A 57,671-nucleotide genomic window follows, 5' to 3' on the forward strand; every position below is an offset into this window, starting at 1 on the left:
AGTTCACCCATCATCTCAGCGGCGCTCCAACTCTTGCAGTTTCAGCCCAACCCACCACAGCAACGCAATTGTGCCAAATGGAACCAGACAAAGAAGGCACCAGAACTTGTTGATCCCGAAAAACGGCAAAATCTTCACCATCGGAATGATGGTCAGTGCAGAAAGGATCAGCCACCAGATGCCACCCATTATTCAGTCTCCTGTTTTTCATCCCCCGGAAGAATGTAGTTCGCGCCTTCCCACGGGGACATGAAATCAAACTGACGGTATTCCTGCACCAACGACACCGGCTCATAGACAACGCGCTTTTGCGCTTCGTCATAGCGCACCTCGGTATAGCCGGTGGTCGGGAAATCCTTGCGCAGTGGGTGGCCGCGGAACCCATAGTCGGTCAGGATGCGGCGCAGGTCCGGGTGGCCCGAGAACAGGATGCCGAACATGTCGAACACCTCACGCTCGAACCAATTCGCCGAGGGGTGAACGTCAACGATCGAGGGCACCATGTCTTCTTCTCGGATTGAAACCCGCAGGCGGATGCGCTGGTTCTGGTACATCGACAGGAAGTGATACACCACGTCGAACCGCTTGGCCCGTTCGGGGTAATCCACGCCAGTGATGTCGACCAGCGACGAAAACTGGCAATTCCGGTCGGATTTCAGGAACTCAATGAATTCCACAAGGTTCGACGGCGCCACATCCACGTTCAGTTCGCCATGGGTCACATCCCAGGACAGAACGCAATCGGCCCGTTTCAGTTCAAGCTGCGCGCCGAGTTCTTTGAGTGCTTCGCTCATCAGCTCTCTCCTCAGCGTACGATGGTGCCGGTGCGGCGGATTTTGCGTTGCAACTGCATCAGGCCATACAGCAACGCCTCGGCGGTTGGCGGGCACCCGGGGACGTAGATATCCACTGGAACCACGCGGTCACAGCCGCGCACGACCGAATAGGAATAGTGGTAATACCCACCGCCATTTGCGCAGGACCCCATCGAGATCACATAGCGCGGCTCGGGCATCTGATCGTAAACCTTGCGCAGCGCCGGGGCCATCTTGTTAGTCAGCGTTCCCGCCACGATCATTACATCGGACTGACGTGGGGACGCCCGCGGGGCGATACCAAACCGTTCGGCATCATAACGCGGCATCGAGGTGTGCATCATTTCAACCGCGCAGCAGGCCAGACCGAAGGTCATCCAGTGCAGTGATCCAGTACGGGCCCAGTTGATGATGTCTTCGGTCGAGGTCAGCAGGAACCCTTTGTCCTGCAACTCGGCATTCAGGGCCTGGGTTGCGACTTCTTTGTCGACACCGGCAGTGTTTGCACCCGTCATCACTCCCATTCCAAGGCCCCCTTCTTCCATTCATAGGCAAAGCCGATGGTCAGAACACCCAGGAACACCATCATCGACCAGAACCCTACATCGCTGATGTCCTTGAAGCCGACGGCCCACGGAAACAGAAAGGCGATTTCCAGATCGAAGATGATGAACAGAATCGAGACCAGATAGAACCGGACGTCGAATTTCATCCGCGCATCGTCAAAGGCGTTGAAGCCACATTCATATGCGCTGACCTTTTCAGGGTCGGGGTTGCGGACTGCCAGAACCACAGCCGCCAGAATCAGGACGATTCCAAGGCCGACAGCAACGGCCAGAAACACCAGAATCGGGAGATACTCCCGTAGCAGGTCTTCCACGAATAGCTCCTTTCCTGCGCAACCCGGTCGGGGGGCGCCGTCAATTGGCGTGTTGACTGGACATTCTCTATCCGCGCGTGGTCAGAGGGTCAACCGAACACAGTCGCAGACAGGAGTAATAATCCACTTGTCATGCCCTGTGATCCGGGAAAGGTGATTCCTACTGCAACTACAATGAAATTAAGGCCTAAACCTAACTTTTCCATGCAGGTTTTCGCTTTTCAAAGAACGCACCGATTCCCTCCATCGCCTCGTCGGTTTCCCACCGATCCACCAAGGCTTCGATCGTCTGGTCAATCACAGCATCGTCAATATTGGGTCCCAGCTTGCTGACCAAATCCTTGGCCGAGGCAACCGCGCCTGGCGCACAGGAAAGATAGGGCAGAACTTCGGCTTCGACCGCATCAGCTAAATCGGTTGCCGGAACGGTTTTGGCCAGCAGCCCAAGCTCGACCGCCTCGACAGCATCGAACAACCGGGCCGACATGAACACGCGCCGCGCCCGCGCCTCACCCATCCGGGCAATCACATATGGGCCAATCGTGGCCGGGATCAGACCCAGCCGCGTCTCGGTCAGGGCCATTTTTACGCTGTCCACACCAATGGCCACGTCGCAAACAGCAGTCAGCCCAACACCACCGCCAAACGTATTGCCCTGAATCGCACCGATCAGCGGGCGGGGCATGGTGTTCAGCGCCTGCAGCATCTCGGCCAGCTTGCGCGCCTCGGCAAACCGCGTTTCGGGGTCGGCGGCCATCTGGTCCTGCATCCAGCCCAGGTCACCGCCCGCACAGAAACTCTTGCCCGCCCCGGTCAGAACCACTACGCGAACTGTGTCATCTGCACCCAGTTGCGCGGCCGCTTGTGTCAGTTCGGCAATCATCTGCGCCGACATCGCGTTGTGTTTTTCCGCCCGGTCGAGCGTCAAAGCCGCAACTCCACGCGCGTCTGTGGTCACCGAGATCGTTTCAAACATGCCCGCCCCTCACTCTGGCCGCATGGCCCGCGCCATTTGCGCGGCCTGCTCTAGGACTTCCAGATCAAGCCCGGTTTCATAGCCCAACCGCTCCAGATGGGCGGCTACGGCCTCGGTCGCGACATTCCCCGCAGCTCCGGGCGCATAAGGGCACCCGCCCAATCCACCAACCGCCGTATCAAAGGTTCGCACGCCCAACGCCAGGGCAGCATCAATATTGTCGAGCGCCCGGCCATTGGTGTCGTGGAAATGCCCAGCCAGACGGGTTACCGGCACGCGTTCTCGTACGGCCAAAAGCATATGCGCGATGGTATCTGGCGTCCCCTGCCCGATTGTATCGCCCAATGAGACCTCATAGCAGCCCAAACCAAACAGCTGATCAGCGACCTCGGCCACCTTCTCGGGCGGTGTTGGGCCATCATAGGGGCAGTCGGTCACGCAGGACACATATCCACGCACCGGCAGATCAATGTGGCGCGCGGCCTCGAGGATCGGCGTGAACCTCTCGATGGATTCGGCAATCGTGGCGTTGATATTGGCTTTCGAGAACCCCTCGGAGGCCGAAGCAAACACCGCAATCTCATCCGCCTTGGCCGCCAAGGCATCCTCGTACCCACGCATGTTGGGCGTCAGCGCGGCATAGCGCACCCCATCTGGCCTTTTTATTCCCGCCAAAACTTCCGCACTGCCGGCCATCTGCGACACCCATTTGGGCGATACAAAACTGGCTACTTCGATCCGGTTGAACCCGGCGCGGCTGAGGCAGTCTACCAGCGCCACTTTCTCGGCAACCGGGATCTCACGCTGTTCATTTTGCAGGCCGTCACGTGGACCTACTTCGAAAATCTCGACCCGCTCACCCATGGCCGCGCTCCTCCCGGTTTTGTTTCGTGTCCTGTTCGGATGGCCTGACTGTGCCACGCGATGCGGCGCGCGAACAGGTCACTCTTCTTTTAATCTGATCAGGGCCGCTCCGGCTTCGACCTGCGCGCCGTCCTCAGTCAGCACCTCGGCAATGACACCGTCGCGGGCGGCCAGAAGGGAATGTTCCATTTTCATCGCCTCCAAAATGGCAAGCCTGTCTCCCTCACTTACCTTTTGACCAACGGCGGCAAACACCGCCTTGACCAATCCGGGCATGGGGGCTTCGATCACGTTAGTATCGCCTGCAGCGCTGGCATCGCGGTCCAGCGGATCAACAATGTCAAACGCCTGCCCGTAGGTGTCAAAGACCGTGATCCGCGCGCCCGAAACCGACACCTGCGGCATTGGGCTGCCGTCAATGGACCAGATACCGTTGCTGCGCTCGGCAATGACAGTATCTTCCCCGACCTGCCAAACCTGACGATTTGAACCTTCAACCTGAACATCAAGATCAAGGGTGTCATCTACCTTTAGCTGAACTGCACGGTGCAACGGAGCCCACAGGGAAAACCCAGTATCTTCCTTCGTATCGACCAAGTCCAACGCCGTCATCGCAGCCGCCACGCATGTCGCTGCCGAAATCGGAGCTATCAGTGTCAGCGCATCAATATCCCGCCCGATCAGCCCGGTATCTACATCACCTGTGGCGAAACCTTCATGCCGGGTCAGCGCACCCAGAAAGGCGAGGTTGGTCACGGTGCCTGCGACCTCGGTCTGCTGCAGGGCACGATGAAGCTGTTCCAATGCAACCGCGCGCGTGGGGCCATGGACGATGACTTTAGCGATCATCGGGTCATACCATGGGCTGATCGTATCACCCGCACGCACTCCGCTATCGGCACGGCAGGCCGTAGGGAATTGCAGATGCGTCAGGGTGCCCGTTGCAGGCAGGAAGCCCTTGAGCACGTCCTCGGCATAAAGACGGGCCTCAAATGCGTGGCCAGTGATGGATAGATCGTCCTGACGTTTCGGCAACGCCTCGCCAGCGGCGACCCGCAATTGCCATTCGACCAGATCGACCCCGGTGATCGCTTCGGTCACGGGATGCTCGACCTGCAGGCGCGTGTTCATCTCCATGAACCAGAACCTGTCCGGACGCAGCCCGTCCGAAGCATCAACGATGAATTCAACCGTCCCTGCGCCCTTGTACCCGATCGCCTCGGCGGCCCGCACGCCCGCCTGCCCCATCGCCTCGCGCATCTCAGCCGGCATACCCGGAGCCGGAGCCTCCTCGATCACCTTCTGGTGTCGGCGTTGAAGCGAGCAGTCTCGTTCAAACAGATGCACCGCATGGGTGCCGTCGCCAAAGACCTGCACTTCTATATGGCGGGGTTTGGCGACGAATTTCTCGACCAGAACGGCGTCATTGCCAAAAGCGGTTTTGGCCTCGCCCCGAGCACTGTCCAATGCGGCGCTGAAATCCTCGGGACGTTCGACCAGCCGCATGCCTTTCCCGCCGCCGCCTGCGACGGCCTTGATCAAAACCGGATAGCCAATGGTCTCCGCCGCGCCTGCCAGATGTTCGGGGTCCTGATTGTCACCATGATATCCAGGCACAACCGGCACGCCGGCCTGCTCCATAAGAACCTTGGCCGCATCCTTGAGACCCATCTTGCGGATCGCATCCGCCGAAGGGCCGATAAACGTCAAACCAGCCGCATCGACCGCATCCACGAATTCGGGGTTTTCCGAGAGAAAGCCATACCCCGGATGGATCGCCTGAGCTCCGGTATCCAGCGCAGCCTGAATAATCACGTCGCCCTTCAGGTAGCTTTCAGCGGGAGCCGCGCCGCCGATACGGACAGCCTCATCGGCCATCTGCACATGTTTTGCCGAGGCATCCGCGTCGGAATAGACCGCAACACAGAAGACGCCCATTTTCTGAGCCGTTTCCATGACGCGACATGCGATCTCGCCCCGGTTGGCAATCAGGATTTTATTGAACATGTCTTACCCCTCAACAGCCAGATCTTCGACAAGACGGAAACGTTCGCACAATAACTCCATCTCGGGATCGAAACCGCCATTGCGCTCGAAGTAACGACGGTGATCCTCGCGCCATCCTTCAAGCGTTTCATTCTCACCCTCGGCCAATGCAAAGTCCTCAGTCACATCGCAAAAACGACAGATCGTGACATCGACCGTTTCGATCACCAAAGCCGGGGTGTCATCCCATTCCAGAGCGATATCGCGTCGCCCGACAACTGGTGTCTCAGGGCTTCCGTCCGGATAGTCGCGCAGCGCCCCACAAGTTGCTTTTTTTTGGCCTGAGCGCACCAATGCCAGCAATTCTGCACTCAAGGCAGCGCTATCGCCGAACTTAAAAGTCTGTGCGTCCGGGTAGCGGGTCATTACTTCTTTCAGGTCCATGCGCATCACATCCTGAACACGCCGAAACGTGTCTCTTCAATCGGGGCATTCAGCGCGGCGCTCAGCGACAGCGCCAGCACATCGCGGCTTTTGCGTGGGTCAATGATGCCATCATCCCACAACCGGGCAGAGGCATAGAGCGGATGCGACTGTTCCTCGAACATCTCCAGTGTGGGGCGTTTGAACTCGGCCTCCTCCTCGGCAGACCAGGTGCCGCCCTGCCGTTCGATCCCGTCGCGTTTGACGGTGGCCAGAACACCCGCCGCCTGTTCGCCTCCCATCACGGAAATCCGCGAGTTCGGCCAGGTCCATAGGAAGCGCGGCTGATAGGCCCGTCCCGCCATGCCGTAATTCCCGGCCCCAAAAGAACCGCCGACCAGCATCGTGACCTTCGGCACGTTCGTCGTGGCAACTGCTGTCACCATCTTGGCCCCATGCCGTGCGATACCCTCGTTTTCGTATTTCCGACCAACCATGAAGCCGGTGATATTCTGCAAAAACACCAGAGGGATTTTCCGTTGCGAACACAGCTCGACAAAATGCGCGCCCTTCTGTGCAGCTTCGGAAAACAGCACGCCGTTGTTGGCAATGATCCCGACAGGGCAGCCTTTGACATGGGCAAACCCCGTCACCAGCGTCTCGCCAAAGCGCGGTTTGAACTCATCGAAACGCGAGCCATCGACCAACCGCGCGATCACCTCGCGGATGTCATACGGCGTGCGCAGATCGGCGGGCACAACGCCCAGAATTTCCTCGGGGTCATAGGCCGGATCCTCGGTGCTGGCCCAATCCACCGTCTGCGGTTTGCGCAGATTCAGCGACCCGACCGCGCGCCGCGCCAGAGCTAGCGCGTGGGCGTCATCCTCGGCCAGATAGTCGGCTACACCAGACAAGCGAGTATGAACGTCGCCGCCACCCAAATCTTCGGCGCTGACGATCTCTCCGGTCGCGGCCTTGACCAGAGGCGGCCCGGCCAGAAAGATCGTGCCTTGGTCGCGCACAATGATCGTCACATCCGACATCGCAGGCACATAGGCCCCACCCGCCGTACACGAGCCCATTACCACGGCGATCTGTGCAATCCCTTTGGCGCTCATCCGTGCCTGATTGTAGAAGATGCGGCCAAAGTGGTCGCGGTCGGGGAAGACCTCATCCTGATTGGGCAGGTTCGCACCGCCGCTATCGACCAGATAGATGCAGGGGAGGTTGTTTTCCTCAGCAATCTCCTGCGCCCGCAGATGTTTCTTGACCGACATCGGGTAATAAGTGCCGCCTTTCACAGTGGCATCGTTGCACACCACCATAACCTCACGCCCCTGCACGCGGCCAATACCCGCGACGACCCCGGCAGCAGGCGCGGCATCGCCATACATCCCATGCGCCGCCGTCGCGCCGATCTCAAGGAACGGAGACCCCGGGTCCAGCAAGTTCGCCACCCGACGACGTGGCAGCATCTTTCCCCGGGATTCATGCCGCGCGCGGGATTTCTCACCACCGCCCATGCGGGCTGCTTCGGCGGCGGCAGCGATTTGTGCCAGCGCATCGAGATGAGCGGTGCGGTTTGTCTTGAAGCCCTCAGAGGCGGGCATGGCTTTGGATGTGAGTTTCATTCTTTGCTTTCCTGGTCCATCAGAAAACCCGCCGAAATAAGAAGCATCATCTTTCCTCCAACAACGTCTTTAACCAAACCACTCTTTGGCTCGTTCGCTCCAAGCGACACCGGGCCCCAAGGAGTTTCGCACCTGTTCCCCCTCTCCACTGAAGATACTCCACCAAGCAGTCCGCCTCCCGCATTTCTTCCCAACGTTCTTGTGCTTCGGTTAAACTCGGCACTCTAAAAGTTAGAGAGGAAGCTTTCTCAGCGTCTCCTTCATCAAGCATGCTGTAATGAACCAGCAGGTCTGCGGCACTCTCGTCCACCAGCGTGTCCCAGACCGCTGTTTCAGCTTCGACGCAAAAGTAAATTCCCAGAGTACTTTGCCCCCAAGAAATATCTTCATTCATGCAATCGCCCGAAAAAGCACCAATACAGTCGGAAAGGTCTGTTGGTGCTCCAGCACTTTCGACACACCCACGGACTTGAGCATCCATGTAGGCTTGGTCCACGGTAGTTTGTCCGTGCTCATCTTGAACTTGATAGTTCTGTGCCCAAAGGTCTTGGGGCAGCACAAAGGTGATAACTGAAACAGTGCCTAGAGTAAGCAAATCAAAGCTGTGCAACTTATTCAGCATTGTTTGTCCTCCGCCGCCGCTCGCACTTTCAATTCCTTCCGGATCACCTTCCCCGTCACCGTCATCGGCAACTCCTCCAGAAATGCGACCTCACGCGGATAGGAATACTGAGCCAGACGCGCCTTGACCCAGTCCTGCAACTCCGACCCCGAAGCCTCGGCCCCCGGTTTCAGCACCACATAGGCCTTCACGATCTCGGTCCGTAGTGGGTCGGGCTTGCCGACCACGCCCACGGTCGCCACCGCCGGGTGGGTTAGCAGGCAATCCTCGATCTCGGCCGGGCCGATGCGGTATCCGGCTGAGGTAATCACGTCATCATCGCGACCGACAAAGCGTAGATACTCGCCCTCCCACACGCCGCGATCTCCGGTGATCAGCCAGTCGCCGCGAAACTTCTCAGCCGTCGCCTCGGGCCGGTTCCAGTATTCCAGCAACATCGAGGCCGAGCCGCGCCGGATGGCCACGTCACCCTCCTCGCTGATCGGATTGCCGTCTTCGTCGATCACCGCGACTTCATGCCCCGGCACCGGTTTACCGATGCAGCCGGGTTGCACCGGGAAATCCTCGGAACAAGAAGACACGACCATGTTGCATTCGGTCTGGCCGTAGAATTCGTTGATCGTCAGGCCAAACGCCTGTTGCCCCCATGCCAGCATCTCGGCCCCCAGCGGCTCACCGCCCGAAGCGACCGAGCGCAGACCGGGGATTGCCTGATCCGCCGCCTTCAGCATGCGAAGTGCGGTCGGAGGGAAGAACACGTTCCGCACACCACCGCGGGCGATCACGTCGGCACAGGCTTCCGGCGTAAACTTTTCCAACCGCGCCGCGACCACAGGAATACCCAGCGCAAGCCCGGGCATCAATACGTCGAACAGACCTCCGATCCAGGCCCAATCCGCAGGTGTCCATAGGCAATCACCTTCGCGCAGGTGATTGTGGCTGATCGAGACACCCGGCAGGTGGCCGGTCAGAACCAGGTGCCCATGCAGTGCGCCCTTGGGGCTGCCCGTGGTGCCCGAGGTATAGATCAGCACCGCCGGGTCCTCGGGGCCTGTATCTGAGCAGGGGAACGGATCATCCGATGGTGCAATATGTTCGACCAGAACCGGGTGGGCCAGATCGCCCAGCACCGCGGCTCCTTCGGCATCGGTCAGCACCAGACGCGCACCCGCATCCCCCACGCGCGAGGCCAACGCATCCCGTTTGAACAGCTTGAACAGCGGCACCGAAATCGCCCCAAGCTTCCAGATTGCCAGATGCGCCGCCGCACACCAGGGCGACTGGCTCAGCAACACACCCACGCGGTCGCCGGGCTGCACCTGCTGATGCAATTCACGTGCAATCCCGTCCGTCATGCGCGTGAGTTGACCAAAGGTAACGGTTTCGCGGCACCCGTCTGTCAGATCAACGATGGCCACATTGTCACGAGGATGCGCCAGGCATTGTCGCGCCATATTGAGCTGATCCGGAATATCCCAGACGCCTGCCTTCCGCATACCGGGTATGCACCTATCGGGATGCATGCGCAAAACCCCTTGTTTTTCTTACCCTTGGCGGGCGCGGACGCCCCCCTGCTTTCACAGGAACTTGATACAGATCAGAGTTCGCAACGGTCCGGTCCTGCACAAGCGACTCATCAACAAATTCAAAGGCCATAAAATGACCAAAACACTCGCCGCTTTGACGCTCTCGACTGCGCTTGTCGCACTTGCCGCCCCTGCAATGGCCCAAAACCAAGGTGACTGGACCGTGGGTGTCGGTGTTGGTTATCTGGACCCGAAATCCGACAACGGAACCCTGGCTGGTCTCGATACCGACATTGACGCAGACACCAGCGCGATCTTCACAGTAGAGTATTTTGTCCAGGACAATCTTGGCATCGAACTGCTGGCCGCGACCCCGTTCAGCCACAGCATCGCGCTGGGGGGCACCGATCTGGCCAGCACCAAACACCTGCCGCCCACCCTGTCGCTGAACTATCACTTCGCGACCAACAGCGCCTGGAAGCCCTATGTTGGCGCCGGACTGAACTACACCATCTTCTTTGACGAAAAATCCGCGCTTGGGGATCTGGACATCGACAACTCCTTCGGTGTGTCGCTGCAAGCCGGTTTGGACTACATGGTCACCGAAAAAGGAGCCGTGCGTCTGAACGTGCGCTGGTTCGACATCGACTCCGACGTCAAACTGAACGGCACCGATATCGGCACTGCAGAAATCGATCCCTGGCTGGTCGGCGTATCCTACGTCCATCGCTTCTGATCCTTGTCTTTAACGCCCCGCCACCCTTTGGCGGGGCGTTTTTCTCAGCGCATTTCGCTCATCAACTCGCGCCCGATCAGCATTCGGCGAATTTCGCTGGTGCCCGCGCCGATCTCCATCAGCTTGGCGTCTCGGAATATCCGGCTAACCGCTGAATCCGACAGGAACCCGGCCCCGCCCATCGCCTGCACAGCCTGATGCGCCTGCGTCATCGCCTGTTCCGAGGCGTAAAGGCAGCACGCCGCTGCATCCTGACGGGTCACGTCACCCCGGTCACAAGCCTTGGCAACTTCATAGACATAAGCCCGCGCGGAATTCATCGCGGTATACATGTCGGCAATCTTGCCCTGCATTAGTTGGAAGCTACCGATCGGTTTGCCGAACTGCTTACGCTCGGCCAGATAGGGCATGATCTCGTCCAGACAGGCAGCCATGATGCCTGTGCCGATCCCAGCCAGCACGACGCGTTCATAATCCAGACCTGACATCAGAACCGCAACGCCCTTGCCCTCTTCGCCCAGAACGTTCTCGAACGGTACTTCAACATCTTCAAAGATCAGTTCGGCTGTGTTCGACCCCCGCATCCCCAGCTTGTCGAAATGCGGAGAGGTCGAGAATCCCTTCATCTCTTTCTCGATCAAAAAAGCCGTGATCCCTTTTGAACCCGCCTCGGGGTCAGTCTTGGCATACACGACTAGCGTGTTCGCGTCCGGCCCATTGGTGATCCAATATTTGTTGCCATTAAGACGGTAGTGATCGTTACGCTTTTCCGCGCGCAGCTTCATCGACACAACGTCTGATCCGGCCGAGGCCTCGGACATTGCAAGCGCGCCAACATGGTCACCCGAGATCAGACGCGGCAGGTATTTCGCCTTCTGCTCGTCATTGCCGTTCAGCTTGATCTGATTGACGCACAGGTTCGAATGCGCCCCGTAAGACAGCGAGACCGAAGCCGAGGCCCGCGCCACCTCCTCCACCGCTACGGTGTGGGCCAGATAGGACATCCCCGCCCCGCCATACTCTTCGGACACGGTGATGCCCAACAGCCCGAGGTCACCCATCTCTTTCCACAGCTCATTGGGAAAGGCGTTCGATTGATCGACCTCGGCCGCCATCGGTTTGACCCGATCCTGCGCCCAGCGATGCACCATCTCGCGCAGAGCGTTCACATCCTCACCCAGATCAAATTGCATTGTGGCCGTGAACATGTTGCGACCTCCTCATCGAATTAATGAACACTTGTTCAATAATTAGGTAACAGCGAATCCTCCACGGGTCAATGAGAAGGCTAGCACCAAAGAAAATGCCACCCCGAACAGGGTGGCATTTTTCAAGATTAAAGCGTGCGCCAAAGGCGCACTCAATTGGATCACGATTGAAACACAGCCCCAACTTCGGCCCGGATGATGCGCGCGATCAGGCGGCAGTCGTCCAGCGAAAAAGTCAACGGCACGCGCATATCCATCACCCCGGCAAGGATACGATCACTTGCGGGCAAAGGCGTGCTTTCGGCATAGCGCCAACTGTCATAGCGCGAGGTGAATCCCGTCGGCTCCGCCCCACCAAACCACTTAATCTCGACCCCCCGTGCGCCGCAACGACGGATTACCTCGGCAATGCGTTCGGGCGTCCAGTCGAGCAGCAAGAACTGGATCGACGAACCGACATAGGTCTCTTGCTCGGGACGCTCGACGATGGTCAGGCCGGGGGTGTCCCGCAGGCCGGTCGCGATCTCGTCATAGCGTTCGTTCCAGCGCTGCACCTGCCGGTCAAGATCACGCAGTTGCGGGCGCAGGATCGCGGCGCGCAGATTGTCCATGCGGCCGGACACATTGGGCGTGGTGTATTTGATCTTTTCAAACACCTCGGGCCCAGGTGCGGCAAGGTGGCGTTCATATAGCATGTACGAGCCCGACAGCATCGTGGCCTTGGCCGCAAGCACTTCGTCATCGGTGATCAGCAGACCGCCTTCACCGGAATTGACGTGTTTGTACGTCTGGCATGAATAGCACCCAATCGCCCCCTGACGCCCCGACAATTGCCCGCGCCATGCGGCACCCATTGTGTGGGCGCAGTCCTCGATCACCGCAACGCCCGCCGTATCACACATCTGCATTAGCCGGTCCATATCGCACAGATGTCCGCGCATGTGGCTGAGCATCAGCACCCGCGCCTGATCCAGCTTGGCCTCAAGATCATCCAGATCAATCGTCAGATTCTCAGTCACGCCCACAAAAACCGGCCTTGCCCCGACCGAGGCAATCGACCCCGGCACCGGCGCAAGCGTGAAGGCGTTGGTCAAAACCGGATCACCCGGCTGCACCCCCACGGCCCGCAATGCGGTGGCCAGTGCATAACCCCCAGAAGACACAGCCAGACAGTATTTCGCCCCCATTTGCGCCGCGAACTCCTGCTCCAGCAGCGCGGTTTCGCCCAACTCTCCGGGTACGACGTTATAGCGATGCAGACGCCCATGGCGTAGAACGGCCATGGCGGCGTCAATCGCCTCTTCTGGAATAGGTTCCTGCTGGGTGAAGCTGCCAGTGAATGTTTCGGTCATGGACTAGTTCTGATCCTGCAAAGGGTTGGGGTCAAGAATTTGTGCCGCCGCACCAATCAGCCCGGTGACCAGCTCAGGCAGATCATCAAAGTGATGCAGCAGTGCTTCGGGTTCCAATGCGGCCATATCTTCCCCGGACGGGCCAAACGTCACCAGCACCGATGGCACGCCCGCTGCCCGCGCCGTATTTCGGTCGGTGTCGGAATCGCCGATCAGCACACACAAATCGGGGTGTCCCCCGGCCCGGCGCGCGGCTTCGCGCAGTGGTTCGGGGTCCGGTTTGCGCACGGGCAACGTGTCTGCGCCCACCAAAGACGCAAACTGATCCCGCACGCCCATCTGGGTCAGCAGCTGATGGGCCAGAGCCTCGGGTTTATTGGTGCAGATACCTACGCCATAACCTTGGGATTTCAGCATTTCGACAGCCTCAAGCGCACCGGGATAGAACCGAGTGTGAGTGTCGATGTCCTTCGCGTAAGCCTCAAGCAGGGTGGGATAATAGGCCAGAACAGTATCCTCATCATAAGCACCGACCCGCTTCAGCCCATGGGTCAGCATCATCCGTCCACCCCGCAAGGCAACGGCTGCGTCATCATCGTGAACCAGGACATCCCCATGCCCCATCTGGCGAAAACAGTGGTTGGCCGCCGCCAGCAAATCACCCGACGTATCGGCCAAAGTTCCGTCCAGATCGAAGATTACTGTGCGCATTGTGCCTCCTGCCTCGGCGGTTTATTGCCGTCTCGTGTTGCAAACGGCAATCTTGTTTGATCCGTGAACCGCTTGCGCCTTTGCCCTCAGCGGATAAAACGGAGCGCAACAAAACACAAAGAGAAATCGATTTCATGAGCACTGCCCTTGTCATCCTTGCCGCTGGAAAAGGCACCAGGATGCATTCGGATATTCCCAAAGTTCTTCATCCCATCGCGCAGGTCCCGATGCTGGTGCACGCTATGCGCGCCGGGGCCATATTGTCGCCCGAGCGGACCGTGATCGTCACCGGGCACGGGGCTGAAGCCGTAGCCAAGGTTGCAACTGCCGAGGATGAAGCGGCGCAAATCGCTGTTCAGGACGAGCAGTTGGGTACTGCCCATGCCGTCGCGCAGGCACGCGAGGCTTTGGACGGATTCACCGGCGACGTCGTGGTTTTGTATGGCGACACGCCGTTTCTGCAGCCCGATACGCTGGAACGCATGATCGCGGCGCGGGCAGAAAACGATCTTGTCATTCTGGGGTTTGAGGCCGGCGATCCTGCGCGTTATGGTCGCCTGGTGATGAACGGTGACAGTCTTGAGCGGATCGTCGAATTCAAAGACGCATCGGATGAAGAGCGCGCGATAACCTTTTGCAACTCTGGTCTTTTGGCCTGTGATGCGCAGGCGTTGTTTTCCCTGATCGACACGGTAAGAAATGACAACGCGGCAGGTGAGTATTATTTGACGGACGTCGTGGAAATCGCGCGCGCGCGCGGTCTGAAAGTCACCGCAGTCGCCTGTGACGAAGCACAGACATTAGGTGTGAACTCCCGCACCGATTTGGCTGCGGCAGATGCTGTGTTTCAGGCCAGTGCCCGTGCCGAGCTGTTGGATCTTGGCGTCACCCTGATGGCACCCGATACTGTTTATCTGGCCGCTGACACCGTCATCGGGCGCGACACTGTGATTGAACCCAACGTGGTTTTTGGCCCCGGCGTCACAGTCGAAAGTGGTGCTACAATCCGGTCGTTTTCGCATTTGGAGGGCTGCCACGTCAGCCGCGGTTCTATTGTTGGCCCCTATGCCCGCCTGCGCCCAGGTGCCGAGTTGGCCGAAAACGCCCGCATCGGCAATTTTGTCGAGATAAAGAACGCCGAGATCGCCGAAGGGGCCAAGGTTAACCACCTCAGCTATATCGGTGACGCGTCGGTAGGTGCGGCGTCGAATATCGGCGCTGGAACAATCACCTGCAACTATGACGGTGTGATGAAGCATCGCACCACAATTGGTGAGAATGTTTTTGTCGGCTCGAACACAATGCTGGTGGCCCCGGTGAAGGTCGGAGACGGCGCAATGACAGCCACCGGCACAGTCGTGACGCGAGACGTCGAGCCCGACGCGCTGGCCATGGCCCGCGCCAAGCAGGACAACAAGCCGGGTTATGCACGTAAATTGTTTGATATGTTGAAGGCGAAGAAGGCTCGCCGCGACAAAGGAACCTGATCTATGTGTGGAATTGTAGGTGTACTGGGGCAACACGAAGCCGCCCCTATTTTGGTTGAGGCGCTGAAACGGCTGGAATATCGCGGCTATGACAGCGCCGGTATTGCGACGGTCAATGACGGTGAACTTGGGCGCCGCCGGGCTGTGGGCAAGTTGGTCAACCTCAGCGATTTGCTGGTGCATAATCCTCTGCGCGGAAAATCGGGCATCGGGCATACCCGTTGGGCCACACATGGCGCACCATCAGTCACCAACGCGCACCCGCACAAGGCAGGCCCCGTGGCCGTGGTGCATAACGGCATTGTCGAAAACTATCGCGATTTGCGGGCTGAGTTAGCCGAACATGGCGTCGATTTCGTCACCGAGACCGATACCGAAACCGTGGCTCTGATGGCCGAGTATTATCTCAATATCGGCCTATCGCCCGTTGATGCGGCGTTCAAAACCATCGACCGGCTTCAAGGGGCGTTTGCACTTGCATTTCTGTTTGACGGGCAAGACGACCTGATCGTCGCGGCGCGTAAGGGCTCACCTTTGGCCATTGGGCATGGGGAAGGCGAAATGTATGTCGGTTCGGACGCCATTGCGCTGGCCCCGCTGACGGATCGTATCACCTATCTTGAAGAAGGCGACCGGGCGGTCCTGACCCGCACTTCGCTTGAAATCCGCAACGAAGCCGGAGAACTGGCCAACCGCGAGACCCGCCAGATCAAACTGGATCAAACACGGGCCGACAAGGCGGGTCACAAGCATTTCATGGCAAAGGAAATCGCCGAGCAACCCGTGGTGGTTGCCGAGGCAATCCAATCCTACCTGCCCACTGGCGGCAACGAGATAACCCTGCCGTGTGAGCTGGATTTCAGCAAGCTGGACCGCCTGACCATGGTCGCCTGCGGAACTGCCTTTTATGCCTGCCTGACAGCAAAGTACTGGTTCGAACAGTTGGCCAGAATGCCCGTCGAGGTCGATATCGCCAGCGAGTTTCGCTATCGCGAACCTCCGATCCCCGATCGTACGGCGGCTCTGTTTGTCAGCCAGTCGGGTGAGACCGCCGACACGCTGGCCGCGCTGCGCTATTGCGAGGGCAAGGCCGATAAGATCGTTTCGGTGATCAATGTCCCCGAAAGCTCGATCGCGCGCGAAAGCGACATCGCCCTGCCGATCCATGCTGGGGTTGAGATCGGTGTGGCCTCGACCAAAGCTTTCACTTGTCAGCTAAGTGTATTGCTGATGCTGGCGCTCAAGGCGGCTGCGGATCGGGGCACCCTAAGCGATGAGGAACTGGCTGATCATGCCGCCGCATTGCGTGGATTGCCGACCGCACTAAATGCCGCGCTGGATCAGAACCAGTCCATCAAGGCCTCGGCCCAGCGCTTGTCCGAGGCGCGCGATGTGCTGTTCCTGGGCCGCGGCCTGATGTATCCACTGGCTATGGAAGGCGCGCTGAAACTAAAAGAAATCAGCTATATACACGCCGAAGGTTATGCTTCTGGCGAGCTAAAGCACGGTCCCATCGCCTTGATCGACAAGCACATGCCGGTGGTGGTCATGGCCCCGCGCGATGCGGTGTTCGACAAGACCGTGTCGAACATGCAAGAGGTCATGGCGCGCAAAGGCAAGGTAATACTGGTCTCGGATGATGACGGCGTTACCGAGGCCGAGGATGGGGTGTGGAGCACTATTCGCATGCCCCATATTCATCCCAGCCTTGCCCCGATCCTGTATTCGGTTCCGGCGCAGCTGCTGGCCTATCATACGGCTGTCGCCAAAGGTACCGATGTGGACCAGCCCCGCAATCTGGCGAAATCCGTCACCGTCGAATAAGCCAAGATCGGGCTGCACCCACGGCCCGTTTCACCAGCAGGGCGACAAACATTGAATTTCTATCTGGAACAGATCAAAGCTCATGCCGACCTCGAGCGCGCGAGCCAAATGGCGGCCTATCACAAGGTCGACCGCCCCTATCTGGGCGTCGCGAACCCCGTTCTGAACGACCTGACGAAAGATTGGCGTCAAGACCTGGATGTATCTGAGCGCGTGGAGTTGGCGGATGCCTTGTGGCAGACCAATATACACGAGGGCCGTCTGGCCGCAGCCAAACTGCTGACCCAGGCCCGCATTCGGCCTGATGGGGCGGTCTGGGATTTACTGCACAGCTGGTTGCCCGATTTCGACGCCTGGGCTGCGGCCGATCACGCCTGCATGGCGATGCAAAAACGTCTGTCAGCCGACCCAACCCGGTTGGATCAGGTGGAAATCTGGACGACTTCCGATCATATGTGGACACGGCGCGCAGCGCTGGTGGCCACCCTTCCCTGGACCAAGCAGAATCACCCCAAACCCGACGATCTGGCACGGCGCGATCGCATCCTTGGCTGGGCGGCGAGCTATGTGCCGGACCGGGACTGGTTCATTCAGAAAGCCATTGCTTGGTGGCTGCGTGACCTGTCCAAACACGACGCTGAACGCGTCATCGCTTTTCTGAAAATCCATGGTGACGCGATGAAGCCGTTCGCCCGCCGCGAAGCCGGAAAATACCTGAAAGATCAGTTGGAATAGACCTCAAGTTCAACCAATTCGTCGAATGGCAACAACAAGGCCCGCATCGCATCCAGAGACAATCGACTGCCGCCGCTTTCGGGCCCTGGCGCTGGAACCAGCGTAATATAAGCCTGCGAGCCGGTTCTGGGAACGACCACGCGACCGGTGAATTCGACGTCGACCAGCGGAGTTTCCAGCCAACGACCCGGCGTGGTCGGATCGCCCAATCCGGCTATGGTCGTCTTTGCGCCCACCCAGCCGGCAGCAGTGGCCGCAACGGGTTCTGATTCAACTGCTTCCTCTGCCACAACCTCTTCGACCACGGCGTCTTCAGGTTCAGAAGGCGTCTTTTCGCCCCCAAAGACCCGATCTGTCGTGGATCGCACGGTGTCGCATCCGGCCACCAGAATACACAAAGCAAATAGCATATATCTCATGCCATCAACCTATCGCCCTGTGCGCATCTGTACCAGCGCAAAGGAAACTTCGCCCTTGTCGCAGGCAAGTCGCGGCTTTACCTATGTCGCATGACTGCTCCGCTTATCGACCCATTCGCACGTGCGATCACCTATCTCCGCGTCTCTGTTACGGACCGCTGCGATTTCCGCTGTGTTTACTGCATGTCCGAGGACATGAAGTTTCTGCCAAAGAAAGACCTGCTGACGCTGGAAGAGCTGGACCGCATGTGCTCGACCTTCGTGAAGTTGGGGGTTGAAAAGCTGCGCATTACCGGTGGTGAGCCGCTTGTGCGCAGAAATATCATGACGTTTTTCAACAGCATGACCCGCCACCTGGACAGCGGCGCGTTGAAAGAGCTGACGTTGACCACCAATGGCTCGCAGCTGCACCGTTTTGCCGATGACCTGTACGCAGCAGGTGTGCGCCGGGTAAATATCTCGCTGGATACGCTGGACGAAGATAAATTCGCCGCGATCACCCGCTGGGGCCGTCTTAAACAAGTGTTGAACGGCATCGACGCGGCGCAGAAAGCCGGGCTGAGGATAAAGATCAACGCGGTGGCCCTGAAGGGCTTCAACGAAGAAGAATTGCCGACGATCACGAAATGGTGTGCGGAACGCGATATGGACCTGACCTGGATCGAGGTCATGCCCATGGGCGATATCGGCAATGAGGATCGTCTGGATCAATATTGGTCGCTCAAGGATGTTCGTAAGGAATACGAGAACCACTATTCCGTGACCGATCTGGCAGAACGCAGCGGCGGGCCAGCGCGTTATGTTCGCCTAGAGGAAACCGGCCAAAAGATCGGCTTCATCACCCCTCTGTCGCATAATTTCTGCGAAAGCTGCAACCGCGTGCGCCTGACCTGCACTGGTGAGCTGTTTATGTGTCTGGGCCAAGAGGACATGGCTGACCTGCGTGGTCCACTACGCGATCACCCCGATACAGAGCAACCGCTCGAAGACGCAATCCGCGCGGCGATCAACCTCAAGCCCAAGGGACATGATTTCGACTATTCCCGCCAGGCGGTCGACGGCAAGATGAGCCGTCACATGAGCCACACAGGCGGCTGACGTGCCGGACCAGATGGGCCGACCGACGCTGCTGTATCATCTGTATTGCGGCCTGACCTCTGTTGCGGAGCCGTTTGTCTGGCGCACCGTACGGAACAAGCTGCAAGCCGCGGATGTTTCCGTAACCCGACAACAGGAACGCCAAGGCCGTGCCAGCCTGCCCCGCCCCGACGGCCAGATGATCTGGTTCCACGCCGCCAGCGTTGGTGAAACCCTTTCGGTCATCAGCCTGATCAAACGGTTGGGGGAACGTCTGCCGGATGCCGAGTTTCTGATCACCTCTGGCACGCCAACCTCGGCTGCGCTGATCGAAAAACGCATGCCACCACGAACGCGGCACCAGTACCCTCCACTAGACACCGCAAGCCCCGTGCGGCGCTTTCTGGACCACTGGCACCCAAATGCCGGTATTTTCGTCGAAAGCGAAATCTGGCCCCGTCTGATTGTCGAAGGTGCCAAGCGTGGCATGCCCTTGGCTCTGCTCAACGCACGCCTGTCGGACAAATCCGTCGAAGGCTGGAAGAAACGCCCGGACACAGCCCGGTTCATTCTGGATCGTTTTCGCCTGTTCCTGACCCAGAACGACAAGACCGCGCAAAACCTGATCGTGATGGGCGCGCCCGCTGATCGTGTACAGCCGGGCACGAACCTGAAGGCCATGTCTGACCCCTTGCCGATTGATCAGGCCACGTTGTCCGAAATCCGCGCACAGATCGGCGCCCGCCCCGTCTGGATCGCCAGTTCGACACATGCCGGTGAAGAGGAAACCGTTCTTGCCGCCCACGCAGAGCTTCTCAAACGCTGGCCCGACCTGCTGCTGTTGCTGATCCCGCGCCACCCTGAACGCCGCGCCGAGGTCGCCAGTCTGGCAAACCAAGCGGGGCAAACTGTGGCCATTCGATCGAATGACGACAAGATCACCGACAAAACGCAGGTCTACATGGCAGATACGCTGGGTGAAACCGGCACATGGTACGCGCTGTGCCCTATTGTGTTCCTTGGCGGATCACTGAAAGAGATCGGCGGCCACAATCCGTTCGAACCGGCCCAGGCGGGTGCCGCTGTAATCACCGGCCCCGGCAATTTCAACTTTGCCGAAACCTTCGCCCTGCTGATCGAATCCGGCGGGGCGCTACAAGTTCAATCTGCTTCCGAACTGACCGAGGCCGTGGAAACCTGGCTATCGGACCAAACCACGCTGGACACAGCCCGTAAGGCTGCGAAATCCTGCGTAAACACCCAACAATCGGCACTGGATGCAATCGTTGAGACGCTATGCACCGAACTCAGCTTAACTGGGTCGGGTTCAACGTCATCTAACTAAGTTTGTCCCGGGTAGCGCGAGGGGCTGGCCCCTCGCGCTACCCAACGCCAAGATCAGGCCGCCGGCATCCGCTGTTCGACAATCTCAGCCCACCAGCTGCACCCTGCCGGAATGGCCTCGTCGTTAAAGTTGTACTCAGGGTGATGCACCGCCGCCGTGTCGCCATTGCCAACCAGAATATACGCCCCCGGCCGTTCTTCGAGCATAAAGGCGAAATCCTCGCCGCCCATGATCAACGGCGCTTCGTCGCAATTGCCCGCCACTGAACGCGCGACATCCGCTGCAAAGTTGGTCTGCTCGTCGCTGTTCACCATCACCGGATAGCCCAAGTAATAGGTGACATTGGCCGTTCCGCCAAACGTCGCCGCGATTCCGTTGCAAATCTCTTTGATGCGCTTTTCCGCCATTTCCCGCATTTTTGAACTCATCGTACGGACGGTACCTTTGATCTGTACCGTTTGGGGGATGACGTTAAAGGCGGTGGTCGAGGTTTCAAACGACGTAACTGAAACCACGACCTGATCCACCGGATCTGCATTGCGCGACGCCACCGTCTGCAATACCAGAACCGCCTGCGCCGCCATCACGGTTGTATCGACTGTCTCATGCGGTTTGGCCGCATGACCGCCCTTGCCCTCAAAGGTGATATCAAATTGATCTGTGGCCGCAAAGAACGCACCGGGACGAATGGCAAAACTGCCGACCGGGCGACCCGGCCAGTTGTGCATGCCATAGACCTCTTGGATGCCCCAACGGTCCATCATGCCGTCCTCGCACATCTCGCGGCCTCCGCCGCCACCCTCTTCGGCGGGTTGAAAGATCACCACGACGGTGCCGTCGAAATTCCGCGTTTCCGAGAGGTATTTCGCCGCGCCCAGCAACATCGCCGTATGCCCGTCATGACCACAGGCATGCATCGCCCCATCGGTCTTGGAGGCATACTCCAGACCCGTCGCCTCATGTATCGGCAGTGCATCCATATCGGCCCGCAGACCGATCACCTTGCCCCCCGTGTCGACCTTACCTTTAATCACCCCAACGACCCCGGTGCGACCAATTCCGGTGACAATCTCATCACAGCCGAATTCCTTCAGCTTCTCAGCAACCAGTGCGCTGGTGCGGTGCGTTTCGAATAGAATCTCGGGGTTTTCATGAATATCGCGCCGCCACCCAGTGATTTCACTCTGCAATTCGGCAAAACGGTTTTTGATCGGCATAGTCTTCTCCCATCTTTTTCTCTTTGCCCCGGCTTTATCCCGGCGCGGAATTCTCAAGTCAGTCCAAAGACGCAGGCCGCAGCGCGCCGGACAGCAGGACAATCAGGATGGCCAAGGGCAACAAAACCATGAATGCCAATCGTAATGTAAGCATCTCGGCCAAAATCCCAATAAGCGGTGGGCCGATCAGTAACCCTCCGTACCCCAGCGTCGCCACACTGGCGATGGCCCGCCCCGGCGGCACATGCGGATCATTGGCTGCCCGGCTGAAGGCCAACGGCATGATCACAGCATAACCAACACCCATCAGGGCAAAACCCGCCAAGGCCAATCCCGCCTCTGATGCCGAAACCACACCGAACACGCCAAGTGCCGCGCAAATGCCTCCAAAACGGGCCGTTGCGACAGGACCAAACCGCGCGATTGCAAATCCGCCAGCCAGCCGAAACGCCACCATCGTCACCGAAAACACGGCATATCCCAACGCAGCGACGCTTTCGGCGGCACCGGTCACATCGCGCAGGAATATTGCACTCCAATCCGCTACGGCACCTTCCCCCAAAGCACCGCACAGCGCAGTGAACCCAACCAATATCAACGCACCGGACGGCAGGGCAAAGACACTGCCGTCATGTGAGACAGCTCTGCGCGACGTCCACTTAACCCAGGACAGGGTCAGCGCCAGCGCCACGACAACTCCGCCAGCCAGTAAAAAGTGCTGCATTACTGTCAGTCCCAGCTGCACCGCCCCGTATCCGCTAAGCGCCCCCAACCCGGCGCCCAAACTCCACATCGCGTGGAACGAGGACATGACTGGTTTGTCATAGGCTTGCTCGACCTCGGCGGCCCAGGCGTTCATGGCCACATCCATTGAACCGTGAAAGGCACCGAATACGAACAGGAACCCCGCCAGCGCCCAGCACCCATCGGCCACGGCCAACAGAATCAGAGACAACGTGTACAGCACCGCAATAACCCGCGTGATGGCTACGGCCCCGAACCGATCAGACAACCGCCCGGTCACCGGAAAGGAACACACAGCCCCCGCTGCCATGAACAGCAGACCATAGCCCAATGCCTCATGCGTCAATTCCAGCCTGTCCCGCACGGCTGGAATGCGAGATGCCCAAATGCCAAACAGCGCACCGTTCAGGATGAACATGGCAGCTACCGCCCGCCATGCAGACATAATTCCGATCACAGAAAACTCCCACGCGCAGTTTGCTGTTCCTAAAGCGCCCTAGGTAATTCGCAATTGTGGGCTATTGCAAACGCTTTCGAATCTGACGGATGGCAACCCAGACGCACAGAATGACAGGGATCGTCACAACCGAAGTCAACCGTCCCTGACTGATCCCATCCTCGGTCAGCGGGTAAAGAAAGTCACTGACCAGCGTCACCGCGTAGAAACTGATAGCTACCACAGACAGCCCTTCGACGGTGTGCTGTAGCCGCAGCGCAATCTGGGCACGCCGATCCATGCTTTCCAGCAGCGCCTGGTTTTGCGCACTGCGTTCCACATCGACCCGGGTACGTAACAATTCTCCGGCACGGATCGCCCGATCGGACAAAGCCTGCAGGCGGCGCTCGGTGGATTTGACGGTTCGAATGGCCGGATCATACCGGCGCATCATGAAATCGGCGAAACTCTGACGGCTCTCAAACCGCTCTTCTCGCAGCACTTCGATCCGCTGGTTCACGATAGCCTCATAGGCTCCCGTCGCCCCAAACCGAAAGGAACACTGGGCGGACAGCGTTTCCAGCTCGGTCGAGGTGGACAATAGATCGGGCAGCAGTTCATCTGGGTGGGCCGTGTTGTCGGTCATTTGCCCCATCAACTCGGTCAGCCTACCGTCCAATTCACCGATACGTGGGGTCAGCTGTTTGACGCGGGCAAACCCAAGCATTGACATTGCTTTATAGGTCTCGATCTCACACAAACGCTGAATGATCCGCCCCGTCCTGCGTCGCCCTGTGCCCTTGCTGACAAACAGCGCAAAGCGCATGTGCCCGGCCGGATCGATACGGAAATCACTGGCACAAATGGCGGTATCGTCCAGCACCCGGGCCACGGCAAGGCTTTCAGGCTCGAACCAGTTCCCCAGAGAAGACCGGACCGCTTCGTCGTCCTGGCGTTCAACCACGCGGAGCATGGCCGACGTCACCCTCTGCCCTGGGCTGGCCATCAACCAATCAGGGGGAAAGACTTCGAAATCTGCCGGGTTGAAGGGGCGATCGCTGACATTTTGTGTAATCGCAGTATAAGTGACGAATTCGGTATGCTGTTCCCATTTCAACCAATGACGGCCAATCTGACCAGCGTAATGCGTCGCCTCCGGCTGCGGATGTTGTGCGCCGTGGCGATCCAGCAGATTGATCAGATGGGCCAGATCCTCATTCCGGTCCCGCGCCACGGCTGCATCTGGCTTCTTGATCGCCAAGAACACCACCGTGCACGGCGTCGCGGCCACCGGAAAGGGGCGCGCGTGCAGTTCATTGGCCAGCGCATAGCGCAGCGGGTGATCATCAATGGGCGTCATGCAGAGCTCCGTTTTGTCCGGGGCACTATACGCCACCTCAAAAATACATCAATTCTCTTTTTATTTCATATACTTAAGTGGATACGGCTGTATACATTCCCTCTATCTCATTGATTTGGCTGCCACAGCTCGATCGGATTGCCCTCGGGATCGTGAATGCGGGCAAACTGTCCCACCTCACTGTCCCACTCAGCACGTGTTTCTACGGTGATCCCGGCGGCCTCAAGCTGCGCTATCAGCGCCGCCAAATGGTCTACTCGGAAATTGATCATCCATTGCTGATCTGCGCGGCCGAAGTATTCCGCAATTTCGGCAAATGGGGCAAAGACAGTAAACCCTTCGCGCTGCTACCAGGGCAAAGGATCGTAATGATTGACGCCCAAGTGTTTCTCATACCACGCGCTCAACGCGTCTGGGTCGCGGGCACGAAAGAACACACCACCTATGCCGTTTACTTTCTGCATGGCTACTCTCCTGACACCCACCACGTCAGACCAGCCTATCACAATCCGCCTGCTTCATCTGGCTACAAATATCCCCAAGGTCCGGAGGCAGAGCCTCCTTCACTACAAATAAGAAAAGGGCGCCCGAAGGCGCCCTTTGCAATTTGGTTACACCCCAAGCTCAGTCGATCATGGGCAGCAGTTTGTCGAGGCTGGCCTTTGCGTCGCCATAGAACATGCGGGTGTTTTCCTTGAAGAACAGGGGGTTTTCGATGCCCGAATACCCGGTGCCCTGGCCGCGTTTAGACACGAACACCTGTTTCGCCTTCCAGCATTCCAGAACCGGCATGCCGGCGATGGGGCTGTTGGGGTCTTCCTGTGCCGCAGGGTTCACGATGTCGTTCGAGCCGATGACGATGGCCACATCCGTTTCGGGGAAATCGTCGTTGATCTCATCCATCTCCAGCACGATGTCATACGGCACCTTCGCCTCGGCCAGCAGCACGTTCATGTGGCCCGGCAGACGGCCCGCAACCGGGTGGATCGCAAAGCGCACGTTCTTGCCCTGGGCGCGTAGCTTGCGGACCAGTTCGGAAACGGACTGCTGCGCCTGCGCCACGGCCATGCCATAGCCGGGGATGATGATGACACTGTCAGCATCGTTCAGCGCTGCGGACACACCATCGGCCTCGATGGCAATCTGCTCACCCTCCACGGCCATCTGTTCGCCCTGCGGGCCACCAAAGCCGCCCAGAATTACGCTGACAAAGTGACGGTTCATCGCCTTACACATGATGTAGGACAGGATCGCACCGGACGAGCCCACCAGCGCACCAACCACGATCAGCAGGTCGTTGCCCAACGAGAAGCCGATCGCCGCCGCAGCCCAACCCGAATAGGAGTTAAGCATCGACACAACCACGGGCATGTCGGCACCGCCGATTCCCATAATCAGGTGATAGCCAATGAACAGCGCGGCCAGCGTCATCAGGAACAGCGGGAAGAAGCCGCCGGTCGAGGTGTACCAGACCAAGCAGATCAGCGAGAGACCTGCAGCCGCCGCATTTAGCGCATGACCGCCCGGAAGCTTGGTCGCCGCCGATGTGACCTTGCCGGCCAGCTTGCCATAGGCCACGACCGACCCGGTAAAGGTGATCGCACCGATGAAGATGCCCAGGAACAGTTCGACATGCAGGATTGCCAACTCAGCCGAGGTTTTCTTGGCAATCAGCTTGGCGAATGCCCCCAGATCAGAAAGGTCCGCTTCTTTTGCGCTGTCGGCAATGGCCATGACCTGCGCCACGTTGCCAATCTCAAAATGCGCGTTGAAGCCGACGAACACAGCCGCCAGACCAACCAGCGAGTGCATCGCAGCCACAAGCTGCGGCATCTCGGTCATCTGCACGCGTTGTGCGACGTACTGACCGATCAGGCCACCGCCCGCAATCAGCAGCAGCGACAGCAGCCACAGCCCCGAACCGGGACCAACCAGCGTGGCAAAAACCGCCAGCGCCATACCGACGATGCCATACCAGACCGCGCGCTTGGCACTTTCCTGGTTCGACAATCCGCCGAGCGAAAGGATGAACAGAACAGCCGCAACAACGTAGGCGGCAGTAGTGAAGCCAAATTCCATGTGCCCGGCCTCCTTAAGATTTCTGGAACATGGCGAGCATGCGCCGGGTTACGAGGAAGCCGCCGAAGATGTTAATCCCGGCCATGAAGACAGACAGCGCCGCCAGCAGAATAACCAGGAACGACCCCGATCCGATCTGCATCAAGGCCCCAACAATGATGATCGACGAGATCGCGTTGGTGATCGCCATCAGCGGTGTGTGCAGACTGTGTGCAACGCCCCAGATCACCTGGAAGCCCACAAAGATCGCCAGCACAAAGACGATGAAGTGCTGCATGAAGCTGGCCGGAGCGATCAGCCCCACCAGCAGCATCAGCGCGCCACCGACACCCAGCAGGGTGAACTGCTGTTTGGTCTGCGCCTTGAAGGCCGCAATCTCTTGCGCCTTTTTCTCTTCCGGGGTCAGTTCCTTGACCTCGGGTTTTTTCTGCGCCGCAATCGCCTGCACCTTAGGCGGTGGCGGCGGGAAGGTGATCTCGCCCTCATGGGTCACGGTCGCGCCACGGATCACGTCATCTTCCATGTCGTGATTGATCTGACCGTCTTTCTCAGGGGTCAGGTCCGTCATCATGTGGCGGATGTTGGTCGCGTACAGAGACGACGATTGCGCCGCCATCCGGCTGGGGAAGTCGGTATAGCCGATGATGGTCACGCCATTGTCGGTCACGACCTTCTCATCCGCGACGGTCAGCTTGCAGTTGCCGCCCTTTTCCGCCGCAAGGTCAACAATGACCGAGCCCGGCTTCATCGCCTCGACCATATCCTTGGTCCAAAGCTCGGGCGCTTCGCGGTTGGGGATCAGCGCCGTGGTGATGACGATGTCCATTTCCGGCGCTAGTTCACGGAACTTGGCCAGCTGCGCCTCGCGGAACTCGTCCGACTGGACGCTGGCATAACCACCGGTGGCCGCGCCGTCCTGCTGGTCTTCTTCAAAATCCAGATAGACAAACTCGGCGCCCATGGATTCGACCTGTTCGGCCACTTCGGGGCGCACGTCGAACGCGTAAGTGATCGCACCCAGCGAGGTCGAGGTCCCGATCGCCGCCAGACCGGCAACACCGGCCCCTACGATCAGCACCTTCGCAGGCGGCACCTTACCGGCCGCCGTCACCTGACCGGTAAAGAACCGGCCAAAGTTGTTGCCCGCTTCGATTACCGCTCGGTAACCGGCGATATTAGCCATTGACGACAGCGCATCCATTTTTTGTGCGCGGGAAATACGCGGCACCATCTCCATGGCGATGACGTTGGCGCCCTTGGCCTTAGCCGCTTCCATCCCTTCTTCGTTCCCTGCCGGGTTGAAGAAGGAAATCAGCGTCTTGCCCTTGGTCAGTCGCTTTAGCTCGGTTGCGTCGGGCTGTCGGACCTTGGCAACAATGTCAGCCGCTTTCCACAGCGATGCGGCGGTCTTGACCAACTCAACGCCTGCAGCCTCATAAGCCGCATCCGAAAAGCCCGCAGCAGCCCCAGCGCCTTTCTCAATCAGGCACTCATAGCCCAGTTTCTGCAACTGCACCGCAGAGTCCGGCGTCATCGCAACGCGGTTCTCGCCCTCATATATTTCCTTCGGTGTGCCTATCTTCACTGGCAGTCCCCCTAGTTCTCACTCAAGCTGAGCGGGTGGTCGGTATTCTTCGTTAAGCAAACATGTATCTTGCGCAACATTATTTCGCAAGTGCAGCATTCACGATATGATATTATCGGTCTATCCATCCTAAACCCACCGGCGGGTTTTACGTTCGTAACGGGCAAAATCAGCGTGAAAAGTACGGCGCAGGCGGTCTTCTTCGGGCAGAATGAACCGGCGCTCAAGCACCCAGACGAAGATTGGGATCAGGATCAGGGACAGCACCGCATCGAACCTTAAAACCAAACCAGCCAGAATCAGAACGTCGCCAACATAGATCGGGTTGCGGCTGCGTTTATATATGCCTGACTGAACCAGCGCCGAAGGTGTTTCGTGCGGGATAACGGTTGTTTTGTGACGACGAAATTCCACTATCGCCAATACCGCGATCAGGATGCCACCCCCGATCAGCAACCCGCTTAACAAGTCAGTCAATCCGCCGTCCAGCGACAAGCCCAGGGGGAAATGACGCGCCTGCAGCCAGGCCAGAAAAGCGAACCCAACAAGCCAGACGGGCGGTATGTCGATCCGGTGCATGCGCATCCCCGCAACTGACAACATGCACAGGCATGTCGTTTCTGGCCGATGTCCTACCGCTTTCGAACCGAATTGGCAAAAGCTCAGGTTGTCGCATCAATGGACAGGCCGATACGGATCGGCTAGGCCGAAAGAAAGCAACACAACACAACACAAAGTAGTGAGCCGCCCATGACCGACTTTGCCGCGACCAAAGCCATGTTCGATCTGCCCGAGGATGTCATTTATCTGGACGGCAATTCGCTGGGTCCGTTGCCGCTGGCTGCCAGTGATCGTGTCAGTGACATGATGGTCAAGGAATGGGGCCAGATGCTGATCACCGGCTGGAACAAGGCCGGATGGATGGGTTTGCCGACCGGCCTGGGCGACCGCATTGGCCGTCTGATCGGCGCGGAAACCGGGACGGTTGTGACCGGCGATACCCTGTCGATCAAAGTGTATCAGGCCGTGGCATCTGCGCTGGAACTGTGCCGGGACCGCAAGGTGGTCCTGTCGGATAACGGCAACTTCCCGTCTGATTTGTATATGGTGGACGGGCTGCTGCGCTCGCTGGGGCCGGATTATGAACTACGCGTTGTCGCACCCGAGGACGTGGCCGCAAACATAACCGACGACGTTGCCGTGCTGATGCTTACTGAGGTGGACTATCGCAGCGGGCGCATACACGACATGAAGGCGCTGACCGAACTGGCACATGCAAACGGGACGGTCACTGTCTGGGATCTGGCCCATTCCGCCGGAGCTATCCCAGTGGACCTGTCCGGCTGCAACGCCGATTTCGCGGTGGGCTGCACATATAAATACCTTAACGGGGGCCCCGGTGCGCCAGCCTTTATCTATGTCGCGCCACGCTTGACAGATCGCGCCCGTCCGGCCTTGTCAGGTTGGCTGGGGCACGAGGCACCCTTCGCCTTCGACCTGGACTATCGCCCCGGCAGCGGGATCGAGAGGATGCGGGTCGGCACCCCTCCGATCCTTCAGATGACCGCCCTGTCCGCCGCGATGGACATCTGGGACATGGCGGACATGGCTGATGTGCGCGCCAAATCCATCGACTTGACCGAGTTGTTCATAGCCCGTGTCGAAGGCACCTGCCCTGAGTTGGAACTGGCCAGCCCACGTGATCCGCAGCAGCGCGGCAGTCAGGTCTCGTTTCGGTTTACTGAAGGTTACGCCGCCATGCAGGCTCTGATCGCGCGCGGCGTGATCGGAGATTTCCGTGCGCCGGACATCATGCGCTTCGGGTTCACGCCTTTGTACATCGACGCGAGGGACGTCGAGCGCGCTGTCGAAATCTTGGCTTACATTATGCAAAACCGTTTGTGGGATGCACCGGAATTCAAAGTGCGGCAGCGGGTTACCTGACCTCAAGCCCCGCACCGATCAACGCCGCGATCTGCGCAACCTGCTGTTCATAGACCTCTGCACCTGCTCCGATTAGCTTGAGCCCCTTAAGCGTGGCCGTAATCGTCCGACCAGTCTCGGCCGCACCGGCCAGCAGGCGCACCCGCCCGGCCCGTTCTTGCTGTGTCAGCCAATCCGCGTATAGCCCTGAGAGTTTAGCCTCACCCTCCGCGATGATCTCGGCGGATAAGGATTTGGTGTTGTCCAGCATCTCAAGCCCATGAGGCGAGGCCAGTATCGCGGCCATCCCTGCCGTCTGCGCCTGAATCGCACTGGCTAGAACCTCGGACACTGAACCTGACGTTGCCAGCGCCTCGGCAACAGCCGCGCATTTTTCGACATAGTAGACCTCGGTCAGTTTACTGACGATCGCCTCTTTGTTCTTGAAATGCAGATACAGCGCCGGCCGGGACATCCCCGCCCCCTGCGCAATGTCATCCATCGAGGTTTTTCGGTATCCATAAGCGGCAAAAGCCTGAAAAGCCGAGTTCAGGATGGTTTTTTGCCGTGAATCGTCAACTGCTTCCGTCATACCAGAACCTTTGACATTTTTTGTAAATTTTGTCAATTGACACGCTGACACTTTGCGCTAAATATGTCAGCAACCAGCCACAGCCAGATGAGGTGCGCCATGGCGACCACCCTGAAGATTAACGGTAAGCAACATCAGGTTGACCTGCCCGATGACGTCCCCTTGCTTTGGGTCTTACGCGATGAGGTCGGCCTGACCGGCACCAAATTCGGCTGCGGCGTGGCGGCCTGTGGTGCCTGCACGGTTCATATTGATGGCGAGGCTGTACGCTCGTGCCAGGTGAGCCTGTCGGATGTTTGGGGCGATGTCACCACGATTGAAGGTATCGGGACGCCGGGTACGATGGCGACAATCCAGCAAGCCTGGGTCGATCATCAGGTGGCGCAGTGCGGATATTGCCAGTCGGGCCAGATCATGCAGGCTGCTGCGTTGCTGGCTGAAAACCCTGCACCTTCGGACGCCGATATTGATGAGGCGATGCAGGGCAACCTGTGTCGTTGTGGCACCTACCCCCGTATCCGCGCTGCGATCCATGACGCGGCTGGCAAACTGAAGGAGGCGTAACTCATGGCTTCTGTTGGTAAAATCCTTCGCCGCACTTTCCTGATCGGCTCGGCCGCAATTGTCGGCGGCGTAGCATTCGGCGCCTATTATGTCAGCCGCCCCGCCGCGAACCCGCTAAAACCTGGCGAGGGTCAGGCGGCGTTGAACCCGTTTGTCCTGATCGACCAAAATGGCGTAACCCTCTTTGCACCGCGCGCTGAAATGGGTCAGGGCGTCAAGACCACATGGGCCGCGCTGATTGCCGAGGAATTGGACGTGGATCTGAACCAGATCACTGTGCTGCACGGTCCGGCGGCAGCGGCCTACTATAACTCTGCCATGCTGGGGGAAGGTCTGCCTAACAAGGGTTATGACATATCTGACTTCCAGCACAATCTGGGCGAAGCGCTGGGTGTGCTTGGCAAAGCTCTTCACCTCCAGGTCACCGGCGGGTCGACATCGATGAAGGATGGGTTCGAGCGGATGCGTCAGGCCGGTGCATCGGCCCGACACACGCTCAAACGCGCTGCGGCCCTTCGTTTAGGTGTTGACCCGTCGGAACTGGGAACTGCCGCAGGGCATGTCATCGCGCCAAATGGCGACAAGATTGCCTATACGGACTTGGCCGTAGACGCCGCCGGACTTGAGCCGGTCGAAGTGCCCCTTCGCGATCCGTCTGAATGGCGTTATCTGGGCCAAACCCAGCCGCGTCTGGACATGGTCGAAAAGGCAACTGGTACCGCCGAGTTTGGCGTCGACGTTCGCCTGCCGGGGATGAAATTCGCGGCCGTGCGCATGAACCCCAAGCTGGGCGGCGCGATGCACGGTTATGACGACAGCACCGCGCAATCCATGCCGGGGGTCGAGAAAATCGTTGATCTGGGCACAGGTGTCGCCGTGATTGCCAACAACACCTGGCTCGCCAATCAAGCAGTCGAGGCCATCGACGTGGATTGGGGTGACGCCCCCTACCCGCCCGAGACGGATGGCATTTTCACCAAGATCGCCGAGGCGTTTGATGACTCGGCGAATTCGACAATGCGCGACGATGGCGATGTCAGCGTCACACCCGAAGGCGCAACTGAGATTACCGCAGAGTATCAAGTGCCCTATTTGGCCCATGCCACGATGGAGCCGATGAACGCCACTGCGCTGTATACCGGCGATGCGTTGGAGCTGTGGTGCGGCAATCAGGCCCCAACCCTGATCCGGTTTCGCGCGGCCAACACCGCTAATCTGGACACCGAAGCGGTACAGATCCACACCACATATCTGGGTGGTGGGTTTGGTCGCCGGGGTGAACTGGATTTCGGCGAGATTGCCACCAAGGTTGCCATGGCCATGCCCGGCACCCCGGTTCAGACGACCTGGAGCCGCGAAGAAGATATGCGCCACGACTATTACCGCCCCGGCGCCATTGCCCGGATGCGCGGGGCAGTGCAGGACGGCAAGGCAGTTCTGATTGACGGCAAAGTTTCGGCGCAATCCTGCACGCAGCAGGCCGTGACGAGATACACTGGCATGCCTGGTGCCGGCCCGGACAAGGTTCTGGTCGAAGGTTTTTTCAACCAGCCCTACGCGGTGCCGAACTACCGCATGAGCGGCCACATCCCCAAACTTGACGTCCCCGTCGGGTTCTGGCGGTCGGTCGGCAACAGCCATAACGGGTTCTTCCACGAAACCTTCATGGATGAGATGGCCTATGCCGCGGGCCGCGACCCGCTGGAATTCCGGTTGGAACTGATGAAGGGTGAACACGCCCCCTCGGCCGGTTGCCTCGAAGCAGTGCGCGAGATGTCCGGATGGACCGGGCAGACACCGGACGGCGTGGGGCGCGGCGTGGCGTTCACCTACAGTTTCGGTACTCCGGTCGCACAAGTGATCGAGGTGGTAGACGAAGACGGCACCATCCGCATCAACAAGGCGTGGATTGCCTGTGATATGGGGCTGGCTCTGGACCCCGAGAACGTCAAAGCGCAGATGTTCGGCGGCATGATGTATGGTCTGTCAGCAGCCTGCTACGGCGAGATCACCTTTGCCGAAGGTGAGGTCGAGCAATACAACTTCCCCGACTACGATGCGATCCGAATGCATACTGCTCCGCAGGTTGAGGTGCGTGTGCTGGAAACCAACCGCCACATGGGTGGCGCGGGCGAACCCGGAACGCCGCCGTCAATGCCGGCGCTTGGCAATGCGTTGTTTGATCTGACCGGAGAACGCGCCCGAAAGCTGCCTCTGAACCAACAGTTTGATCTGTTGATTTGATTGCAATGCGCCGGTCCCCTTTGTGGATCAGCGCGACATTCACGCCCGTTGCTGTACCAGACTGGCATCCGAACCGGTGGCCCATGCCCTTACGGCGGCACCGAATGCCTCGAACAAAGGTCGGGAAACGGGATCGTTGATTGCATCCCATTCAGGGTGCCATTGCACCGATAGAGTAAAGCCTGGCGCATCCTTGATATAGATCGCCTCGGGCGTACCGTCAGGCGCGTGGCCGTCGATGACAACACGGTCACCGACTGTCTTGATACCCTGCCCGTGCAAAGTGTTGGTCATCACTTCGGGCGCGCCGAATAGTTGGTGGAATACGCCACCTTCGTCCAGTGTCACCACATGTCGCAAGGCAAACTTCTCTTCCAAAGTTCCGTCCGGGGGCATGCGGTGGTTCATTCGACCCGGCAAATCGCGTATTTCAGGGTAGAGCGTGCCGCCCATGGCGACGTTGACCTCTTGAAACCCGCGACAAATGCCCATGAAGGGCTGACCACGCTCGACACAGGCCCGAACCAAAGGCAAAGTGACCGCATCCCGCGCCCGGTCGAACTCACCATGCGCGTCAGTGGCGTCCTCGCCGTATTCTTCGGGATGTACATTCGGGCGCCCACCGGTCAGCAGGAACCCGTCGCAGACCTCAAGCAATTCCTCAACCGTGACAAAGCGCGGGTCGGATGGAATCAGCAGCGGCAGGCAATGCGAAACATTTGCCACGGCCTCAGAGTTCATCGTTCCACCCGCATGGGTAGGGTATTCATCGTTCATAAGGTAAGAGTTGCCGATGATACCGACGACAGGTCGAGACATTCCGCATTCCTTGCAGTTTCTGTAACTAACAGGGAAGCTATCCTCAGCAGAAAGAACGTGCAACAGAACACGCCCTGCATGACGGCGCAAGGACGTGTTCAACTGCGCACAAAACGTTCGGGCTATATGGCAAATGTCGGAACAGAATTACAAATGATACCAAGTTTTTGAGAGTTTTTCCCTATTCTCTGGAAAAACCAGCACCACAGACTGATCGAAATCAGGCTTCTCCGGTCAGGCCTGCCCCCTCGACCCCGGTCATACCCGCAACGACATCATTGTCCGAAGTGTCGCCTGTCACACCAATGGCCCCGATCACCGCGCCCTTGCGATCACGCAGCAAAATTCCCCCCGGAACCGGCACAACCTGACCACCATAAACGCCGTTCACCGCATTCATGAAATAAGCCTGAGCTTCGGCACGTTGCATTTGCGCAGTGCCCGCCATGCCCAGCATGACCGACCCGTAAGCCTTACCATGCGCGATAGCGAAACGGCCGGGCGCTGCGCCATCTTCACGTTCAAACGCGATGACGTGCCCGCCCGCATCCAAGACCACGACCGAGAGCGGCTTCAGCTCCATCTCGCGGCCTTTCTCAAGAGTTTTGCGAATGATCGTGCGGGCTTTGCGCAGAGAAATGGTCATGGTGTGTCCTAACGTTTTTGCGAAGTTAAAGGCTGGCTTTCAGTTCAAGACGGCGCGCATGCAGAACCGGCTCGGTATACCCCGAAGGTTGAATACGTCCCTTGAATACCAGATCACACGCGGCCTGGAAGGCGATCCCGTCGAACCCCGGCGCCATCGGCGAGTATTCAGGATCATTTTCGTTCTGACGGTCCACCACGGCAGCCATTTTTTGCATCGCAGCCATCAATTGTTCTTTACTGACGACACCATGATGCAGCCAGTTGGCTAGTGCCTGCGAGGAAATCCGGCAGGTTGCCCGATCCTCCATCAGACCCACATCGTTGATATCCGGCACTTTCGAGCAGCCCACGCCCTGATCAATCCAGCGCACGACATATCCCAAAATGCCCTGCGCGCTGTTTTCGATCTCACGCGTGATCTCATCTTCGCTGAGGTTGCGGCCATCCAGCAGCGGTATCGTCAGCAAATCCCGCAACGTGCCACGGGCGCCACCAGCGGCCAGTTCGTCCTGACGGGCCAGAACGTCGACCTTGTGGTAATGCGTGGCGTGCAGGGTCGCAGCGGTCGGTGACGGCACCCAGGCGCAGGTCGCGCCGGATTGCGGATGGCCGATCTTGACCTCAAGCATCTCACCCATACGGTCGGGCATCGCCCACATGCCTTTACCGATCTGGGCTTTGCTCTTCAGGCCGCAAGCCAGACCGATATCGACGTTACGGTCTTCGTAAGACGCAATCCAGGGCGTGTTCTTGATGTCGCCTTTGGGCAGCACCGGACCTGCTTCCATCGAGGTATGAATCTCGTCCCCCGTCCGGTCCAAAAAGCCGGTATTGATGAAAGCCACGCGCGATTTCGCAGCTCGGATACATTCCTTGAGGTTGGCCGAAGTGCGGCGTTCCTCATCCATGATGCCCAGTTTTACGGTGTTGCGCGGCAGACCGAGAATGTCTTCGACCAAGTCAAAAATCTCGACCGAGAATGCCACCTCTTCCGGTCCGTGCATCTTGGGTTTCACCACGTAAACCGACCCGTTGACCGAATTGCCGCCTTCGCGCTGCAGATCGTGCATTGCGATCACAGTGGTGCAGAGCGCATCCATTAGACCTTCACCGGTCTCATTGCCGTCGGCATCCAGTACGGCGGGGTTGGTCATCAGGTGACCCACGTTACGCACCAGCATCAGCGAGCGGCCTTTCAGCGTTGCCTGCTCTCCATCTGCGGTGGTGTAATCGACATCCTCTGCCAGCTTGCGGGTGAAGGTATTTCCGCCTTTGGAAACCTCTTGCGTCAAGTCACCTTTCATCAGGCCCAGCCAGTTGCCATAGGCCACAACCTTGTCTTCGGCATCAACACAAGCAACCGAGTCTTCGCAGTCCATGATCGTTGACAAGGCCGCTTCGACGACCACATCGGCGATGCCTGCCGGGTCGGATGCGCCGATCGTGCTGGACGGATCGATCACGATTTTGACGTGCAGACCGTTGTTCTTCAGCAGTACGAATTCGGGGTTTTCAGCGGCGCCGCCATATCCAACAAAACGCGAGGAGTCCGCCAGCGCGGGCACCAGTGCCCCGTTTTCCACACGCAGTCCCGAGACATCCGCCCACGAACCGCTGGCCAGCGGTGCAGCGTCATCCAGAAAACCTTTGGCCCAGGCGATCACCCGTGCGCCGCGTTCAGTGTCATATCCTTTGCCAGTGGGAAGATCACCCATCGCATCAGTGCCATACAGCCCATCATACAAACTGCCCCAACGGGCGTTCGCAGCGTTCAGGGCAAAACGGGCATTGGTAATCGGAACAACTAACTGCGGCCCGGGGATTGCTGCGATTTCGGGATCGACATTTGCCGTTTCAATCTGGAAATCGGGGCCTTCTTCTACCAGATACCCGATTTCTCGCAGGAATGCCTCGTATGCGGCGGCATCATGGGCCTGCCCCTTGCGTTCCAGATGCCAACCATCAAGACGGCTTTGAATTTCCGACCGCTTAGCAAGCAGTTCCCGATTTTTTGGGCCAAGCTCATCAACCAAGCGGGCGAATCCGGACCAGAACACCTCGGGCGTGACACCTGTTCCAGGCAATGCCTGATTTTCGATGAAATCCGCCAGCTCCCAGGCAATCTGCAGCCCTTTCCGGGTTTCTCTGCCGCTCATAAGTCAATTCTCCCGCATTGTGTACGTTGGCATGCAGGCGTCAATTAGTGCGAAAGTTTCCGATAGGCAACAGACCCCTCAAGTTTCCGGTGGAATTTGAAGACCAAATTGACCTGCCTGGCGGCTCGGAATACCCAGCATCGGCTTGCGGCTGACAAGTGATCCCCATAACGTCACGCCAGAACTCAACCGATACGAGGCCCCCGATGCGTGACGCTGCCCCCACCACGATCTATCTGAAAGATTACACGCCTTTTGGCTATCTTGTGGACAGCGTGCATCTGACCTTTGATCTGGCAGATCATGCCACACGCGTTACGTCTCGTATTGCGTTCCGCCCCAACCCCGAGGCAACGGATCGTACGTTTTTTCTGCATGGCGAAGACCTGACCCTGATCCGGGCGGTTGTTGACGGGGTCGAAGTCACCCCCAATGTCACCGACAAGGGCCTGACTGTTGGAGTCCCCAATGCGCCCTTCATCTGGGAGGCCGTCGTCGAGATCGACCCCGGTAACAACACCGCGCTTGAGGGCCTGTATATGTCGAACGGCATGTATTGCACCCAGTGCGAGGCTGAAGGTTTCCGCAAGATCACCTATTACCCCGACCGGCCCGACGTGATGTCCGAGTTCACCGTACGTATCAACGGTGACTTGCCGATCTTGCTGTCCAACGGCAACCCCTCGGGCAAGGGAGAAGGCTGGGCTGAATGGACCGACCCGTGGCCCAAACCCGCCTATCTGTTCGCGTTGGTCGCAGGCGACCTGATCGCCCATCCCGGTCAGTTCACCACCATGTCGGGCCGTGACGTGGAACTGAACCTCTGGGTGCGCCCCGGAGACGAAGGCAAATGCGCCTTTGGGATGGAGGCGCTGAAAAAGTCGATGAAATGGGACGAAGACGTCTACGGCCGGGAATACGATCTGGACGTGTTCAACATCGTGGCCGTTGATGACTTCAACATGGGCGCGATGGAGAACAAGGGGCTGAACATCTTCAACTCTTCCGCCGTTCTGGCCAGCCCCGAAACCTCGACCGATGCCAATTTCGAGCGGATCGAGGCAATCATTGCGCATGAGTATTTTCATAACTGGACCGGCAACCGCATTACCTGCCGCGATTGGTTCCAGCTGTGTCTGAAAGAGGGCCTGACGGTGTTTCGCGATGCGCAGTTTACGTCCGATATGCGCTCGGCCCCGGTGAAACGCATCCATGATGCGATCGACCTGCGCGCACGGCAGTTCCCCGAGGATAACGGTCCGTTGTCACATCCGGTTCGCCCTGAAAGCTTTCAGGAAATCAACAACTTCTACACCGCGACTGTTTACGAAAAAGGCGCCGAAGTCATCGCCATGCTCAAACGGTTGGTGGGGGATGAGGCCTATGCGCAGGCGCTGAACCTCTATTTCGACCGTCATGACGGGCAGGCCTGCACCATCGAAGACTGGATCAAGGTGTTCGAGGATACGACCGGTCGCGATCTGACCCAGTTCAAGCGTTGGTACAGCCAATCCGGCACGCCGCGCATCTCAGTTGCCGAAGACTGGCAGGATGGCACCTATACCCTGACCCTGTCACAAAGCACCAAGCCAACACCCGGCCAGCCCAAGAAACTGCCGCAGGTAATCCCCGTCGCCGTGGGCCTGCTGGGCCAGAACGGGGACGAAGTGCGCGCCACCGAAGTGTTGGAGCTGACCGAAGCCGAGCAAAGCTTTACTTTCACTGGACTGGCAGCAAAACCTGTGGCCTCGATCCTGCGCGATTTCTCGGCCCCGGTCATTCTGGAACATGACCACACGGATGCCGAACGCGCATTTTTGCTGGCCCACGACACCGATCCGTTCAACCGTTGGCAGGCAGGGAGGTCGCTTGCGCAAGATACGCTGCTGCGCATGATCCGCGAAGATTCAGCGCCGGGAACGAACTATCTGGATGGTATGTTGGCCGTGCTGCGTGACGGCGATCTGGACTCAGCCTATCGCTCTTTGATGTTGGGTCTGCCAACGCAATCCGAACTGGCTGCGGCCTTGTTTGAAAGTGGTAATACTCCTGATCCGATGGCGATATGGACCGCCGTCGAAACCCTGCGCCAAGCGACCGCACAGCATGTGCAGGACCTGCTGCCAAGGCTGCACAGCGAAACACTGATCGACGCGCCGTTCAGCCCCGATGCTGATCAGGCCGGCAAGCGGGCGCTTGGTGGCGCAGTACTGTACTTGACTTCGCGGCTGGATGGCGGTGCCAAAGCGGTCGAGGAATACGCAGCAGCCGACAACATGACCCGCCAACTGACCGCCCTGTCTTGCCTGTTGCGGGCGGGCGCGGGCCAAACCGAACTGGCGGACTTTTACAGGCAGTGGCAGCATGACCGGCTGGTGGTCGATAAGTGGTTCGGCCTGCAGGTGGCAACGGCCTCTCCTGAAACTACGCCGGATGTTACGCGCACATTGACCAAGCACCCTGATTTCAATTGGAAGAACCCCAACAGGTTCCGGGCAGTCATGGGGGCGTTGGCGATGAACCACGCCGGGTTCCATCGTGCGGACGGGGCAGGATATGCGTTGTTGGCAGACTGGCTGATCAGGCTGGACCCGGTTAACCCCCAGACCACCGCCAGGATGTGTTCTGCCTTCCAGACCTGGAAACGCTATGACACCGATCGTCAGGACCTGATGAAAGTTCAGCTGACGCGTATCGCCGACACACAGAACCTGTCGCGGGATACAACGGAAATGGTGTCTCGCATCCTCGGCGCATGACCCCGTTTACTTTCCAACGCCACAACGGGACGCCACGCGCCGTCGTGATCCTGATGTGCGTCTACGCGGGGCTGATCGCGTTGGTTATTCTGTTCGATGCGGCGTGGTGGCTGGTTGGGTTGCTGAGCTTGCCCACCCTGCCCGCCCTTTGGGACATTGCGCATGGCACAAGTGCCGGACTAACCTTGGATCACCGCGCAATACGATGGTTTTCAGGCAATCGCGAGGCTGAGGTTGCCTTGGCCGATATCGACCATGTCCGGCTCGACACGCGCTGGGACTTTTCCGTGCGCACGTCACTGGTTCTGGCCTCGGGCAAGCGGATTCGGCTGCCGGATGAAGCCACACCACCCCACAAGACCCTTGAAACTGTCCTGCAAGACGCCGGATTACGGGTTGAACGGCACCATTTCACTGTTTTCTGAAACAATCAGTCGGAAAGGGACCTATTCTCCCGGCCTGTCACACAACACTCCCCAAAAAACTTGAATTTGAGGCGATTTTCGGTAAAAGTTTCAAGCTAACTTACCAGTTTGTTACGGTTTCGAGTTTTACCATGTTTCGGTTTTTCAGGGCACGTGAGGCCCTTTCTTATTTATCCAAGGGTCATTCCACGCAAAACGTGCGGGTAACCGACTGCGCGGTGACGGCATCACTGCCGGATAAAGGGCAATTGAACATTCCAGTGGCCGATATCAGGACCGAAGACCTGACCGCCCGTAACACCATTGAAGAAGGGCGCACACTGGCCAGACAGGACCGCTGGACCAAGCTGTCCAAAATGATGCATGCCGCCGACAAGGACCGCGCAATCGCATCGGACGCAACACCGATTGCCGATCTGTTGGCCTTTGGCGCGCGTTCCGACGTTGTATTGGCAGTGGAACATGCCCTGTCGGATGGCAGCGCGCTGTGCGAATATGACTTGCTGGGCGGTATCTCAGAGCTTGAAGACGAAATGCGTGAGCATCCGAGTGATCCGATGATTACGCTGGTGGTCGCCTTAACACACATTGACCTGGCCTGGGCATGGCGCGGAACCGCAACGGATGCCACGTTGCCGCCCCTTCACCGGTCGCGTTGCGCGGCCCATTTCGACCGGGCCGCAAACCTTTTGCCGACATGCCGCGCTGCGTTGCCAGACAGCCCCATTGTCGCAGCCGCAAGCTGTGCCCTGTTGGCAGGTCAACGGAAGACTAACCAGCGTGTAGCCGAAGAATACGAACGCCTGATCTCCCTGGACCCGCACAATCAGCGGCCTATGCGGGCGATGGGCACGCATCTGCTGCCGCGTTGGTTTGGCAGCTATGAAAAGCTTGAAGTTCAGGCACTGCGGAACGCCGCGCGGACTGGCGACATCTGGGGCGCTGGCGGCTATACTTGGGTCCAGTTTGACGCCATCGCATTGGACGAAGAGGCCTGCGCTCGTCTGGATGTCGAGTACTTCCTAGAAGGGTTGGATGACATTTTGCATCGCCGCCCCGATCAGCAGACTGTCAACATGCTGTCGGCCTATTGCGCCATCACGATACAGAACGGTCAGGGCCTGAACGAAAAGGCCGACCTTGTCCGCTCGCAAATTCACGAAGCTGCAAACAGGCTGATCCGCGACCACATGACTGAACTGCACCCGCTGATCTGGGCACATGCCGCGAATGGGTTCAACAACTCGGTTCGCATCAATTCTGCCGAACGGTTTGCAGCCCGCGGCAAGCGCGATGCGTTGCGTGCCATCCGTGATCTGTTCCGCGAGGAACTTCGCAGCGGCACGGACGTGACCTTTACACCGTCTGGTCTGCGCCTGTCTCAACACTGATTCCCCCTTGCCCCTCGCCCCTGCCGGGCCTAATACGCAGGCTTAGACTTCTGCGGAAATGAGGCGCGCCATGCTCGACCTGACATATGAAATGCCCAAACCCAAAACCATTGCCGGGGCCAAACACGATTGGGAACTGGTGATCGGGATGGAGGTGCATGCGCAGGTCTCGTCCAATGCCAAACTGTTCTCGGGCGCATCGACCCAATTTGGGGCCGAACCGAACGCGAACGTGGCCTTTGTGGACGCGGCGATGCCGGGGATGCTGCCGGTGATCAACGAATACTGCGTGGAACAGGCTGTACGCACCGGACTGGGCCTGAAGGCGAATATCAACCTGAAATCGGCTTTTGACCGCAAGAACTATTTCTACCCCGACCTGCCGCAGGGTTATCAGATCTCACAGCTCTACCACCCCATCGTGGGCGAAGGTGAAGTGCTGGTTGAAATGGGTGATGGAACCGCGCGCAACGTGCGGATAGAACGCATCCATATGGAGCAGGATGCAGGCAAATCGATCCACGACATGGACCCGCATATGTCCTTTGTCGATTTGAACCGGACCGGTGTCTGCCTGATGGAGATCGTCAGCCGCCCCGACATTCGCGGACCCGAAGAAGCGGCGGCCTATATCGTCAAGCTGCGTCAGATTCTGCGCTATCTGGGCACCTGTGATGGCAACATGCAAAACGGCAACCTGCGGGCTGATGTGAACGTCTCAATCTGTTTGCCGGGCGCGTATGAGAAATACCAGGAAACGCAGGATTTCTCGCATCTGGGCACCCGCTGCGAAATCAAGAACATGAACTCGATGCGCTTTATCCAGCAAGCGATCGAGGTCGAAGCCCGCCGCCAGATTGCCATTGTCGAAGCTGGCGGCAAGGTCGATCAGGAAACCCGCTTGTACGACCCGGACAAGGGTGAGACCCGCTCGATGCGGTCCAAGGAAGAGGCGCATGACTATCGCTACTTCCCCGACCCCGACCTGCTGCCGCTTGAGATCGAGCAGGCATGGGTGGACGACATCGCCGCCAAACTGCCGGAACTGCCCGACGACAAGAAAGCACGCTTCATAAGTGAATTCGGCCTGACCGACTATGACGCGTCCGTGCTGACCGCCGAGGTGGAATCGGCCGCCTATTTCGAAGAAGTTGCCAAGGGCCGCAACGGTAAGCTGGCTGCAAACTGGGTCATCAACGAACTGTTCGGTCGTCTGAAGAAAGAAGACCACGACATAACGGAATCGCCTGTGTCTCCGGCACAATTGGGTGGGATCATCGACCTGATCGCATCGGACGCGATCTCGGGCAAGATCGCCAAGGACTTGTTCGAGATCGTCTATACCGAAGGCGGCGATCCGGCGCAGATCGTCGAAGAGCGCGGCATGAAACAGGTGACCGACACCGGCGCGATTGAATCCGCACTGGATGAGATCATCGCAGCCAACCCGGCGCAGGTTGAAAAGGCCAAGGTGAACCCGAAACTGGCGGGCTGGTTCGTCGGCCAGGTGATGAAAGCCACGGGTGGCAAGGCCAACCCCAAGGCGGTGAACGAACTGGTCAGCAAGAAGCTGGGCTCGTAAAGCCTTCGAGATATCGAACAGTCGCGGCGGGGTTTGAACAAAACCCTGCCGTTTTTCTTTCCGCCACGTCCATGCGATCATGACTTTCCCAAAATCGCCAACATGTTAGATTGCCGGAACCCGGCAACCAGGAAAATCCGATGCAGCGCTACGAATACAAAGTTGTCCCAGCCCCGCAAAAAGGCACCAAGGCCAAGGGTGTCAAAACCGCCGAAGGACGGTTTGCAGCATCCGTGGAACAGCTGCTGAACGAGATGGGGCAAGACGGCTGGGAATATCAGCGGGCCGAATTGCTGCCCAGCGAGGAACGCACTGGCCTGACCGGTTCAGCCGTGAACTGGCGCAATGTGTTGGTCTTTCGGCGCGAGATCGAGGCGTCTTTTGTCTCGACCCGTAACCCAACAGAAACGCCGGACAGCGTGCCGCTGGCGCAACCCGTACCTGGACCCGAAACAGTTGCTGCCCCGGCTCCGATTGCCGAAGAGGTGAATGACCCGCCCCTGTCGCTGAAAGGGTCCGAGGCGAAATCCGAACCTCAGGAAAAGCCCTGATCGCGGCGAGTCTCAAGTCAAGCGCAGCACGTTTTTCCCTGTTGTATCGGAGGGCAAGGCACCGTTGCGTATGAGCAATAGACGCAGCAATCGCCCTCCAGAGGCTTCAGCACTTGGTGGCAGGATTTGCATTCATAGAACCACTGACACGCGTCCGTGGGCATGGTTTCCGTTTCGACGTGCCCACAGGATGGGCAGGTCAGGGTGGACTCGAGCGTAAAGGCCGTCTCCGTTCTGGACATTTGATCCCTCCCCTCAAAGCACTTTGGGCCAGCTACCCCCCAATATCCAGCGCCAGAGCATGGATGCGCGGCACGATATCGCCCAGCGCCTTGTGTACAGCGCGGTGGCTGGCGACGCGGGACTGGCCCTCGAACGCGCTGGCGCGGATGCGGACATTGAAATGGCTCTCGCCTCCGTCCTGATACCCGGCATGGCCGCGGTGGCTTTCGCTGTCGTCGATGACCTCCAGCTCACGCGGATTGAACGCGGCCTCAAGGCGCTGATGGATTTCGTCACTCACGCTCATTTTTTCGCTCAGCGGCAAAAAATTTACCGCCCCCCCTCTTCTACTTTCGGCTGCTTAGACTAAACTGCTGCCTCCGAGTCGAAAAGATGTGTTCGTAAGGATCAGAGCATGGTGAAATCAGACCCCTTCGGATTCGATATGTCCGTTTCCAGCGCTAAGAAAAAGAACCCGCGCGGGCGCCGGGGGATGTCAGGCGCATCTGAGACCTCGACGCGAATCTGCGATCACGAGGGGTGTCAGGAGGCCGGTAAGTTCCGTGCGCCGAAGGCGCCGGATGTGCTGGACGACTTTTACTGGTTCTGCCAGCAGCACGTCCGCGAATATAACAACAAGTGGAACTTCTTCGACGGCACCACCGAGGCCGAGTTGAACGCGCAACGCTCAAAAGACAAGGTGTGGGAGCGTGAGACAAAGCCGATGGGCGACCCCGAGGCCCGCGCCTGGGCCCGTCTGGGCATCGAGGACCCGCATCAGGTTCTGGGTGAGAACGCTACCAAGAACCCCGGCCGCGCCAATTCCGGAGGCCGCCGCCTGCCCCCCACCGAACGCCGCGCAATCGAGATTCTTGAAGCGCAGGATAGCTGGTCCAAGGCTGAGGTGCGCAAGGCCTACAAAAAGCTGATCAAGGTATTGCACCCGGACATGAATGGCGGCGACCGATCCCAAGAGGAACAGTTGCAAGAGGTCGTCTGGGCCTGGGATCAGATCAAGGACAGCCGGAATTTTAAGTAAGCTCTACTACGCTGAAAACGTACCCCGCAGCGCCTGCGCTTCGGGGTGTTTCAAGCAACGAAGTTTGGTTTTTGGCACCTGCGCGCTGTCACTGAGTTCGGGAAATAGCGCGCGCAGTTCGTCAACATCTTCGCGGCTGAAAGAATTCAAAGACTGACCGCCGACATACAGGCTTTCACTTTGCAGGCCATGCGAGGACAGGATGGCATGCTGCTCGCAGGCAATGTGAAAGTAGGTGACGGGCTCATCCGTTCCTATCTGACGGATCGTATCATCGTTGACCAGATGAATCGCGGCCGAGAAGACCATCGGTTCCCCAAATAGCAACTCAGCCCGCCAGCCTTCAATCACAATCCGGTGTTGCGGGGATACGTACAGATCGCGGTTGGGCAGACCTTTGCCTAACGCGTTGCGCTGAATTCTCACTGGGCGAAACCTTGGCTGGAAGCGCAAAGTCTGAGCGCTGAGTGTTCGTTTCCCGATCCAAACAATAGGAAGGGTTTGACCATCAGATACGCAAACCCTGTCGCCCACCGCCAAATCCTCGACCGGTCGCGGGCCTGCGGTTGTTTCGATTAAGGTACCGGCAACAAAACAAGGCGGGTTCGACGGATCGAGATCACTCTGAGTGATCTTCCAATTGCCGGTGCTCATTGGTCCGGTTGGGTCGTTTGTGTCCCAAGCGAAAATCTGTGTGCCGACCTGAATAAATTCGCCGGAGTCGCCGTTGCTCACCCTGGTGCCTTGCCCAAGGTAGGTATAAGGCTGAAACGTAAGGCCCCCGTCGAATGAGATCGTTTGACCATCAACAATCGCTGGCTGAGTCGTGTTTTGAACGACCAAGTCACCCGGGCCAGTTGTGTTTACGGTGTGCAGTAGGACATCAAAAGCCATCGAATTCGCCCTTTGCGCCAGCAATGGTCAAAACGGGGGCGCCATCATGCGACGGGTGGATGGGCACTCTTTCGCGACTGCTAGTCTCGTTCAATTACGCCTCACAAATTAAGACAATCGGACTATTCCCTTAAGCTCAGTCTACAAGATTCTATTTTAACCCAAATTAAATATTTCGATATTTGTATTTGATTGAGAATATTCTTCCTTACAAGCACCCTCCTTGATCGCTTTAGCTATCTGTGCGCATTCATCCCGATAAGGCCAGTTTCGAAGAAACATCCTCTCAGCCTCCGCGCGACGCCTCTTTCCCTTGCCCTTCCCGGCAATATGTTGCACCACACACGGGTTCAAACCCGGCAAAACGGGCCAAAGGATAAGGACAAGGCGAATGGCTGACGGATCGATTGATATCAACGCAAAACCCACCGAGGAAATCTCGGTTCGGGACGTATTCGGCATTGATACCGACATGGCGGTCAAAGGCTTTGCAGAGCGCAGTGATCGGGTTCCAGCCATCGACCCGACCTATAAGTTTGATCCCGAAACCACACTGGCGATTCTGGCAGGGTTTTCACATAACCGCCGGGTTATGATTCAAGGCTATCACGGCACCGGTAAATCGACCCATATCGAACAGGTTGCCGCCCGCCTCAACTGGCCAGCTGTACGTGTGAACCTGGACAGCCACATCAGCCGGATCGACCTGATCGGTAAGGATGCGATTAAACTGCGTGACGGCAAACAGGTCACTGAATTCCACGAGGGTATCCTGCCCTGGGCGCTGCGCAACCCTGTTGCCATCGTGTTCGACGAATACGACGCAGGCCGCGCCGACGTGATGTTCGTGATCCAGCGCGTGCTGGAACATGACGGCAAACTGACTTTGCTGGACCAGAACGAAATCATCACGCCGAACCCGAATTTCCGCCTGTTCGCCACTGCAAACACCGTGGGTCTGGGTGACACAACTGGCCTCTATCACGGCACGCAGCAGATCAACCAGGCGCAGATGGACCGCTGGTCGCTGGTCTCAACCCTGAACTACCTGAGCCACGACGCCGAGACGATGATCGTCCTGTCGAAAGCGCCGCATTACAATACCGAGAAAGGCCGCAAAACCGTCAGCCAGATGGTGACCGTTGCTGATCTGACCCGGACCGCCTTTATGAATGGCGACCTGTCCACCGTGATGAGCCCGCGAACCGTGATCAACTGGGCCCAGAACGCCGAGATTTTCCGTGACGTAGGATACGCCTTCCGCCTGTCTTTCCTGAACAAATGTGACGAACTGGAACGCCAGACCGTTGCCGAGTTCTATCAGCGTTGCTTTGACGAGGAACTGCCGGAAAGCGCTGCCAGCACAAGCCTGGGATAAGTAGGTGCAATTTGCCGCGCAAAAATGCGTGTTCATCCACGTACCAAAAACCGGAGGAAACTTCTTTACGCGCTGTTTCCTTCGGTTCTCAGACGATGCCATCGTCACCAGCGGCCATCAAGATGGCACAGACCGGTTCGAATTAAGCGGTGACGCTACCAAATCCAAGCATCAGACACTTGCGGAATACAGCCAACTGATTGGCCCGGCCTTTGCCGAATATACCGCTTATGCCTTTGCCCGCCCCCCGGTCGAGCGGATGATCTCGCTGTACTATTCTCCCCACCGCTGGATGCGCGCGCAAGAAGGGGGTGGTTTCGGCCTTGATCCCCGCAACGAACCAATAAACCTTGAGGAGTTTGAGACACTTGTGTCGGCTAACAAATCCATCTCGGACTTGTTGGATATCAAAAATATATCAGGTAGCTTAACCGTCAACAAAAGCGCCCGGCATGCATCAGGGGCGCGCGTGTCACTGCTGAATTTTGCCGATTTACAGCACGGGCTTGAGACATTTGGCCGGGAAAACGGCTTTGACCTGACCGACATGCCCGGCAAGAAAGTGAACTCCAGTGTTGTAAGCGATCCCATGAAGCTCAACACCGGACAAATGCGTGACTTGACGAATATCGTTATGCGCTCGCACCACGGCAAAGATCAGAAATTGTTCCGGAAAAATGGGCTTAAGGGAGTGCTTGAGGGTCTTATAGGATGGTTCAGGTAGGAACCGCCAAGTCGTTCTGGGGCGCACAAGGCTGGGCAATCCCCTAGTCCCGTAGTTTATAGTTAGTTTGACGCACGCCACCCTTCGAGACACCCCATGATTTTACCATAGGTCCCGCTCTGGTTTCATGCGAAAACGGGGTTGGCCCTATGGTCAAGGCCCTGAATTGGCACTAGGTTGCCGGGACAGAACAAGACCGGACTGCCACCGATGAGCAAACCCAACGACAACCCCGCTGATCCGTTCAAGAAGGCTTTGGCCGAAGCCACCAAGGTTATGGCCGACGACCCTGAATTGAACGTGACCTACACAGTCGACCCTTCTGGTATATCGGGCGAGTCGATGCGTCTGCCGCAAGTCAGCCGCCGGATGACGCGCGAAGAGGTTTTGCTGGCACGCGGTACAGCGGATGCTCTGGCGCTGCAGCGAAAGTACCATGACGACGCCACCCATGCGCGCTATGCGCCTCCGGGTGATATGGCGCGGGATTTGTACGAGGCGATGGAAGTCGCGCGATGCGAGGCGATGGGTGCGCGGGATATGCCCGGCACTGCCAGCAATATCGACGTCAAGATTGGGCATGAGGCCCTGCGGCGCGGATACGACCAGTGCAAGCAGCCAGCGGATGCACCGTTAGCGGTTGCTGCGGGCTATCTGATCCGGCACCTGGCCACGGGGCGGGACCTGCCCCCGGCGGCCTCTAACATCATGAACCTGTGGCGTGGATTTATCGAAGAACAGGCCGGTGGCACGCTGGAAAACCTAGACGAACTGCTCTCGGACCAGGCGGAATTCGCCAAGTTTGCCCGCCAGATGATCAAGGATCTGGGTTACGGCGACCAGCTGGGCGATGACCCTGATGAGTTGGACGACGAACAGGAAGATCAGGCTGAAGACGACGCCGAGGAACAGCCCGATCCCGACAGCACCGGCCAGGATGACCAAGAGGAGCAGGACGCCGACGCCACGCCCGAGCAAACGCAGGAAGAACAGCAGGACCAGTCTCAGGCGCAGGTCTCGATGGATGAGATGGCCGAAGATGAGATGGGCGATGAGGCAGAGATGCCCGAAGGTGAGGCTCCTCTGGAACCCCCTGCCCCCCCGCCGGCATCCGAAGCTGATCCCGATTACAAGGTCTATCTCAACACCTACGACGAAGAGATCGCAGCCGAAGATCTGGCCGAACCGGCCGAACTGGAACGACTGCGAGCCTACTTGGATCAGCAGTTGGAGCCCCTGAAGGGCGCTGTTAGCCGATTGGCCAACAAGTTGCAGCGTCGCCTGCAGGCACAACAGAACCGCAGCTGGGAATTCGACCGCGAAGAAGGCATTTTGGATGCGGGCCGTCTGGCGCGAGTTGTGGCAAACCCGACTACGCCGCTTAGCTTCAAGGTTGAGAAAGACACCGAATTCCGCGACACGGTGGTAACGCTGTTGTTGGACAACTCGGGCTCGATGCGCGGGCGTCCGATTTCTATTGCGGCGATCTGTGCGGATGTTCTGGCGCGCACGCTGGAACGCTGCAATGTGAAGGTTGAGATTTTGGGCTTTACCACCCGCGCGTGGAAAGGCGGATTGGCACGCGAGGCATGGCTGAACGATGGTCGCCCGCAACAGCCGGGGCGTCTGAATGATTTGCGCCACATCATCTACAAGGGCGCGGATGCCCCTTGGCGGCGCGCACGGCCCAATCTGGGCCTGATGATGAAAGAGGGGCTGCTGAAAGAGAATATCGACGGCGAGGCGTTGGAATGGGCGCATCGCCGAATGCTGGCCCGGCGCGAAGCACGCAAAATTCTGATGGTGATTTCGGATGGTGCACCAGTTGACGATTCTACGCTCAGCGTCAACCCCGCGAATTATCTGGAAAAACACCTGCGCGACGTGATCGCCATGGTGGAAAAGCGCAAAATGGTGGAACTGCTGGCTATCGGCATCGGTCACGACGTCACCCGCTATTACGACCGCGCGGTGACGATCACTGACGTCGAACAACTGGCAGGCGCAATGACCGAACAACTGGCAGCCCTGTTCGATAGTGATCCTCGCGCACGTGCGCGGGTGATGGGGATGAAAAGGGCCAGCTGAGGCTGGCCTTGCCCCGGGCCAAAGAATTTTCCAAAAGAATAAGGGGTGAACCCCCGCTTGGGAGAGGTATGTGATGTTTCAGTCCTTTGAGGTGACGGCGCGCCCGGAACAGGGGCCACCCCGGTTGGCGGCTCTGCGGGGTGAAATTGCGAACGAAGGGCTGGACGGATTTCTGATCCCGCGCGCAGACGCGCATCAGGGCGAATACGTGGCCGCTCGGGATGAAAGGTTGGCGTGGCTGACAGGGTTCACGGGATCAGCAGGGTTTTGCGCCGTGTTGCCGGAAATAGCGGGCGTGTTTGTCGATGGCCGGTATCGAACCCAGGTCAAGGCGCAGGTCGCCGCCGAATTCACTCCGGTTCCGTGGCCCGAGGTCAACCTGAGCGCCTGGTTGAAGGAACACCTTCCCGATGGCGGCAAGGTAGGTTTTGATCCGTGGCTGCATGCAGCAGGTCAGATCACAAGCGCAAAGAAAGAGCTGACCGACAGCGGCATCGAACTGGTGCGCTGTGACAATCTGGTGGACCGCGTGTGGTCCGACCAGCCCACCGCCCCGATGAACCCGGTCAAGACCCATCCGATTGAGTTTGCAGGTGAAACCGCGGACAGCAAAATCACCCTTCTGGCCGAAGCCCTGCGCGAGGCAAATTGCACAGCTGCAGTAATCACGTTGCCGGATTCGATCATGTGGCTTTTGAACATTCGCGGCTCGGATATCGGGTACAACCCGGTGGCCCATGGCTTTGCTATTCTGCATGCCGGTGGCCGGGTGGATCTGTTCATGGATCAGGAAAAACTGTCCGAGCCGATGACGGATCAGGTTTCCGTCCACGCGCCGGGGGCATTTCTGGACGCCGTTACAGCGCTTGAGGGGAAGATACAGGTCGATTTGGGAACGCTGCCTCAGGCTGTGGCCGATGTATTGCAGGATCGGATGGTGGATGGCGGAGATCCCTGCGCCTTGCCCAAGGCCTGCAAGAATGCGGCCGAGATCGCGGGCAGCGCCGAAGCGCATCTGCGCGATGCAGCGGCGGTTATTGAAACCCTTTGCTGGTTGGATGCGCAGGCTCCGGGTACCCTGACCGAGACGCAGGTGGTGACCCGACTTGAAGAGAACCGGCGCAAGGACAATGCGCTGCAGGATATCTCGTTCGACACGATTGCCGGCACTGGTCCGAACGGCGCGATCATGCATTACCGCGTGACCGAAGAAACCGACAGCCGCCTTGAAGACGGTCATATTCTGGTTCTGGACAGTGGCGGGCAATATCTGGACGGCACCACTGACATCACGCGAACTATCGCCGTCGGTAATGTCGGAGATGAGGAAAAATCCTGCTTTACCCGCGTGTTGAAGGGCATGATTAACCTATCCATGCTGCGCTGGCCTGTCGGGCTGGCCGGGCGTGACATCGAATGTATCGCACGGGCCCCGCTGTGGGCCGCGGGTCAGGATTTCAATCACGGTGTCGGACACGGTGTCGGTGCCTACCTCAGCGTTCACGAAGGCCCCCAGCGCCTGTCCAAAGTCAGCCATGTGCCCTTGCAACCCGGCATGATCCTTTCCAACGAACCGGGCTATTACCGCGAGGGCGCCTTTGGTATCCGCATCGAAAACCTCGTAGTTGTTCAAGAAGCCCCAGCCCTGCCCGGTGGTGACGCGGAACGCGCGATGCTGAACTGGCGGACCCTGACATACGTCCCAATTGACAGAAGGCTAATCGTGACTGACATGTTGACGTCGGCAGAGCGTGACTGGCTGAATACCTATCACTACGACGTTGCGAAAAAACTGCGCTCAAGGCTGGGCGACGACGCGCAACTGTGGTTGGATGCCGCAACTGCGCCGATCTGACACTGACCTGTTACATACACAGAGCAGAAGAGAGGCCGAAAATAAGACGAGGGAAGAAAAATGGTTGAGATCACAATCCGCAAAGCTCCGGGCAAATGGAGCGTTCGTTCCGGTGGTGCCGTACTGGGTGAAAGCACTAGCGCGCTGGAACTGATCGAAGGTGATCTGACTCCGGTGATCTATTTCCCCCGTACCGACATCGCGATGGCCTTTCTGGATAGCACCGACAAGATCACCCACTGCCCGCATAAGGGGGATGCCTCGCATTTCTCGATCGTCAACAAATCCTCGGTGACCGAAAACGCCGCGTGGAGCTATGAAACCCCCGTTCCCGCCATGGCCGAGATCAAGGGCTATGTGGCCTTTTACCCGGTTGAATCGGTGAAGGTAGAGCAGATTTAAGGTTGAAATCCGATGGTAGCAGTCGTTTCAACGCCAGCGTTTGGACGGTTAGGTCTGCGTTCGGACGACCATAAAAACTGTTGCTATCAGCACCTTAACGGCGCATTTCCTCTTGTCTTACAGTCCGTGCAAGTATGACTGTTCGGGCATTCCTTTCCGGACCGAACACGGCGTAGAAGATGCAACCGAGACACCTCGGCTTTCTTCTGAAGCTTGATCAGATTTGAATCACTTGCAATAGTTATGCATTTATTTCGTTTTGAAAGGCATGACTATGAAACTCAATTCATTACTGATCACCGCACTTGGTGCAACCCTGCTCGCAACTTCTGCATTCAGCGAAAGTAAGCCAAACGGTGCAAAAAACGCAGATCCTCAACAGGTTATCGACATTTACCTGGGCAAGACCTGGAACTGGAGCAAAGGAGGTTCTTATTGGGGGTCAGGCGGCAAGTTTCAAGCTGTTTGGGACGACGACCCAAGCGATCCCGCGGTCAGCTATACAGATGGAAAGTGGTACGTAACTTCAAAAGGTACTCTGTGTTACGAGTCCGTTTGGCATTGGACTGGAAAAGACAAAGCAGACGAAGTTCTTAAAAACTGCTGGCGGCATGTGATTGATAAAGACGGGCAGGTGTGGCGCAGCGACCACCGCGACCAGAATGACTTTCATAAACTTGATCCCGACAAGATCGCGAACGGTAACAAAATTAAACCCACCTACAACAAGTACAAGAAGATGGTGAATAGCTAGTACATCCTAAAAATGAGTCTGGGATAAGCTCATCGCAAAAAACCAAGCGTTATTAACGCTGTCGGTAAATGCGCAGCGGCAACAGTTAAAGCAGCCAATTGGTTCTTCCATAGCGTTTAGTTAGACGCCGCTGCTGTTACTTTTTCCGTACGGTTTGCTCTGTGGAGGGTGACACACAGATACCCTAAACCTAAACTCGCTGTTTGTTTTGGGCGAGATAGGTAGGTTTTGAAAACGAAAAGAGTCAGACGTGGCGTCGTAAAAGAGGCACTAAAAACGTGAACGTTGGGTGAAACCTCACGCACCTGTTGCATGCATGTGAACAGCGGCCGATGCACACTGGACATGGACACTATCGGAGGATGCCATGTCGATCACGCGCCGCAGTTTCACTGGTATGCTGGCCGCAGCCGCATTGCCCAACGCACTTTCAGCACAGCAAGACCCCGTGCTTGAGGCCGTGAGGTCCACCTTGTACGGCAGCAGTTCTGAATTCAAACAGGGCATGGCCTTTCTGGTGCAGCGTGGCAACCCGGATGTAGTCCCAGCCCTGCTGACCGGAATGCGTTACGGAGGGCGACGTACCGACGAAATCGCCGAAGTGATGCAGACCCTGACCGGTCAGAACCTTGGCACTGACTGGTTCGATTGGATGTTGTGGCAGGAAAAGAACCCGCAGGTGGTCCCGCACCCTTCGTTGATCCCGTTCAAGCGTGAGGTTCTTCTGGGGATTGACCCGAATTTTGACGACTTCTTGCGCCCAAAATACCTGCAGCGCGACAAGATGATGATCCGGCTAGAGGAAATCACCTGGGGCGGCGTCAGCAAGGACGGCATCCCGTCGCTCGACAATCCGACACTGATCTCGGCCTCAAAAGCCAGCTACATGAAAGACGACGATCTGGTCTTTGGCGTCTCGATCAATGGGGATGAACGCGCCTATCCGCTGCGGATCATGGGATGGCACGAGATGTTCAACGAGGTGATCGGTGGCGTCCCCGTAGCGCTGGCTTATTGCACGCTGTGCGGGTCGGGTATCTTGTTCGAAACACAAGTGGCGGGACGGCGGAAACCGTTTGTCTTTGGATCATCTGGTTTCCTGTACCGGTCCAACAAACTGATGTTTGATCGCGAGACACATTCGCTGTGGAACCAATACACCGGGAAGCCGGTTGTGGGCCCGCTGGTCGGCAGTGGAATCACGCTCCAGCAGCGACCGGTGGTGATCACCACATGGGAAAGCTGGAAGTCCTCACACCCTGGCACGCGCGTCCTGTCTCAGAATACCGGCCATCGACGCAACTATGGCTCCGGCGTGGTCTATCGTGAGTATTTCGCCTCGCCCGAACTGATGTTTCCAGCACTGGTTGACCAATCCGAACATCGGCAGAAAGACTATATCTTTGCTATCCGCCAGTTCGGTGCGGCGCGGGCCTGGCCTTTGGATGCGTTTAGCAAGATGCGCGTGATCAATGACGCGATTGCCAACCGGCCGCTGGTTCTGATCGGCAACCCCGACAAGCGCGCGGTACGGGCGTTTGAACGCGCCTCGCACCGGTTCACCGCGTCCAACGGCGGCCTGGTGGATCAGACCGGACAGAAATGGACCATGACCGAAGAGGCGTTGATCGGACCAGACGGAACTCGCTTGCCGCGTGTGGCTGGACATATCTCTTACTGGTTTGCATGGGACAATTATCTGGGCGACGCGGCAACGGTCTACGACGGTTAGGAATGTTCCTCGGCCGCCGTGGCGGCCAGCGCCCGGTTATAGGCCTTGAGCGCGTCGATATGAAAGAGCGCACCAACCGGGGATTCGTTACCCTCGTCGTCAATCACCACAACCGGGATGCAAGGGATGTCGTCGTGGTCGAAATAGGGCATCGCCGCCTCAAGCGTGGCACTGGCCTGTACGCATAGCCCCTGCTCTATCAACTCCTGCGCCTTCTCTTTTGTGATCGAGCGCGGATCCCCTATCGGGCGCATCACCGCCCCGGTGCGCAACATCGCCAGCAAGTATGCCTGTGGTCCTGCGGCCAGGTGAACATCGCGGCGCTCCAGCTGTGTCAGGAAGAACGACCGGTCCACAAGACGCGAAGCCAATGCTGTGGACATCGACACCGAGACCATCACCGCAATTCCAATCTGCCAGTCTCCGGTCAGTTCAAAAACGATCATCGTGGTGGAAATCGGGGCACCCAGCACTGCGGCGGCGACGGCCCCCATCCCCGCAAAGGCATAGAGCGTATGGGTACCGGACACATCGGGCAGCAGCCCGGTGGCGATCAGTCCAAAGGCCAAACCGGTCAGAGCGCCAACCATCAACGAAGGTGAAAATACACCACCGCCCATGCGCCCCCCCATGGTGATGGCCAAAGCGACTGTTTTTATCACCGCGAACAAGATCGCGACGGTCAGGGTCAGATCGCCAGTCAGGGCACGGATCGTCGTTTCGTACCCAACCCCGATGATATGTGGAAACCAGATGGCCAGCAGACCCAGCATTGCACCGGACACGGCGGGGCGCAGCCATCGTGGCAGTGACAGGCGGTTCTGAATGTGAGTGCCGATGTCCTCGGCAAAGAAGATCGAGCGCATCAACAGCAACGAAACTAGCCCGCAGATCAGCCCAAGGATCAAAAAAGCTGGCAGCTCCACATAGAATTGCAGCGAGCCCGGGGTTTCCAGAACGAACTCGGTCACATCTCCGTATTCCAGCCGATTGATCACTGTACCCGCGACCGAGGCGATAACAATGGGCGCAAATGCATGCACGGCAAAGTGGCGTAGCACCACCTCAAGCGCGAATAATGCCCCAGCGATGGGTGAGTTGAAGCTGGCTGAAACCGCTGCTGCCACAGCGCAGCCCAACAGATCGCGGCCGGTGATGCCATCCGCGTGGATACGGTCACTGACCCAGGTCGAGATCACCCCGGCCATATGCACCACCGGGCCTTCCCGACCAGTTGACCCGCCTGTGCTGAGCGTGATCAACGAGGCAAAGAACGAGGCGATCCCCGCCTTCCCTTCGACCCGGCCATTGGTCAGTGCCGAACCTTCTATCACGTCCGCGACCGAGCGGACGCGCCCGTCATCGGTGAATTTGTGCAGGATGACACCAACAATAAGACCGCCGATAATCGGCGTAATCAGGATCAGGAACCACGGCAATTTCTCAGCATGGCTGTGCAGCAACAGGATATCGTCAGTGTCGTAGACATAGGCCTGCAGCGACCGGATCGCCTTGCGGAACCCAAGGGCCATAAACCCTGCCGCAATCCCAATTGCCAACGCAATGAACCAGAACTGAATTTGGCTAGGCCCACGTCGCAACATAACCCGCCACGCATCCTTCATCGCGGCCAGAGCCTGATTGAGCTGGTTGCGCAGAACGGTGCGGGTCGTTTGGGTCATTGGCACTCGGGGATCAAGGTATATTCCTTAGTAAGCCACGGAGCCCCCTTATAAAAGTAGGATCGCGACGGTTTGAAAACCGGAAAGCGGCAAATTTAACTCAGGCGCCCAACAATGCGCGGGCGGCGGCGCGCGCCTCGTCCGTGATGGTGTCCCCTGCGACCATCCGGGCGATTTCATCCACACGGTCTGGTTCGGCCAGCGGGATAACGGTGGACAATGTCTGCCCGCCAGTTACCTGTTTTTGAACCCGCCAATGATGCGCCGCGCGGGCGGCAACCTGCGGCGAGTGGGTCACGACCAGAACCTGCCCCCCCTGTGCCAAAGACGCCAGACGGCGACCCACCGCATCAGCAGTCGCCCCACCGACACCCCGGTCAATTTCATCAAAGATCATAGTGCGGGCGCTATCGTCGCCGGTCAGACACACCTTGAGCGCCAGCAAAAACCGGCTGAGTTCACCGCCCGAGGCAATCTTGTTCAACGGGCCAGACGGCGCGCCGGGATTGGTGGCAACGGTAAAGGCCACCGCATCCACCCCCTCAGGTCCGGGATCGGCGCCCGTGATTTCGGTTTGAAATACCGCACGCTCCATCTTCAACGGTGCAAGCTCGGTCATCACGGCCGCATCCAATTGCCCGGCCGCCTGTTGGCGCGCGGCGCTAAGTGCGGCGGCGGCGTTGTCATAGGTTTCCTGTGCAGCCCCAACCGCAGCACTCCGATCCGCCAAGTCGGCGTCACCTGCATCCAAACGGGTCAGTCGATCACGCAGCGTGTCGGCAAAAACTACCAATTCGTCAGGCACAACATCATGCTTACGGGCCAACGCTCGGATGGCGAAAAGACGTTCTTCTGCGGCTTCAAGCTCAGTCGGGTTAAAATCCAAAGCTTGAAGGCAGGCCCTCACCCCGTTCTGCGCTTCACCCAATTCGATCAAGGCGCGCCCCAATGCGGCTATCGGGGCCTCAAGCTGCCCGCCCGCATTGTCGGACACGCCTTCCAACCAACGCACCGCGTCAGACATCGCCACCTCGGCCCCATCTGCGCCCAACAGGTCAAAAGCACGGGCAACGTCATCGCGAATGCGTTCAGCCCCTTGCATCATGCGCCGACGGGCATCCAATTCAGCATCCTCACCGGGCTGAGGGTCCAGCTTGTCCAACTCGGCAACGGCGTGGCGCAGAAACTCCTCCTCGGCGCGCATGGCGG

The 57,671-nt window shown here is 58.3% G+C and carries 55 protein-coding genes (2 of these 55 cut by a window edge); 22 read left to right on the forward strand and 33 right to left on the reverse strand.

All coding sequences use genetic code 11. The features are described from left to right. The 12 genes from ACR0M2_RS03390 to ACR0M2_RS03445 form a co-directional block, all read right to left on the reverse strand. Window positions 1-14, reverse strand: partial view of a hypothetical protein gene (locus ACR0M2_RS03390; RefSeq protein WP_264187107.1) — the 5' portion only. It extends 112 nt beyond the left edge of the window; the window shows 14 of its 126 coding nt (coding positions 1-14); its start codon is at window positions 12-14; its stop codon lies off the left edge, out of view. A 1-nt stretch (window position 15) separates the two neighbouring features. Continuing rightward, window positions 16-189, reverse strand: a complete 174-nt coding sequence (locus tag ACR0M2_RS03395) for a hypothetical protein (RefSeq protein ID WP_058274391.1) — start codon at window positions 187-189, stop codon at window positions 16-18. Continuing rightward, the gene (locus ACR0M2_RS03400; RefSeq protein WP_170395739.1) at window positions 189-794 is read right to left on the reverse strand and encodes an NADH-quinone oxidoreductase subunit C; all 606 of its coding nucleotides are present in this window, start codon (window positions 792-794) and stop codon (window positions 189-191) included. Before ACR0M2_RS03400 ends, ACR0M2_RS03395 begins: the two co-directional genes overlap by 1 nt. Window positions 795-805: 11 nt before the next feature. Beyond that, window positions 806-1,339 carry a NuoB/complex I 20 kDa subunit family protein gene (locus ACR0M2_RS03405; protein ID WP_010442777.1) on the reverse strand — a complete coding sequence of 178 codons (534 nt, stop codon included), beginning with the start codon at window positions 1,337-1,339 and terminating at the stop codon, window positions 806-808. Further along, window positions 1,330-1,695, reverse strand: coding sequence for an NADH-quinone oxidoreductase subunit A (locus tag ACR0M2_RS03410; protein ID WP_050602775.1), 366 nt, complete (start codon window positions 1,693-1,695; stop codon window positions 1,330-1,332). The genes ACR0M2_RS03405 and ACR0M2_RS03410 overlap by 10 nt, the downstream gene beginning before the upstream one ends. Window positions 1,696-1,888: 193 nt before the next feature. Continuing rightward, window positions 1,889-2,671, reverse strand: a complete 783-nt coding sequence (locus tag ACR0M2_RS03415) for a crotonase/enoyl-CoA hydratase family protein (protein WP_480704035.1) — start codon at window positions 2,669-2,671, stop codon at window positions 1,889-1,891. Between the two features lie 9 nt (window positions 2,672-2,680). Beyond that, window positions 2,681-3,535: a hydroxymethylglutaryl-CoA lyase gene (locus ACR0M2_RS03420; protein WP_480704036.1), complete on the reverse strand. Its 855-nt coding sequence runs from the start codon at window positions 3,533-3,535 to the stop codon at window positions 2,681-2,683. A 78-nt stretch (window positions 3,536-3,613) separates the two neighbouring features. Further along, entirely contained in the window at window positions 3,614-5,542 is a 1,929-nt protein-coding gene (locus ACR0M2_RS03425; protein WP_480704037.1) for an acetyl/propionyl/methylcrotonyl-CoA carboxylase subunit alpha, read from the reverse strand. A gap of 3 nt (window positions 5,543-5,545) precedes the next feature. Then, entirely contained in the window at window positions 5,546-5,971 is a 426-nt protein-coding gene (locus ACR0M2_RS03430) for an ASCH domain-containing protein (RefSeq protein WP_480704038.1), read from the reverse strand. After that, entirely contained in the window at window positions 5,971-7,575 is a 1,605-nt protein-coding gene (locus tag ACR0M2_RS03435) for a carboxyl transferase domain-containing protein (protein ID WP_480704039.1), read from the reverse strand. The genes ACR0M2_RS03430 and ACR0M2_RS03435 overlap by 1 nt, the downstream gene beginning before the upstream one ends. 46 nt (window positions 7,576-7,621) lie before the next feature. Then, window positions 7,622-8,197: a lysozyme inhibitor LprI family protein gene (locus tag ACR0M2_RS03440; RefSeq protein ID WP_480704040.1), complete on the reverse strand. Its 576-nt coding sequence runs from the start codon at window positions 8,195-8,197 to the stop codon at window positions 7,622-7,624. Further along, window positions 8,191-9,720: an AMP-binding protein gene (locus ACR0M2_RS03445; RefSeq protein ID WP_480704041.1), complete on the reverse strand. Its 1,530-nt coding sequence runs from the start codon at window positions 9,718-9,720 to the stop codon at window positions 8,191-8,193. Before ACR0M2_RS03445 ends, ACR0M2_RS03440 begins: the two co-directional genes overlap by 7 nt. Window positions 9,721-9,856: 136 nt before the next feature. On the opposite strand from ACR0M2_RS03445, the gene ACR0M2_RS03450 reads away from it, so the two are divergent. Next, entirely contained in the window at window positions 9,857-10,459 is a 603-nt protein-coding gene (locus tag ACR0M2_RS03450; RefSeq protein WP_170348125.1) for an OmpW/AlkL family protein, read from the forward strand. A gap of 44 nt (window positions 10,460-10,503) precedes the next feature. On the opposite strand, the gene ACR0M2_RS03455 is transcribed toward ACR0M2_RS03450, so the two are convergent. The 3 genes from ACR0M2_RS03455 to ACR0M2_RS03465 all read right to left on the reverse strand — a co-directional run bounded on the left by ACR0M2_RS03455 (window position 10,504) and on the right by ACR0M2_RS03465 (window position 13,730). Next, on the reverse strand, window positions 10,504-11,667 hold the full coding sequence (locus ACR0M2_RS03455; RefSeq protein ID WP_480704042.1) for an isovaleryl-CoA dehydrogenase: 1,164 nt from the start codon (window positions 11,665-11,667) through the stop codon (window positions 10,504-10,506). Window positions 11,668-11,828: 161 nt separating this feature from the next. Continuing rightward, window positions 11,829-13,019, reverse strand: coding sequence for a DegT/DnrJ/EryC1/StrS family aminotransferase (locus ACR0M2_RS03460; RefSeq protein ID WP_170395721.1), 1,191 nt, complete (start codon window positions 13,017-13,019; stop codon window positions 11,829-11,831). A gap of 3 nt (window positions 13,020-13,022) precedes the next feature. Continuing rightward, the gene (locus tag ACR0M2_RS03465; protein WP_170360194.1) at window positions 13,023-13,730 is read right to left on the reverse strand and encodes an HAD-IA family hydrolase; all 708 of its coding nucleotides are present in this window, start codon (window positions 13,728-13,730) and stop codon (window positions 13,023-13,025) included. Between the two features lie 134 nt (window positions 13,731-13,864). Between ACR0M2_RS03465 and glmU the strand changes: the two genes are divergently transcribed. The 3 genes from glmU to ACR0M2_RS03480 are packed head-to-tail and all read left to right on the forward strand — an operon-like array spanning window position 13,865 to window position 17,776. Beyond that, on the forward strand, window positions 13,865-15,217 hold the full coding sequence (gene glmU, locus ACR0M2_RS03470) for a bifunctional UDP-N-acetylglucosamine diphosphorylase/glucosamine-1-phosphate N-acetyltransferase GlmU (protein ID WP_170374585.1): 1,353 nt from the start codon (window positions 13,865-13,867) through the stop codon (window positions 15,215-15,217). Window positions 15,218-15,220: 3 nt separating this feature from the next. Then, complete coding sequence (gene glmS / locus ACR0M2_RS03475) at window positions 15,221-17,041, forward strand: glutamine--fructose-6-phosphate transaminase (isomerizing) (protein WP_425080973.1); 1,821 nt, start codon at window positions 15,221-15,223, stop codon at window positions 17,039-17,041. Between the two features lie 51 nt (window positions 17,042-17,092). Continuing rightward, the gene (locus ACR0M2_RS03480) at window positions 17,093-17,776 is read left to right on the forward strand and encodes a DNA alkylation repair protein (protein WP_480704043.1); all 684 of its coding nucleotides are present in this window, start codon (window positions 17,093-17,095) and stop codon (window positions 17,774-17,776) included. On the opposite strand, the gene ACR0M2_RS03485 is transcribed toward ACR0M2_RS03480, so the two are convergent. After that, complete coding sequence (locus ACR0M2_RS03485; protein WP_480704044.1) at window positions 17,764-18,195, reverse strand: hypothetical protein; 432 nt, start codon at window positions 18,193-18,195, stop codon at window positions 17,764-17,766. The two genes, ACR0M2_RS03480 and ACR0M2_RS03485, sit on opposite strands and share 13 nt — an antisense overlap. A 90-nt stretch (window positions 18,196-18,285) precedes the next feature. Between ACR0M2_RS03485 and moaA the strand changes: the two genes are divergently transcribed. Together moaA and ACR0M2_RS03495 are read left to right on the forward strand one after the other, a co-directional pair. After that, on the forward strand, window positions 18,286-19,293 hold the full coding sequence (gene moaA, locus ACR0M2_RS03490) for a GTP 3',8-cyclase MoaA (RefSeq protein ID WP_170348111.1): 1,008 nt from the start codon (window positions 18,286-18,288) through the stop codon (window positions 19,291-19,293). Window positions 19,294-19,306: 13 nt separating this feature from the next. Further along, window positions 19,307-20,617 (forward strand): 3-deoxy-D-manno-octulosonic acid transferase, encoded by a 1,311-nt coding sequence (locus ACR0M2_RS03495; protein ID WP_480704214.1) that lies wholly within the window; start codon window positions 19,307-19,309, stop codon window positions 20,615-20,617. Between the two features lie 53 nt (window positions 20,618-20,670). Here the strand turns inward: ACR0M2_RS03495 and ACR0M2_RS03500 are convergent, their stop codons facing one another. The 8 genes from ACR0M2_RS03500 to ACR0M2_RS03535 all read right to left on the reverse strand — a co-directional run bounded on the left by ACR0M2_RS03500 (window position 20,671) and on the right by ACR0M2_RS03535 (window position 28,617). Further along, a complete protein-coding gene (locus ACR0M2_RS03500; RefSeq protein ID WP_480704045.1) occupies window positions 20,671-21,834 on the reverse strand; it encodes a M20 aminoacylase family protein in 1,164 nt (387 codons plus the stop codon). A 58-nt stretch (window positions 21,835-21,892) separates the two neighbouring features. Beyond that, window positions 21,893-23,035: an MFS transporter gene (locus tag ACR0M2_RS03505; RefSeq protein WP_480704046.1), complete on the reverse strand. Its 1,143-nt coding sequence runs from the start codon at window positions 23,033-23,035 to the stop codon at window positions 21,893-21,895. Between the two features lie 61 nt (window positions 23,036-23,096). Continuing rightward, a complete protein-coding gene (locus ACR0M2_RS03510; protein ID WP_170532781.1) occupies window positions 23,097-24,374 on the reverse strand; it encodes a DUF3422 family protein in 1,278 nt (425 codons plus the stop codon). 107 nt (window positions 24,375-24,481) lie between these two features. Next, complete coding sequence (locus ACR0M2_RS03515) at window positions 24,482-24,646, reverse strand: VOC family protein (protein WP_480704047.1); 165 nt, start codon at window positions 24,644-24,646, stop codon at window positions 24,482-24,484. A 75-nt stretch (window positions 24,647-24,721) separates the two neighbouring features. Then, complete coding sequence (locus ACR0M2_RS03520; RefSeq protein ID WP_480646143.1) at window positions 24,722-24,838, reverse strand: VOC family protein; 117 nt, start codon at window positions 24,836-24,838, stop codon at window positions 24,722-24,724. Between the two features lie 160 nt (window positions 24,839-24,998). Further along, entirely contained in the window at window positions 24,999-26,453 is a 1,455-nt protein-coding gene (locus tag ACR0M2_RS03525) for an NAD(P)(+) transhydrogenase (Re/Si-specific) subunit beta (RefSeq protein ID WP_480704048.1), read from the reverse strand. 13 nt (window positions 26,454-26,466) lie between these two features. Next, window positions 26,467-28,038 carry a Re/Si-specific NAD(P)(+) transhydrogenase subunit alpha gene (locus ACR0M2_RS03530; protein WP_480636027.1) on the reverse strand — a complete coding sequence of 524 codons (1,572 nt, stop codon included), beginning with the start codon at window positions 28,036-28,038 and terminating at the stop codon, window positions 26,467-26,469. A 129-nt stretch (window positions 28,039-28,167) separates the two neighbouring features. Continuing rightward, the gene (locus tag ACR0M2_RS03535; protein ID WP_170395704.1) at window positions 28,168-28,617 is read right to left on the reverse strand and encodes a methyltransferase family protein; all 450 of its coding nucleotides are present in this window, start codon (window positions 28,615-28,617) and stop codon (window positions 28,168-28,170) included. A gap of 171 nt (window positions 28,618-28,788) precedes the next feature. On the opposite strand from ACR0M2_RS03535, the gene kynU reads away from it, so the two are divergent. Then, window positions 28,789-29,982 (forward strand): kynureninase, encoded by a 1,194-nt coding sequence (gene kynU, locus ACR0M2_RS03540; RefSeq protein WP_480704049.1) that lies wholly within the window; start codon window positions 28,789-28,791, stop codon window positions 29,980-29,982. Here kynU and ACR0M2_RS03545 read toward each other — a convergent pair. Beyond that, window positions 29,975-30,553, reverse strand: a complete 579-nt coding sequence (locus ACR0M2_RS03545) for a TetR/AcrR family transcriptional regulator (RefSeq protein ID WP_480704050.1) — start codon at window positions 30,551-30,553, stop codon at window positions 29,975-29,977. The genes kynU and ACR0M2_RS03545 overlap by 8 nt on opposite strands. Before the next feature lie 99 nt (window positions 30,554-30,652). Here ACR0M2_RS03545 and ACR0M2_RS03550 point away from each other — a divergent pair, with 99 nt between their 5' ends. Together ACR0M2_RS03550 and ACR0M2_RS03555 are read left to right on the forward strand one after the other, a co-directional pair. Next, window positions 30,653-31,117, forward strand: a complete 465-nt coding sequence (locus ACR0M2_RS03550; protein WP_170348095.1) for a (2Fe-2S)-binding protein — start codon at window positions 30,653-30,655, stop codon at window positions 31,115-31,117. 3 nt (window positions 31,118-31,120) lie between these two features. After that, a complete protein-coding gene (locus ACR0M2_RS03555; RefSeq protein ID WP_480704051.1) occupies window positions 31,121-33,361 on the forward strand; it encodes a xanthine dehydrogenase family protein molybdopterin-binding subunit in 2,241 nt (746 codons plus the stop codon). Window positions 33,362-33,400: 39 nt separating this feature from the next. Here ACR0M2_RS03555 and ACR0M2_RS03560 read toward each other — a convergent pair whose 3' ends face one another. From ACR0M2_RS03560 to ACR0M2_RS03570, 3 genes are all read right to left on the reverse strand, one after another. Further along, entirely contained in the window at window positions 33,401-34,180 is a 780-nt protein-coding gene (locus ACR0M2_RS03560; protein ID WP_480687295.1) for a gamma-glutamyl-gamma-aminobutyrate hydrolase family protein, read from the reverse strand. 220 nt (window positions 34,181-34,400) lie between these two features. Next, a complete protein-coding gene (locus ACR0M2_RS03565) occupies window positions 34,401-34,826 on the reverse strand; it encodes a GlcG/HbpS family heme-binding protein (protein ID WP_170348089.1) in 426 nt (141 codons plus the stop codon). A gap of 25 nt (window positions 34,827-34,851) precedes the next feature. Further along, window positions 34,852-36,984 carry a malate synthase G gene (locus tag ACR0M2_RS03570; RefSeq protein WP_480704052.1) on the reverse strand — a complete coding sequence of 711 codons (2,133 nt, stop codon included), beginning with the start codon at window positions 36,982-36,984 and terminating at the stop codon, window positions 34,852-34,854. A 206-nt stretch (window positions 36,985-37,190) separates the two neighbouring features. On the opposite strand from ACR0M2_RS03570, the gene pepN reads away from it, so the two are divergent. From pepN to ACR0M2_RS03595, 5 genes are all read left to right on the forward strand, one after another. Then, entirely contained in the window at window positions 37,191-39,743 is a 2,553-nt protein-coding gene (pepN, locus tag ACR0M2_RS03575; RefSeq protein ID WP_480704053.1) for an aminopeptidase N, read from the forward strand. Continuing rightward, complete coding sequence (locus ACR0M2_RS03580; protein WP_170504715.1) at window positions 39,740-40,168, forward strand: hypothetical protein; 429 nt, start codon at window positions 39,740-39,742, stop codon at window positions 40,166-40,168. The genes pepN and ACR0M2_RS03580 overlap by 4 nt, the downstream gene beginning before the upstream one ends. A 131-nt stretch (window positions 40,169-40,299) precedes the next feature. After that, complete coding sequence (locus ACR0M2_RS03585) at window positions 40,300-41,559, forward strand: hypothetical protein (protein ID WP_480704054.1); 1,260 nt, start codon at window positions 40,300-40,302, stop codon at window positions 41,557-41,559. A gap of 70 nt (window positions 41,560-41,629) precedes the next feature. After that, window positions 41,630-43,141, forward strand: coding sequence for an Asp-tRNA(Asn)/Glu-tRNA(Gln) amidotransferase subunit GatB (gatB, locus tag ACR0M2_RS03590; protein ID WP_480704055.1), 1,512 nt, complete (start codon window positions 41,630-41,632; stop codon window positions 43,139-43,141). 140 nt (window positions 43,142-43,281) lie between these two features. After that, the gene (locus tag ACR0M2_RS03595; RefSeq protein ID WP_170360230.1) at window positions 43,282-43,692 is read left to right on the forward strand and encodes a DUF4177 domain-containing protein; all 411 of its coding nucleotides are present in this window, start codon (window positions 43,282-43,284) and stop codon (window positions 43,690-43,692) included. 17 nt (window positions 43,693-43,709) lie between these two features. Here ACR0M2_RS03595 and ACR0M2_RS03600 read toward each other — a convergent pair whose 3' ends face one another. Continuing rightward, entirely contained in the window at window positions 43,710-43,934 is a 225-nt protein-coding gene (locus ACR0M2_RS03600; protein ID WP_226688691.1) for a GDCCVxC domain-containing (seleno)protein, read from the reverse strand. Between the two features lie 32 nt (window positions 43,935-43,966). After that, on the reverse strand, window positions 43,967-44,221 hold the full coding sequence (locus ACR0M2_RS03605) for a BolA family protein (RefSeq protein ID WP_170360232.1): 255 nt from the start codon (window positions 44,219-44,221) through the stop codon (window positions 43,967-43,969). A gap of 108 nt (window positions 44,222-44,329) precedes the next feature. On the opposite strand from ACR0M2_RS03605, the gene ACR0M2_RS03610 reads away from it, so the two are divergent. Further along, complete coding sequence (locus ACR0M2_RS03610; protein ID WP_366551550.1) at window positions 44,330-44,953, forward strand: J domain-containing protein; 624 nt, start codon at window positions 44,330-44,332, stop codon at window positions 44,951-44,953. A gap of 6 nt (window positions 44,954-44,959) precedes the next feature. On the opposite strand, the gene ACR0M2_RS03615 is transcribed toward ACR0M2_RS03610, so the two are convergent. Beyond that, entirely contained in the window at window positions 44,960-45,688 is a 729-nt protein-coding gene (locus ACR0M2_RS03615; protein WP_480704056.1) for a Hint domain-containing protein, read from the reverse strand. A 550-nt stretch (window positions 45,689-46,238) separates the two neighbouring features. Between ACR0M2_RS03615 and cobS the strand changes: the two genes are divergently transcribed. The 7 genes from cobS to ACR0M2_RS03650 all read left to right on the forward strand — a co-directional run bounded on the left by cobS (window position 46,239) and on the right by ACR0M2_RS03650 (window position 54,780). Continuing rightward, window positions 46,239-47,225, forward strand: a complete 987-nt coding sequence (gene cobS / locus ACR0M2_RS03620) for a cobaltochelatase subunit CobS (protein ID WP_170360236.1) — start codon at window positions 46,239-46,241, stop codon at window positions 47,223-47,225. A 4-nt stretch (window positions 47,226-47,229) separates the two neighbouring features. After that, window positions 47,230-47,949, forward strand: coding sequence for a sulfotransferase family 2 domain-containing protein (locus tag ACR0M2_RS03625; RefSeq protein WP_480704057.1), 720 nt, complete (start codon window positions 47,230-47,232; stop codon window positions 47,947-47,949). A 210-nt stretch (window positions 47,950-48,159) separates the two neighbouring features. Then, complete coding sequence (cobT, locus tag ACR0M2_RS03630; protein ID WP_170348067.1) at window positions 48,160-50,037, forward strand: cobaltochelatase subunit CobT; 1,878 nt, start codon at window positions 48,160-48,162, stop codon at window positions 50,035-50,037. Window positions 50,038-50,110: 73 nt separating this feature from the next. Beyond that, entirely contained in the window at window positions 50,111-51,892 is a 1,782-nt protein-coding gene (locus ACR0M2_RS03635) for an aminopeptidase P family protein (RefSeq protein WP_480704058.1), read from the forward strand. A 60-nt stretch (window positions 51,893-51,952) separates the two neighbouring features. Further along, window positions 51,953-52,294 (forward strand): DUF427 domain-containing protein, encoded by a 342-nt coding sequence (locus ACR0M2_RS03640; RefSeq protein ID WP_170374555.1) that lies wholly within the window; start codon window positions 51,953-51,955, stop codon window positions 52,292-52,294. A 274-nt stretch (window positions 52,295-52,568) separates the two neighbouring features. After that, window positions 52,569-53,048, forward strand: coding sequence for a DUF995 domain-containing protein (locus ACR0M2_RS03645; protein ID WP_170395672.1), 480 nt, complete (start codon window positions 52,569-52,571; stop codon window positions 53,046-53,048). A gap of 367 nt (window positions 53,049-53,415) precedes the next feature. Next, a complete protein-coding gene (locus ACR0M2_RS03650) occupies window positions 53,416-54,780 on the forward strand; it encodes a DUF3179 domain-containing protein (RefSeq protein ID WP_480704059.1) in 1,365 nt (454 codons plus the stop codon). Here ACR0M2_RS03650 and ACR0M2_RS03655 read toward each other — a convergent pair. Together ACR0M2_RS03655 and recN are read right to left on the reverse strand one after the other, a co-directional pair. Then, window positions 54,777-56,462, reverse strand: coding sequence for a chloride channel protein (locus tag ACR0M2_RS03655; protein WP_170409149.1), 1,686 nt, complete (start codon window positions 56,460-56,462; stop codon window positions 54,777-54,779). The genes ACR0M2_RS03650 and ACR0M2_RS03655 overlap by 4 nt on opposite strands. Before the next feature lie 100 nt (window positions 56,463-56,562). Beyond that, window positions 56,563-57,671, reverse strand: partial view of a DNA repair protein RecN gene (gene recN / locus ACR0M2_RS03660; RefSeq protein WP_480704060.1) — the 3' portion only. The gene runs 541 nt beyond the window's last position; the window shows 1,109 of its 1,650 coding nt (coding positions 542-1,650); the start codon falls outside the window, past its right edge — the gene reads right to left on this strand; it ends in the stop codon at window positions 56,563-56,565.

It is taken from the genome of Ruegeria sp. BE10, from assembly GCF_056538905.1.

Coding starts and splice junctions, on each gene's coding strand:
- ACR0M2_RS03395 (WP_058274391.1), bottom strand. CDS start 189: ATGGGTGGCATCTGGTGGCTGATCCTTTCTGCACTGACCATCATTCCG.
- ACR0M2_RS03400 (WP_170395739.1), bottom strand. CDS start 794: ATGAGCGAAGCACTCAAAGAACTCGGCGCGCAGCTTGAACTGAAACGG.
- ACR0M2_RS03405 (WP_010442777.1), bottom strand. CDS start 1,339: ATGGGAGTGATGACGGGTGCAAACACTGCCGGTGTCGACAAAGAAGTC.
- ACR0M2_RS03415 (WP_480704035.1), bottom strand. CDS start 2,671: ATGTTTGAAACGATCTCGGTGACCACAGACGCGCGTGGAGTTGCGGCT.
- ACR0M2_RS03420 (WP_480704036.1), bottom strand. CDS start 3,535: ATGGGTGAGCGGGTCGAGATTTTCGAAGTAGGTCCACGTGACGGCCTG.
- ACR0M2_RS03425 (WP_480704037.1), bottom strand. CDS start 5,542: ATGTTCAATAAAATCCTGATTGCCAACCGGGGCGAGATCGCATGTCGC.
- ACR0M2_RS03430 (WP_480704038.1), bottom strand. CDS start 5,971: ATGCGCATGGACCTGAAAGAAGTAATGACCCGCTACCCGGACGCACAG.
- ACR0M2_RS03435 (WP_480704039.1), bottom strand. CDS start 7,575: ATGAAACTCACATCCAAAGCCATGCCCGCCTCTGAGGGCTTCAAGACA.
- ACR0M2_RS03440 (WP_480704040.1), bottom strand. CDS start 8,197: ATGCTGAATAAGTTGCACAGCTTTGATTTGCTTACTCTAGGCACTGTT.
- ACR0M2_RS03445 (WP_480704041.1), bottom strand. CDS start 9,720: ATGCATCCCGATAGGTGCATACCCGGTATGCGGAAGGCAGGCGTCTGG.
- ACR0M2_RS03450 (WP_170348125.1), top strand. CDS start 9,857: ATGACCAAAACACTCGCCGCTTTGACGCTCTCGACTGCGCTTGTCGCA.
- ACR0M2_RS03455 (WP_480704042.1), bottom strand. CDS start 11,667: ATGTTCACGGCCACAATGCAATTTGATCTGGGTGAGGATGTGAACGCT.
- ACR0M2_RS03460 (WP_170395721.1), bottom strand. CDS start 13,019: ATGACCGAAACATTCACTGGCAGCTTCACCCAGCAGGAACCTATTCCA.
- ACR0M2_RS03465 (WP_170360194.1), bottom strand. CDS start 13,730: ATGCGCACAGTAATCTTCGATCTGGACGGAACTTTGGCCGATACGTCG.
- glmU (WP_170374585.1), top strand. CDS start 13,865: ATGAGCACTGCCCTTGTCATCCTTGCCGCTGGAAAAGGCACCAGGATG.
- glmS (WP_425080973.1), top strand. CDS start 15,221: ATGTGTGGAATTGTAGGTGTACTGGGGCAACACGAAGCCGCCCCTATT.
- ACR0M2_RS03485 (WP_480704044.1), bottom strand. CDS start 18,195: ATGAGATATATGCTATTTGCTTTGTGTATTCTGGTGGCCGGATGCGAC.
- moaA (WP_170348111.1), top strand. CDS start 18,286: ATGACTGCTCCGCTTATCGACCCATTCGCACGTGCGATCACCTATCTC.
- ACR0M2_RS03495 (WP_480704214.1), top strand. CDS start 19,307: ATGGGCCGACCGACGCTGCTGTATCATCTGTATTGCGGCCTGACCTCT.
- ACR0M2_RS03500 (WP_480704045.1), bottom strand. CDS start 21,834: ATGCCGATCAAAAACCGTTTTGCCGAATTGCAGAGTGAAATCACTGGG.
- ACR0M2_RS03510 (WP_170532781.1), bottom strand. CDS start 24,374: ATGACGCCCATTGATGATCACCCGCTGCGCTATGCGCTGGCCAATGAA.
- ACR0M2_RS03515 (WP_480704047.1), bottom strand. CDS start 24,646: ATGATCAATTTCCGAGTAGACCATTTGGCGGCGCTGATAGCGCAGCTT.
- ACR0M2_RS03520 (WP_480646143.1), bottom strand. CDS start 24,838: ATGCAGAAAGTAAACGGCATAGGTGGTGTGTTCTTTCGTGCCCGCGAC.
- ACR0M2_RS03525 (WP_480704048.1), bottom strand. CDS start 26,453: ATGGAATTTGGCTTCACTACTGCCGCCTACGTTGTTGCGGCTGTTCTG.
- ACR0M2_RS03535 (WP_170395704.1), bottom strand. CDS start 28,617: ATGCACCGGATCGACATACCGCCCGTCTGGCTTGTTGGGTTCGCTTTT.
- kynU (WP_480704049.1), top strand. CDS start 28,789: ATGACCGACTTTGCCGCGACCAAAGCCATGTTCGATCTGCCCGAGGAT.
- ACR0M2_RS03545 (WP_480704050.1), bottom strand. CDS start 30,553: ATGACGGAAGCAGTTGACGATTCACGGCAAAAAACCATCCTGAACTCG.
- ACR0M2_RS03550 (WP_170348095.1), top strand. CDS start 30,653: ATGGCGACCACCCTGAAGATTAACGGTAAGCAACATCAGGTTGACCTG.
- ACR0M2_RS03555 (WP_480704051.1), top strand. CDS start 31,121: ATGGCTTCTGTTGGTAAAATCCTTCGCCGCACTTTCCTGATCGGCTCG.
- ACR0M2_RS03560 (WP_480687295.1), bottom strand. CDS start 34,180: ATGTCTCGACCTGTCGTCGGTATCATCGGCAACTCTTACCTTATGAAC.
- ACR0M2_RS03565 (WP_170348089.1), bottom strand. CDS start 34,826: ATGACCATTTCTCTGCGCAAAGCCCGCACGATCATTCGCAAAACTCTT.
- ACR0M2_RS03570 (WP_480704052.1), bottom strand. CDS start 36,984: ATGAGCGGCAGAGAAACCCGGAAAGGGCTGCAGATTGCCTGGGAGCTG.
- pepN (WP_480704053.1), top strand. CDS start 37,191: ATGCGTGACGCTGCCCCCACCACGATCTATCTGAAAGATTACACGCCT.
- ACR0M2_RS03580 (WP_170504715.1), top strand. CDS start 39,740: ATGACCCCGTTTACTTTCCAACGCCACAACGGGACGCCACGCGCCGTC.
- ACR0M2_RS03585 (WP_480704054.1), top strand. CDS start 40,300: ATGTTTCGGTTTTTCAGGGCACGTGAGGCCCTTTCTTATTTATCCAAG.
- gatB (WP_480704055.1), top strand. CDS start 41,630: ATGCTCGACCTGACATATGAAATGCCCAAACCCAAAACCATTGCCGGG.
- ACR0M2_RS03595 (WP_170360230.1), top strand. CDS start 43,282: ATGCAGCGCTACGAATACAAAGTTGTCCCAGCCCCGCAAAAAGGCACC.
- ACR0M2_RS03600 (WP_226688691.1), bottom strand. CDS start 43,934: ATGTCCAGAACGGAGACGGCCTTTACGCTCGAGTCCACCCTGACCTGC.
- ACR0M2_RS03605 (WP_170360232.1), bottom strand. CDS start 44,221: ATGAGCGTGAGTGACGAAATCCATCAGCGCCTTGAGGCCGCGTTCAAT.
- ACR0M2_RS03610 (WP_366551550.1), top strand. CDS start 44,330: ATGGTGAAATCAGACCCCTTCGGATTCGATATGTCCGTTTCCAGCGCT.
- cobS (WP_170360236.1), top strand. CDS start 46,239: ATGGCTGACGGATCGATTGATATCAACGCAAAACCCACCGAGGAAATC.
- cobT (WP_170348067.1), top strand. CDS start 48,160: ATGAGCAAACCCAACGACAACCCCGCTGATCCGTTCAAGAAGGCTTTG.
- ACR0M2_RS03635 (WP_480704058.1), top strand. CDS start 50,111: ATGTTTCAGTCCTTTGAGGTGACGGCGCGCCCGGAACAGGGGCCACCC.
- ACR0M2_RS03640 (WP_170374555.1), top strand. CDS start 51,953: ATGGTTGAGATCACAATCCGCAAAGCTCCGGGCAAATGGAGCGTTCGT.
- ACR0M2_RS03645 (WP_170395672.1), top strand. CDS start 52,569: ATGAAACTCAATTCATTACTGATCACCGCACTTGGTGCAACCCTGCTC.
- ACR0M2_RS03650 (WP_480704059.1), top strand. CDS start 53,416: ATGTCGATCACGCGCCGCAGTTTCACTGGTATGCTGGCCGCAGCCGCA.
- ACR0M2_RS03655 (WP_170409149.1), bottom strand. CDS start 56,462: ATGACCCAAACGACCCGCACCGTTCTGCGCAACCAGCTCAATCAGGCT.